At 35.7% G+C, this 46,870-nt stretch carries 44 protein-coding genes, 1 pseudogene and 3 riboswitches; of the genes and pseudogenes, 10 read left to right on the top strand and 35 right to left on the bottom strand.

Annotated features, from left to right (window positions below; translation table 11 throughout):
• The first annotated feature begins 168 nt into the window (after positions 1 to 168).
• The gene (locus ACEWK1_RS06720; RefSeq protein ID WP_212135616.1) at positions 169 to 930 is read left to right on the top strand and encodes a TrmB family transcriptional regulator; all 762 of its coding nucleotides are present in this window, start codon (positions 169 to 171) and stop codon (positions 928 to 930) included.
• A gap of 35 nt (positions 931 to 965) precedes the next feature.
• Here the strand turns inward: ACEWK1_RS06720 and ACEWK1_RS06725 are convergent, their stop codons facing one another.
• The 3 genes from ACEWK1_RS06725 to ACEWK1_RS06735 are packed head-to-tail and all read right to left on the bottom strand — an operon-like array spanning position 966 to position 4,402.
• The gene (locus ACEWK1_RS06725; RefSeq protein ID WP_212135614.1) at positions 966 to 2,249 is read right to left on the bottom strand and encodes an NCS2 family permease; all 1,284 of its coding nucleotides are present in this window, start codon (positions 2,247 to 2,249) and stop codon (positions 966 to 968) included.
• 15 nt (positions 2,250 to 2,264) lie between these two features.
• Positions 2,265 to 3,077 carry a purine-nucleoside phosphorylase gene (locus ACEWK1_RS06730; protein ID WP_212135613.1) on the bottom strand — a complete coding sequence of 271 codons (813 nt, stop codon included), beginning with the start codon at positions 3,075 to 3,077 and terminating at the stop codon, positions 2,265 to 2,267.
• Positions 3,078 to 3,094: 17 nt separating this feature from the next.
• Positions 3,095 to 4,402: an amidohydrolase family protein gene (locus ACEWK1_RS06735; protein ID WP_212135611.1), complete on the bottom strand. Its 1,308-nt coding sequence runs from the start codon at positions 4,400 to 4,402 to the stop codon at positions 3,095 to 3,097.
• A gap of 867 nt (positions 4,403 to 5,269) precedes the next feature.
• On the opposite strand from ACEWK1_RS06735, the gene ACEWK1_RS06740 reads away from it, so the two are divergent.
• The gene (locus tag ACEWK1_RS06740) at positions 5,270 to 7,225 is read left to right on the top strand and encodes a methyl-accepting chemotaxis protein (RefSeq protein WP_212135609.1); all 1,956 of its coding nucleotides are present in this window, start codon (positions 5,270 to 5,272) and stop codon (positions 7,223 to 7,225) included.
• A gap of 121 nt (positions 7,226 to 7,346) precedes the next feature.
• Here the strand turns inward: ACEWK1_RS06740 and ACEWK1_RS06745 are convergent, their stop codons facing one another.
• The gene (locus tag ACEWK1_RS06745) at positions 7,347 to 8,801 is read right to left on the bottom strand and encodes a phospholipase D family protein (RefSeq protein ID WP_212135607.1); all 1,455 of its coding nucleotides are present in this window, start codon (positions 8,799 to 8,801) and stop codon (positions 7,347 to 7,349) included.
• Between the two features lie 213 nt (positions 8,802 to 9,014).
• On the opposite strand from ACEWK1_RS06745, the gene ACEWK1_RS06750 reads away from it, so the two are divergent.
• On the top strand, positions 9,015 to 9,188 hold the full coding sequence (locus ACEWK1_RS06750) for a hypothetical protein (RefSeq protein ID WP_212135605.1): 174 nt from the start codon (positions 9,015 to 9,017) through the stop codon (positions 9,186 to 9,188).
• Between the two features lie 194 nt (positions 9,189 to 9,382).
• On the opposite strand, the gene ACEWK1_RS06755 is transcribed toward ACEWK1_RS06750, so the two are convergent.
• The 4 genes from ACEWK1_RS06755 to yicI form a co-directional block, all read right to left on the bottom strand.
• Positions 9,383 to 10,207, bottom strand: coding sequence for a carbohydrate ABC transporter permease (locus ACEWK1_RS06755; RefSeq protein WP_212135603.1), 825 nt, complete (start codon positions 10,205 to 10,207; stop codon positions 9,383 to 9,385).
• A complete protein-coding gene (locus ACEWK1_RS06760; protein WP_212135601.1) occupies positions 10,204 to 10,956 on the bottom strand; it encodes a carbohydrate ABC transporter permease in 753 nt (250 codons plus the stop codon). Before ACEWK1_RS06760 ends, ACEWK1_RS06755 begins: the two co-directional genes overlap by 4 nt.
• 74 nt (positions 10,957 to 11,030) lie before the next feature.
• Complete coding sequence (locus ACEWK1_RS06765) at positions 11,031 to 12,311, bottom strand: ABC transporter substrate-binding protein (RefSeq protein ID WP_212135599.1); 1,281 nt, start codon at positions 12,309 to 12,311, stop codon at positions 11,031 to 11,033.
• Positions 12,312 to 12,372: 61 nt separating this feature from the next.
• Positions 12,373 to 14,685 carry an alpha-xylosidase gene (gene yicI, locus ACEWK1_RS06770; protein WP_212135597.1) on the bottom strand — a complete coding sequence of 771 codons (2,313 nt, stop codon included), beginning with the start codon at positions 14,683 to 14,685 and terminating at the stop codon, positions 12,373 to 12,375.
• Between the two features lie 219 nt (positions 14,686 to 14,904).
• Between yicI and ACEWK1_RS06775 the strand changes: the two genes are divergently transcribed.
• Positions 14,905 to 15,729 carry an AraC family transcriptional regulator gene (locus ACEWK1_RS06775; protein WP_212135595.1) on the top strand — a complete coding sequence of 275 codons (825 nt, stop codon included), beginning with the start codon at positions 14,905 to 14,907 and terminating at the stop codon, positions 15,727 to 15,729.
• A 182-nt stretch (positions 15,730 to 15,911) separates the two neighbouring features.
• Here the strand turns inward: ACEWK1_RS06775 and ACEWK1_RS06780 are convergent, their stop codons facing one another.
• From ACEWK1_RS06780 to ACEWK1_RS06815, 8 genes and pseudogenes are all read right to left on the bottom strand, one after another.
• Entirely contained in the window at positions 15,912 to 17,660 is a 1,749-nt protein-coding gene (locus ACEWK1_RS06780; protein WP_416635792.1) for a methyl-accepting chemotaxis protein, read from the bottom strand.
• 340 nt (positions 17,661 to 18,000) lie between these two features.
• Entirely contained in the window at positions 18,001 to 18,615 is a 615-nt protein-coding gene (locus ACEWK1_RS06785; RefSeq protein ID WP_212135591.1) for a hypothetical protein, read from the bottom strand.
• 15 nt (positions 18,616 to 18,630) lie between these two features.
• Positions 18,631 to 19,335, bottom strand: coding sequence for a nuclease-related domain-containing protein (locus ACEWK1_RS06790; protein ID WP_212135588.1), 705 nt, complete (start codon positions 19,333 to 19,335; stop codon positions 18,631 to 18,633).
• 78 nt (positions 19,336 to 19,413) lie between these two features.
• Positions 19,414 to 19,506, bottom strand: a riboswitch (cyclic di-GMP riboswitch).
• 205 nt (positions 19,507 to 19,711) lie between these two features.
• Positions 19,712 to 19,936, bottom strand: coding sequence for a hypothetical protein (locus tag ACEWK1_RS06795; RefSeq protein ID WP_212135586.1), 225 nt, complete (start codon positions 19,934 to 19,936; stop codon positions 19,712 to 19,714).
• Positions 19,929 to 20,264: pseudogene (locus ACEWK1_RS06800) on the bottom strand (PIN domain-containing protein); the annotation flags it as partial. The pseudogene ACEWK1_RS06800 and the gene ACEWK1_RS06795, both read right to left, overlap by 8 nt.
• 15 nt (positions 20,265 to 20,279) lie before the next feature.
• Complete coding sequence (locus tag ACEWK1_RS06805) at positions 20,280 to 21,068, bottom strand: hypothetical protein (protein ID WP_212135584.1); 789 nt, start codon at positions 21,066 to 21,068, stop codon at positions 20,280 to 20,282.
• The gene (locus ACEWK1_RS06810; protein WP_121663738.1) at positions 21,053 to 21,415 is read right to left on the bottom strand and encodes a hypothetical protein; all 363 of its coding nucleotides are present in this window, start codon (positions 21,413 to 21,415) and stop codon (positions 21,053 to 21,055) included. Before ACEWK1_RS06810 ends, ACEWK1_RS06805 begins: the two co-directional genes overlap by 16 nt.
• A 116-nt stretch (positions 21,416 to 21,531) precedes the next feature.
• A riboswitch (cyclic di-GMP riboswitch) is annotated at positions 21,532 to 21,625 on the bottom strand.
• A 13-nt stretch (positions 21,626 to 21,638) separates the two neighbouring features.
• On the bottom strand, positions 21,639 to 22,025 hold the full coding sequence (locus ACEWK1_RS06815; RefSeq protein ID WP_212135583.1) for a hypothetical protein: 387 nt from the start codon (positions 22,023 to 22,025) through the stop codon (positions 21,639 to 21,641).
• A gap of 295 nt (positions 22,026 to 22,320) precedes the next feature.
• On the opposite strand from ACEWK1_RS06815, the gene ACEWK1_RS06820 reads away from it, so the two are divergent.
• Positions 22,321 to 23,010, top strand: a complete 690-nt coding sequence (locus tag ACEWK1_RS06820; protein WP_212135581.1) for a Crp/Fnr family transcriptional regulator — start codon at positions 22,321 to 22,323, stop codon at positions 23,008 to 23,010.
• Here the strand turns inward: ACEWK1_RS06820 and ACEWK1_RS06825 are convergent, their stop codons facing one another.
• Complete coding sequence (locus tag ACEWK1_RS06825; protein ID WP_212135579.1) at positions 23,011 to 23,343, bottom strand: DUF3307 domain-containing protein; 333 nt, start codon at positions 23,341 to 23,343, stop codon at positions 23,011 to 23,013. It abuts the gene before it with no gap.
• A gap of 111 nt (positions 23,344 to 23,454) precedes the next feature.
• Between ACEWK1_RS06825 and ACEWK1_RS06830 the strand changes: the two genes are divergently transcribed.
• A complete protein-coding gene (locus ACEWK1_RS06830) occupies positions 23,455 to 24,720 on the top strand; it encodes an adenylate/guanylate cyclase domain-containing protein (protein ID WP_212135577.1) in 1,266 nt (421 codons plus the stop codon).
• A 199-nt stretch (positions 24,721 to 24,919) separates the two neighbouring features.
• On the opposite strand, the gene ACEWK1_RS06835 is transcribed toward ACEWK1_RS06830, so the two are convergent.
• The 4 genes from ACEWK1_RS06835 to ACEWK1_RS06850 form a co-directional block, all read right to left on the bottom strand.
• On the bottom strand, positions 24,920 to 25,357 hold the full coding sequence (locus tag ACEWK1_RS06835; protein ID WP_232273770.1) for a DUF3862 domain-containing protein: 438 nt from the start codon (positions 25,355 to 25,357) through the stop codon (positions 24,920 to 24,922).
• A 274-nt stretch (positions 25,358 to 25,631) separates the two neighbouring features.
• Complete coding sequence (locus tag ACEWK1_RS06840; RefSeq protein WP_212135968.1) at positions 25,632 to 26,564, bottom strand: DUF3298 and DUF4163 domain-containing protein; 933 nt, start codon at positions 26,562 to 26,564, stop codon at positions 25,632 to 25,634.
• A 264-nt stretch (positions 26,565 to 26,828) separates the two neighbouring features.
• The gene (locus ACEWK1_RS06845) at positions 26,829 to 27,671 is read right to left on the bottom strand and encodes a transposase (protein ID WP_232273769.1); all 843 of its coding nucleotides are present in this window, start codon (positions 27,669 to 27,671) and stop codon (positions 26,829 to 26,831) included.
• Complete coding sequence (locus ACEWK1_RS06850) at positions 27,623 to 29,137, bottom strand: YifB family Mg chelatase-like AAA ATPase (protein ID WP_212135575.1); 1,515 nt, start codon at positions 29,135 to 29,137, stop codon at positions 27,623 to 27,625. Before ACEWK1_RS06850 ends, ACEWK1_RS06845 begins: the two co-directional genes overlap by 49 nt.
• Positions 29,138 to 29,376: 239 nt before the next feature.
• Positions 29,377 to 29,465, top strand: a riboswitch (cyclic di-GMP riboswitch).
• A 117-nt stretch (positions 29,466 to 29,582) separates the two neighbouring features.
• Between ACEWK1_RS06850 and ACEWK1_RS06855 the strand changes: the two genes are divergently transcribed.
• Positions 29,583 to 30,146, top strand: a complete 564-nt coding sequence (locus ACEWK1_RS06855; RefSeq protein WP_121663745.1) for a hypothetical protein — start codon at positions 29,583 to 29,585, stop codon at positions 30,144 to 30,146.
• A 200-nt stretch (positions 30,147 to 30,346) separates the two neighbouring features.
• On the opposite strand, the gene ACEWK1_RS06860 is transcribed toward ACEWK1_RS06855, so the two are convergent.
• The 8 genes from ACEWK1_RS06860 to ACEWK1_RS06895 form a co-directional block, all read right to left on the bottom strand.
• Complete coding sequence (locus tag ACEWK1_RS06860) at positions 30,347 to 30,508, bottom strand: hypothetical protein (protein ID WP_212135573.1); 162 nt, start codon at positions 30,506 to 30,508, stop codon at positions 30,347 to 30,349.
• An 86-nt stretch (positions 30,509 to 30,594) separates the two neighbouring features.
• Entirely contained in the window at positions 30,595 to 31,089 is a 495-nt protein-coding gene (locus ACEWK1_RS06865) for a hypothetical protein (protein WP_212135571.1), read from the bottom strand.
• A 110-nt stretch (positions 31,090 to 31,199) separates the two neighbouring features.
• A complete protein-coding gene (locus ACEWK1_RS06870; protein WP_212135569.1) occupies positions 31,200 to 31,844 on the bottom strand; it encodes a DUF4352 domain-containing protein in 645 nt (214 codons plus the stop codon).
• Positions 31,845 to 32,141: 297 nt separating this feature from the next.
• Positions 32,142 to 33,368: a hypothetical protein gene (locus ACEWK1_RS06875; RefSeq protein ID WP_212135567.1), complete on the bottom strand. Its 1,227-nt coding sequence runs from the start codon at positions 33,366 to 33,368 to the stop codon at positions 32,142 to 32,144.
• A gap of 409 nt (positions 33,369 to 33,777) precedes the next feature.
• The gene (locus ACEWK1_RS06880) at positions 33,778 to 34,449 is read right to left on the bottom strand and encodes a hypothetical protein (protein ID WP_212135565.1); all 672 of its coding nucleotides are present in this window, start codon (positions 34,447 to 34,449) and stop codon (positions 33,778 to 33,780) included.
• 55 nt (positions 34,450 to 34,504) lie between these two features.
• Entirely contained in the window at positions 34,505 to 35,512 is a 1,008-nt protein-coding gene (locus tag ACEWK1_RS06885; protein ID WP_212135563.1) for a PIN domain-containing protein, read from the bottom strand.
• Positions 35,513 to 35,685: 173 nt separating this feature from the next.
• A complete protein-coding gene (locus ACEWK1_RS06890; RefSeq protein WP_212135561.1) occupies positions 35,686 to 36,330 on the bottom strand; it encodes a DUF4352 domain-containing protein in 645 nt (214 codons plus the stop codon).
• 458 nt (positions 36,331 to 36,788) lie between these two features.
• On the bottom strand, positions 36,789 to 37,490 hold the full coding sequence (locus tag ACEWK1_RS06895) for a lecithin retinol acyltransferase family protein (protein ID WP_212135560.1): 702 nt from the start codon (positions 37,488 to 37,490) through the stop codon (positions 36,789 to 36,791).
• A 406-nt stretch (positions 37,491 to 37,896) separates the two neighbouring features.
• Here ACEWK1_RS06895 and ACEWK1_RS06900 point away from each other — a divergent pair, with 406 nt between their 5' ends.
• On the top strand, positions 37,897 to 38,358 hold the full coding sequence (locus ACEWK1_RS06900) for an SMI1/KNR4 family protein (RefSeq protein WP_212135559.1): 462 nt from the start codon (positions 37,897 to 37,899) through the stop codon (positions 38,356 to 38,358).
• Between the two features lie 174 nt (positions 38,359 to 38,532).
• On the opposite strand, the gene ACEWK1_RS06905 is transcribed toward ACEWK1_RS06900, so the two are convergent.
• From ACEWK1_RS06905 to ACEWK1_RS06920, 4 genes are all read right to left on the bottom strand, one after another.
• Positions 38,533 to 40,125 (bottom strand): hypothetical protein, encoded by a 1,593-nt coding sequence (locus tag ACEWK1_RS06905; RefSeq protein ID WP_212135558.1) that lies wholly within the window; start codon positions 40,123 to 40,125, stop codon positions 38,533 to 38,535.
• 134 nt (positions 40,126 to 40,259) lie between these two features.
• Positions 40,260 to 41,111, bottom strand: a complete 852-nt coding sequence (locus ACEWK1_RS06910) for a methyl-accepting chemotaxis protein (protein WP_212135557.1) — start codon at positions 41,109 to 41,111, stop codon at positions 40,260 to 40,262.
• A gap of 219 nt (positions 41,112 to 41,330) precedes the next feature.
• Positions 41,331 to 42,176 (bottom strand): GIY-YIG nuclease family protein, encoded by an 846-nt coding sequence (locus tag ACEWK1_RS06915; RefSeq protein ID WP_212135556.1) that lies wholly within the window; start codon positions 42,174 to 42,176, stop codon positions 41,331 to 41,333.
• Between the two features lie 95 nt (positions 42,177 to 42,271).
• Positions 42,272 to 42,502, bottom strand: coding sequence for a hypothetical protein (locus ACEWK1_RS06920; protein WP_212135555.1), 231 nt, complete (start codon positions 42,500 to 42,502; stop codon positions 42,272 to 42,274).
• 335 nt (positions 42,503 to 42,837) lie between these two features.
• Here ACEWK1_RS06920 and ACEWK1_RS06925 point away from each other — a divergent pair, with 335 nt between their 5' ends.
• On the top strand, positions 42,838 to 43,764 hold the full coding sequence (locus ACEWK1_RS06925) for a hypothetical protein (RefSeq protein ID WP_212135554.1): 927 nt from the start codon (positions 42,838 to 42,840) through the stop codon (positions 43,762 to 43,764).
• Between the two features lie 329 nt (positions 43,765 to 44,093).
• Here ACEWK1_RS06925 and ACEWK1_RS06930 read toward each other — a convergent pair whose 3' ends face one another.
• Positions 44,094 to 44,897, bottom strand: a complete 804-nt coding sequence (locus ACEWK1_RS06930) for a GIY-YIG nuclease family protein (protein WP_212135552.1) — start codon at positions 44,895 to 44,897, stop codon at positions 44,094 to 44,096.
• Between the two features lie 150 nt (positions 44,898 to 45,047).
• Between ACEWK1_RS06930 and ACEWK1_RS06935 the strand changes: the two genes are divergently transcribed.
• Entirely contained in the window at positions 45,048 to 45,686 is a 639-nt protein-coding gene (locus tag ACEWK1_RS06935) for a hypothetical protein (protein WP_212135550.1), read from the top strand.
• A gap of 199 nt (positions 45,687 to 45,885) precedes the next feature.
• Here the strand turns inward: ACEWK1_RS06935 and ACEWK1_RS06940 are convergent, their stop codons facing one another.
• Positions 45,886 to 46,689 (bottom strand): hypothetical protein, encoded by an 804-nt coding sequence (locus tag ACEWK1_RS06940; RefSeq protein ID WP_212135548.1) that lies wholly within the window; start codon positions 46,687 to 46,689, stop codon positions 45,886 to 45,888.
• Between the last annotated feature and the right edge of the window lie 181 nt (positions 46,690 to 46,870).

The following is a 46,870-nucleotide window of genomic DNA, read 5'->3' on the forward strand; positions in this document are numbered from 1 at the left end:
GGTGCCTGTCTAAATGGGTGCCTGTCACTTCCCGTAATTTGTCGATAAGTGACAGGCACCACCCGAAATATGTCGATCCTCAAACCCTCAGTAGCATAAAAGCTTCATTTAAATTATTATATTTAGTAGATAGTATGTACGAAAATGTGGTTTGTTATAGGAGGATGTATGTTACAGAAGTTTGGTTTTTCACAATATGAAAGTAGTGTTTATGAAGTTCTAGTATCTAGTGAGGAACCGATGGATGCTACTAGCATCGTTAAATATTCAGGTGTTCCAAAATCAAAGGTCTATGAAGTGATCTCACGCATGATCGAAAAAGGGATGATACTAGATTCTGTTTCAGAAAACAAAAAGTATTATACCGCGTTGCCATTATCACTTGCAATCGAAAAATTAAATACAGAATTTCAAAAAGATTTAAAACAGCTAGAAAACATCAATTTTCAAAAAAAGTCATATTATGATGAACATGTTTGGAGTTTGAAGGTTGATACCTCCATTCGTGCACAAAGCAAACAGCTTGTTCAAGACGCGAAGAGCTCTATTCGAATTTCAACATGGAATGAAGACCTTGAAGAGTATTTACCACTATTAATTGAAAAGGAAAAACAGGGACTAGATGTCGAGGTACTTGTAGTCGGCAGCATTGACACACCTCTATCAAATATTCATGCCCTTATTCCAGCAACCGAGCACCAGTCACTCGAACACTTTCGCTTAATTATTGTAGATGAAAAGGAAGTTATTTTCGCTGGTATGGAAGAGAATGCCTGGCAGGCCTTAAAAACCATGTCCAAACCATTTATTAAGATTTTTACAGAATTCTTCTACCATGATCTTGCACTAGCAAAAATTAATGAAAAGCATTATGATTTGCTAATGAGTGATCCTGATATAAAAAATACCCTAATGAAATTAAGGTATTAACAAGGAAAAAAACCACTGCAGAGTGGTTTTTTCTCCTAATGCAAAAGTAAAGCTGAAGCAACAACATTCAACAGAAACAGAGTTGAAATCACATAAATTAGAGGTGAAACCTGCCTCCATTTACCAATGGCGATTTTCACAATGGGATACACAATAAAGCCGAACGCCAATCCATCGGCAATACTCGATGTCATAGGTATACAAATAATAATTAAGAATGCCGGAAAACCCTCTGAAAGATCATGAAATGGAATGTCTTTCACTGACGACATCATAAGCGCCCCTATTAAAATCAACACAGGTGCCACGGCGTTTCCAGGGATTAGTTGAATCAAAGGCATAGCAAAGATTGATAACCCAAACAAAATAGCTGCCACAAAAGCAGGTATCCCCGTTCTTCCGCCTTCAGAAATTCCTGCCGCACTCTCAGCAGATGCGATTGTTGGACTTGTCCCAACTACACCTGAAGCAATTGTTGAAATCGCAACCGCTTTGTAAGCACGAGGAAATTTCTTCATATCAGGCAGCATTCCGCTAAGTAGCCCCATATTTTCAAATAAAACAATCATCGTCATTGAAAAAACAGCGATCCAGAATGGGATTTGTAGTAAATTCAATTCGCTTAATTGAAATAAATTGTTATTCGTTGTTTGGAAATCCACTATGCTACTATGATTTCCATCAGTAAGTGCAATTGTCATCACACTAGTCACAACAATTCCAATTAATAAACTACCTTTTACATTCCGAACAAATAGAATTAAAGTGATGATAATTCCTACGATTGTAGAGACTGTCACTGGACTATTCAATTGCCCAAGTGCCAACATGGTTGTTTCACTAGATTGGATGATTCCACCCTTTTGTAAGCCTATAAAAGTAAGAAATAGTCCTATTCCAACGGTAATTCCATGCTTTAAAGAAGTCGGAACCGATTCTAGTATTTTATGTCCATATGAAGACATGCTAACAATAAAGAAAAACAATCCTGACAAGACGATTACCAACATCCCTTGTTGAACGGAAAGCCCTAGTGATTGAACCATCGTATAGCTAAAAAAAGCATTAACTCCCATACCAGGAATCATAATAATTGGAGCATTCACCCATAAAGCCATTAGTAAACATCCTATAACGGAGGCTACAATGGTGGCAATGACCGATGCACCTAAAGGAATTCCGGCATCTTTTAAAATTAAAGGATTCGCCAATATGATATAAGCACATGTGAAAAATGACGTAAAACCTGCCATAACCTCCGTTTTAAAGGTGGTCTTATTTTCTGCAAGCTGAAAGTGTTGATTTATTCGTTGAAGCATCATTCATTCCCCCGTCTACAGCTCGCTGACAATTTCTTTTACTAGCAATAAAAATTGAGCTTTAATGTTCTCGGTTGTTTCCATGACCTCTTCATGTGTTAAAGAAACTTTGGAAATACCAGCTGCCATATTACTTATACATGAAATACCAAGCACCTCTAGCTCAGCGTGTCTAGCCACGATTACCTCTGGAACTGTTGACATTCCTACCGCATCTGCACCTAAAACACTTAAAAGTTTGATCTCAGCGGGCGTTTCATAGCTAGGTCCAAGCATACCAGCATAAACACCTTCTACCAGCTCTATATTTGTTTTTTCTGCAACAGTTTTTGCTAATTGTCTTAATCCTTTTGAATAGGCCTCAGACATATCCGGGAATCTTACGCCACCCTCGTTTGGACCGATTAAAGGATTTTGAGAGGTCATATTTATATGATCGTTAATGATCATTAAATCACCAGGTTTAAAATTAGGATTAATTCCTCCAGCAGCATTTGTCACAAGAAGCTGTGTAACCCCAAGTGCTTTCATGATCCGAATTGGATATGTAACAGAGTCAAGAGAATGACCTTCATAAAAATGAAAACGCCCTTGCATGGCGATGACTTTTTTCCCTTTTAACTCTCCGATCACTAAACGGCCTTGATGACCTAACACAGTTGACACAGGAAAATGTGGGATTTCATCATAGTTAATATAAGTTGCGTTATCAATTTCCTCTGCCAGTACTCCAAGTCCTGATCCTAAAACTAGTCCCACTGTTGGGGCAAACTTAATTTTTGATTCGATATATTCCTTTGTTTCTTGAATTCTTTCACTATTTTTCATTGCTTTCTCCCTCCAGATTAGCTAATAAGTTCTCTTTTCAAACGATTTGCTTCTGCCATTATTTTTTCTTCATCAATCGTTAAGCAGCTTCCCTCTTTCACGACTTGTTTGCCGTCAATATACACATCACAAACATCGCTTCCCTTAGCTGCGTATACTAAATGCGAATATGCCTCACTAACTGGTTGTAAATGGGCTTTGTCATAAGGATCAATCGTGATAAAGTCAGCTTTTTTTCCAACTTCTAAGGAACCTGTATGCTTCATTCCAATCGCTTCTGCTCCAATTCTTGTCGCTAAAGCTAATGTTTTCTCAGCAGGTAGCTTCGTTGCATCTTTATACATTCCTTTTTGCAGCAAAGCAGCAACTCTCATTTCCTCAAACATATCCAAGTTGTTGTTGGAAGCCGCACTATCAGTCGCAATTCCCACTTTGATATCTTTATCTAGCAGACTAACAATATCCGCAATCCCTGATCCTAGCTTCAAATTACTCATTGGATTATGAGCAACTCTTACATCATATTCTTTTAAAATGTCTCTTTCCTCATCATTAAGAACCACTCCATGTGCCATTACAGTAGGCTGATTAAATATCCCCAAGCCTCGAAGATATTCAACAGGACGGGCTCCGTATCGTTTTTCAATATCCAAAATTTCATAATCTGTTTCAGATACATGAATGTGGATCATTAACTCGTTTTCTGTGGCAATCCTAAGGCTTTCTGATAGAGCATCTGTTGTACACGAATAAGGACTGTGCGGTGAAACCATTGTCGTAAACCGTCCATCTGCGACAGTTTTATAAGCCTTTGCAAAACGCTCGGCTTCTACTAAATTGCTTTTTTGATCTTCGTGGGTGCCCATGCTAAAGATTGTATGAGAAAAAGCTCCTCGAATCCCTGTATTCACTATGGATTCCATTACCACATCAGAATCAATTCCATTCGGGTTAAACATATCCGAGAATGTTGTCGTTCCTGATTTTAGCATTTCTAGGATCCCAAGCTGAGCACTGACAGAAGCAATCTCAGTCGTATACCGCTGTTCAAGCGGCCATATTCTCGTCTCCAACCACGGCTTTAGCAGCATATCATCGCCACTACCGCGCAAAAGCGTCATTAAAATATGTGAATGAGCATTAACAAGGCCTGGCAGAACCCATTTTCCTTTTAGGTCAACGACTTGGTCAACATCAGCTAATTCCTGTTTACCTTTACCTATATAGGTAATTTGCTGATCTTCGGTAATCATCATGCCATTTTCATAGACTTGGTTATCATGATCTAAAGAAAAGAATGTGGCATTTTTATAAGCTGTTTTCATTCTATTGAAACCTCCTTTTGGTTTATTTCTTGTATCCGCTTCCTAAAACAATTAGGTTACCACTATAAAGGTAACCCGTTTACAATGTTAATAGATTACACGGCAAGTGCACTCGTTGTCAAGGGGACAGGTACCTTGTCCCGGTCCTTGAAATTGGGACGGAGGGACAGGTTTTCTGTCCCTCATCTCGGAACGGTGGTGATCAAAGAACCTATAAAAACAAGGAAGCCCACACGAGATTTCTCTCATATAAGCTTTTTCTTCATTTTTATAGATCTAAAGATGTGAGTGGGACGAGGAACCCTAGTCACACATCTCTTATGGTCCGAATTTATTCCTGCTGCAAAGCTAATTTAGAACTAAGAGCCTGAATTTGTGACTTTTAAAACGAAAAAGCAGCAAAATTAGCAAGAAAACAACGATCAAAAGGGTTCTCCGCATAAAGCAGACAGGTTTATCTTCGATTTTTGGCATTTTATCAACGATAAACAGACATTTATCTTCGATTATTTAGCTTTTATCTTCGATTCTGAGAATTTATCTTCGGTTATTTAGCTTTTATCTTCGATTAGACAATTTCCGACAAACCCCACACATCATTCAAGTTTTCTAGTATGCAAAAAAAAGCCCATGCAAGACTTCTCTCATATGACCCTTCTTCATCTTCCTATTATAGGATCTAAAAACGTGAGTGGGCCGTGGTGCCTGTCCCCTCGTCCCACCCACGGCCCCCGCTTTATAACTAGAAAAACTAGAATATTATGTCATAATCGACTTTTTTAAATTTAAAAAGTATTTTCCACCTTTATATATCCTGATTTTATCCGATATATAAACTAATATATTTCACAAAAAAAGGAGCAGCTTATGAAAATCAAACACAAATTGCTTATAGCTTTTGCCCTTATTCTTCTTATTCCTTCGCTTACTGTTGGTCTGTTATCATACAACAGTGCGAAAAAAGAGATTAGAGAGGAACTTTTAGCAACAGCAAAAGAAAATATTATTCTTTTAAATTCTAATATCAACAATACGATTGGACCGAAGATTCACGATGCTAGCTTTTTCTCTGAACAAATTAAATCAGAGATGTATGGAAATGGTAGTGAAAATTCAGTTGTTGCTCAGAAGCTTAATCAATATATTGGTCTTCATCCTGAGGTACAGGCTGTCTATATTGGAACAGTTGATGGAAAAATGATCACTTCTCCTAAACTAGAATTACCAAGTGATTATGATCCGCGAGACCGCCCTTGGTATCAAGACGCAGTGGAAAACAAGCAGGAAGTCGCAATTACTAGCCCTTATAAAGATGCAAGCTCTGGTGAAATGGTTGTGACCATTACAAAGTTCCTTAGTGACGGTTCAGGTGTAGTTGGAATTGATTTGAGTATCAGCAGGCTAGAAGAAACGGTTAAAGAATTAGTGATTGGTCAGAAAGGTTATGCGGTTTTACTGGATCCTAAGCAGAATTTCATTGTTCATCCTAATAACGAAACTGGAGAACCAGCGAAAGAAGAACATTATAGTGAGCTTTATAAAAAGGAATCTGGAAGTTTTAGTTATGTTTTAAATAACGATGACAAAGAATTGCATTTTGAGACGAACAAAGTAACAGGCTGGAAAGTAGCAGGTACATTCTTTACGAAGGAAATCAGTGATTCTGCACAGCCAATATTGGTTACCACAAGTATTGTCTTGGGCATTGCCGTCATTTTAGGTGGAATTGCAGTCGTCATTATTGTTTCCTCTATCACAAGAAGATTAAGTGATTTGCAGAAAAAGGCCAAGAAAATTGACGAAGGTGACCTTACGGAATCTATTGAAATAACCTCAAAAGATGAGATCGGTCAATTAGCGGCTTCCTTTAGTAATATGCAGACTAGTTTACGTAATCTTTTAATTAAATTAGGAGAAAATTCTACTCAGTTAGCTTCTTCTTCAGAACAATTAACCGCTAGCGCTGAACAAACTAGTCAAGGCGTAGACCAAGTTTCTTCTGCCATTATCGAGGTAGCAAGTAGTGCTGAAAGCCAAACAACAACTATTGATCGTAATGTTGAGGCTTTAAGTGAGATTTCAAAGGGCTCCTCATTGATCGCGTCAAATACGATCGCAGTAACAGAGTTAACAAAAGCCACTACTTCTAAAGCTGAGGAAGGTGAAGTGTCTGTTTCAAATACTGTTGGTCAGATGAAATCTATTTCAAAATCTGTAAACGAGTCAAATGAAATGATTCACTCTCTATCAAAACGCTCAAAAGAAATTGGTGTGATTCTTGAAGTAATCAAAGGTATTTCAGAGCAAACAAATCTATTAGCTTTAAATGCTTCAATTGAAGCAGCTAGAGCTGGAGATGCAGGAAAAGGCTTCGCCGTAGTTGCTGAAGAAGTTAAAAAGCTAGCCGCGCAATCTCAAGAATCTGCAAAACAAATTACTACCCTAATTAATGATATTCAGCACGATACGGATAACACCGTAAGTATTATGGTAAAAGTAACTGATGATGTAAAAGAAGGACTTTCTGTATCAGAAGAAGCTATTCAAAAATTCAAGGATATTCTATCAAGTATGAGAGATATCTCGCCACAGATAGAATCTATCTCTTCAACAGCACAGCAAATGTCCGCTAGTCTCCAAGAAGTTGAGGCATCAACAAACGTAATTGCTGACTCTGCAAAAAGCAATGCCGCAACAGCTGAAGAAGTTGCCGCAACAACAGAGGAACAACTTGCTTCAATGGAGGAAATATCAAGTTCTGCGCGATCACTTTCCGTTATGGCAGAGGATTTGCAGGGGCTTATTAAGAGTTATAAATACTAGGAATGGGTTCCTTATCACATATATAACTTAAACATACTTTAATCAGGGATCTTTCTTTAGGAAGATCCCTGTTCTTTCATATAAAAAAGACATGTAGTACACCCCACCAACCTTTCTTCCCCTAATAAGTAGTCATTTGAAAAACCTTTTGCACAATATACATCATGTATTTAAATACCGATAAACTGTTCTGATATTTTTCATACTCCACCGTGTAAGTGCCGTCTTCATTGGTCCAAATCCGATTAAAATAATCATCAACTTCCTTTATTAATTTGCTGTCTGTAGATGCTTTGATTTTTATACTTTCTTCTAAGTTATAGTCATCAAGATTGCGAGATGTATAATTGGTCGAGCCTCCTATCACAATTGATTCTTGTTGACTCTTTATGTAGATGAGCTTTGTGTGGTATTGCTCTTTATTCGTAGCGTACCAACGGATTTTAATATTTTCATAGTCAACATTCTGTAACTCTGCAGCAATAGGTAGATTCGGCAATCCAATTTTTTCTTGTCCAAAAGCATTTTGGTTAGGATCTAGGACGATGTTTATTTTTACTCTCCGTTTAGCTGCCTCCTCTATGCTAGTGATGATATCTCGGTCTGCCAAGTAAAACATGCCGATCCAAATTTCATCTTCTTTTTTGGCCTTTTTAATGCCTTGAACGACATGATCCTGTACCTTGCCTTCTGTAAGAATCTGAGCCTTTACTGTTAACCCTTCCTTTGAAGTTGTAGGCTGTATTCTCTCATCTAATTCTGCCTCTGTAGGAAATGCCTTTAAATTACCGCCCGAAAATTCAGCGATTGCTTTCTCCGCTTTTACCATATCCTTTAGGATTTCACCTTTTACTTTAAAGGCAATGTTGGAATGAAATCCGCTAGCATCATGAGGATTGGCAGATAGAATGAACCCAGCATCTTCTGAGATGACCACTTTTCTATGGTTTGCTTTGACGTTCAATAATTTTAAATAAGAACGAGCAGTTACATTTGGTGCGGAGCTTTCCATTGGATTTGGAAGCCAGCCAGATCCACCTTGTCCAAACCACTTAAATGCTGCTCTCCAAATACCAGAATAGATCAGATTAGGATCACGTAGTTTGTCTAAGTCTGTATAGATGACTTCAACTCCACTGTCCTTTAGTGGATCAATTTGCTGTGCTTTATGTGAGCCATATGTTGTATTAATTTCATCGGTAATAAAAATGACTTTTAGGTCAGGGTGCTTCTCTTTTTGTTTTTTGATAGATTCCATTAATTTTTCACTAAGCTTTGGGTATGGTCGTTTGTTGTCCGTATAGCCATTCACAAGGAAAAGATCAAGTATTAGAAAATGCTCGGCTTCTTCAATTGTTTTAAAAACTCTGTTGAAAATGGAGTGATCATGTACTTCTTCTCCTTCTTTTTGATAGGTGAGGTCATATAAAAACTCCACATCTTGTTGGGGAATTGTGTGTATTGTACCTTGATAGGAAATGCCGGGTGGAAGGGGTTTAATTCTGTGATAAATCATGATGGATGTTAGGATCATGACGATCATACCCGTTATGATCATCTTTTTCTTTTTGCTCATTGGGTTCCCTCGCATTGTTTTTTCTTTCTATACCCGTTTTGTTGAGTTGACAATCCCCGGAGCAGAAATACAATTGTAGTTCTTGCTTGTCTCGATAAAGCAGCTTTCACAAATTCCCCTTCTCCTCTCACCTTTTTTTAACTTCCTATTTTTAATTTCCATAACAAACCAACCACCTGTTGAATATAATGCTTAAAAAGGAGGAGGATCATCATGCTAATGGAGTTACTAATTTATATGATGATTGGGTTAGTCCTTTCGCTTTACAGATATAGAGGTATTACTCAATTTAAGGCGATTTTAACCATCTTTTTTTGGCCTCTTGTTTTATTACATTCTTACGTTGAGTTAGTTGAGAGAGTTAAATATAAAAATAGAAAACGTTAAGTAATTGGGACAAAGGACCTGTCCCTCTGTCCCACGGAGTGCGTAGGGACAGGTTCCCTGTCCCGTTTCAAAAGGGTTTTGTAGAAAGCAAAAAGCCCACGCAAGATTTCTCTCGCATGAGCTTTCTTCATCAACTTCTGGTTGGGACGAGGAACCTGTCCCCGCGGCCCCCCCACATGGAACCCCAAGTTCCTTTACTTAACCGCTCCATCCGAAATACCTTTAATAATATATTTCTGCAGAAACATATATACAATAATGATCGGGATAATGGCAATGACTAATGCGGCTAGGGCCAGATGCCATTGCTTTGAGTATTCACCAAAGAAGTAGAACATTTTTAGAGGAATGGTGTACATTCCGTCTTTGTTTATAACTAAAGAAGGTAATAGATAATCATTCCAAAACCAGATGGCATTTAACACAATAACAGTAACTGTTGTTGGTTTTAGCATTGGTAGAATGATATAACGATAAACTTGGAATCTATTGCAGCCATCAATTATTGCAGCCTCGTCTAGTGCCTGTGGTATTCCTCTTAGTGCACCAAAGTATAAAAAGACGGCGAGACTTGAGCCTAATCCTAAATACATAACCATTAACCCTGCTCGATTTAACATGTCTATTGCACCGAAAATAGATACGAGCGGAATCATGATTGATTGGAACGGAATCAGCATACAGATTGCAAAGATAAAGTAGATTGCTGAACTCATTTTTCCTTTTCTACGTGATAGAGCATACGCAGCCATTGACGTACAAATACAGATTAAAATGATACTTAACGTTGTAATTACAAGTGAGTTAAAGAAACTTTGAATAAATTCTAGAGCTACAAATGCCTCTGGGTAGTTTTCAAATGTTGCTTTAGTAGGGAATCCGAGAGTGTTGACGAAAATCTCGGATTTTGTTTTGAACGAGTTCACAATGACTAAGTAAAATGGATAAAACCAGAAGATCGACAGGACAAGCCCAAGCAAAATGAATCCATATGTTTTAGCTTTGTTTTGTGCAATCATAAATCAGTCTCGTAAATATTCATCGTTGCCATTTGTGTCGAGCTGAAGGGTCCTCCAGCTGTTAACGCCATGTTTTGGTCGTACACTTTAAATGCATTTGATAAGGATAAAAATAAACTAACCGTAAATGCTGGTGCCAGCAACGGAAATTTAATCTTCCAGAATCTTTGCCAAACATTCGCACCATCAATTGTTGAGGCCTCAATTAATTCATCTGGGATATTATTCAAAAACGAAATGTAAATAATCATGATATAACCGCTCATTTGCCAGACAAATAGAATGACTAATCCCCAGAAGCCTGTTTCTGTATCTGACAACCATCCTTTAAAAAATTCTAGGCCAGTTAAGTCAGCTATTCCTTCAAAAGCCTTTAGGAAGATAAACTGCCAAATGAAACCTAAAATAATACCACCAATTAAGTTCGGCATAAAAAAGATTGTTCGGAAAACCGTATTAAATTTCCCCATCTTTTGTGTAACAAATAAAGCTAAAAGTAATCCTATAATATTGATTCCAATAACAGAAGCAACGGAAAATCCACCAGTGAATAGGAGGCTATAAAGAAATTGGTCATCCTTGAATAAATTTATATAATTGTCCAAGCCAACAAATTCTGTTACTTCAAATCCGTTATATTCTGTAAAAGAATAATAAACACCTTGGAAAAAAGGAATGATTAAAACCATTGCTAATGCTAACAAACATGGTGCTAAAAAGATCCAATAGGTACTATTCCTCATTTTCATCTTGCTCACATCCCTTAAGAAAAAATAGTGAATGGAGGCAGATCAACATCTATACCTCCACTCAGTATTAGAAATTAGCGCATTTCTGTAAACTTAGAGCCTGTTGTCGCTGTGAAGTCATCCCAAGAAATATCGCCATTTAGGTATTTTTGATACTCTGGGAAAAAGGCTGTTGAACCGAAACCGTTTGGATATTGGTTGTGTGCCCAAACTCTTGCTTTCTCATCTAATAGCATTTGATAAACTTCTTTTGATACAGGATCTGAAATACTTGCGATATCATATCCATCATGTGCAGGGATGTATTTAAACTCCTCAACGATTTGTTGTTTTCCATAATCAGATGTATACATCCAGTCAATAAAATCCTTAGATGTTTCTACAACTTTTTCATCTTTTTCTTTATTAATCCCCCAGAACCAAGAAGGTCCAGCACTAATAAATCCTTCATCATCACCAGAAACATATAGTGGTAAAATGCCTAGCTTTTCTTGTGAAAACGTTGGGTCAATACTATCTAGTGAAGGAACAATCCAGTTTCCTTGGTGAATAATCGCCACTTTATCATTAATGAATAGCTCTTCCACACTCGTACTATAATCTAATGACAAAATAGGCTGAACATTATATTGATTCACTAAATCTGTATACTCTTTCATACGGTCACCGTATTTATAAGTAAGCTCAGTTGCTTCATATGCAACATTTAAATCATTTTCAAATTCAGGAGCTGAAAAATGATTTGAAAACTGACTTGTTACCCAATCTTCTTTTCCGCTAAAGCCAAATACAGCTTCTAAGCCAAGCTCTTCTTTTTTACTATCAATTGTTTCAACCGCTTTAACAAAATCATCATAACTAGCAATTGATGCAGGATCTACTCCAGCAGATTTAAATACTTCTTTATTAATCATCCAACCAAAGCCCTCAATATTTAACGGTATACCATATGGTGTCCCGTCAATCGTTGAGCCTTGTAACGTTCCATCAATTGCCGTTTTAGCTGATTCCATATCAGAGACATCTAAAAGATATTTTTGATATTTTTCTGCATCTGATAATCCACCTAATAAAAAGATCGCTGGTTCTTCATTTGAAGAGAATTTTGCTTGTAGAGCTGATGCCGCGTCCTGCCCACCACCTACTGTTGTTAGGCGAATATCTACGTTTTCATTTTCACTCTCGTATTTTTCAATCATCGATTCTAACTGATCTTTTGTTTCTACTTTTATGTTAAAAACATCAACGACTACATCACCGCCGCCTTCACCACCGCTGCTATTTGATGAACATCCAACTAATAATCCAGATAATAAAAGAGCTGTACCTAATCCTTTAATCACATTCTTTTTCATAGCCTACATTACCCCCAAATTTTTATTGGAGAGTGATCGTTATATCACTCTCCATGTATTACTACAGAATAATTTCTAGCTTTTGTGATCCTTGAAGATTGATTTTCACTCCATTGGAACTTGTTTCAATTTCTCCAACTGAAGCGGAAGAAACCGACTCACAGTTTGTAAGGACAATTGAATACGTAAGGTCTTCCATACTTGTTTCAATGAAGATTTTGTTATCCTGTTTTACAGCTTGTATCTCACCCTTTTTGTTGCCATTTAAGTCTGTAACAGAAGCAGAAGCACTCTGTCCATTTTGGAGTTGATAAACTTCGAACGTAACATTCTCCGCAAACTCATAGTCTGGACGATTGATTTCCTGTCCAATTGGCAAGATTGTATTTTCTCTTATATACAATGGTAGACTTAGATAATCATAGGTCTCTTTTATCCAAGAACCACCCTCCACTACTTCTTTTGTTAGGTAGTGCGTCCATTTACCTTGTGGTAAGTAACAAGTGCCCACACCCTGTTCATTCATAATCGGGGCTACCAGCAAGCTGCTTCCCAACATATACTGTCGATCAAGTACGTGAGCATTCTGATCCTCAGGAAACTCCAATACCATTGGTCGTAAAACAGGTACTCCTGACTTGCTATTCTCAACAGATGTACTATAAAGGTAAGGCATCAAACGATTTTTTAGTTTTGAAAAATGCTTTGTAACCTCAACTGCTTCTTCATCAAATAGCCACGGTACCCGGTACGATGAGCTGCCATGTAAACGGCTATGTGTTGATAATAAACCGAAAGCCGTCCAACGCTTAAATAAATCAGGTGTTGCAGTATTTTCAAAACCACCAATATCATGACTCCAATAGCCAAATCCTGAGAGTGCTAGTGATAATCCTCCACGTAAGCTTTCGGCCATTGATTCGTACGTTGCATTACAATCGCCACCCCAGTGTACCGGGAACTTTTGACCACCAACTGAAGCAGATCTTGCAAACACAACCGCCTCTTGCTTCCCTTTTTCTTGCTCTAGTAAATCAAAAACAACTTTATTGTAAAGATAAGCATAGTAATTATGCATACGATGTGGATCTGAGCCATCATGATACACAACATCCGTTGGAATTCTTTCACCAAAATCTGTTTTAAAGCTGTCAACACCCATATCAAGGAGTGCTTTTAATTTTGAGCAGTACCAGTCACTTGCAGCTGGATTTGTAAAATCAACCACACCCATGCCTGCCTGCCATAAATCCCACTGCCAAACATCTCCGTTTGGTTTTTTCAATAAATATCCTTTTTCAGCTGCTTCATCAAAAAGCTTCGATTTTTCAGCAATATAAGGATTAATCCAAACGCAAATTTGTAAGCCTTTATCTTTTAATCTTTGTAACATTGCTTCAGGCTCAGGAAATGCATCCCGATCCCATTCGAAATTACTCCACTCAAATTCTTTCATCCAAAAACAATCAAAATGGAAAACACTTAGTGGAATATCACGTTCAGCCATTCCATCGATAAAATGGTTCACCGTTTCTTCGTTATAATCGGTTGTGAAGGAGGTTGTTAACCATAATCCATAAGACCAAGCTGGTGGCAGGGCCGGCTTGCCAGTTAACACTGTATAGTTACTTAACACCTCTTTAGTAGAAGCTCCACCGATGATGTAATACTCAATACTTTCGCCTTCAACACTAAACTGTGTTTTCGACACCGCTTCTGATCCAATTTCGAAGCTTACATTTTCAGGATGATTCACTAGCACCCCATATCCTTGATTACTTAAGTAAAACGGGATATTTTTATATGCTTGTTCTGAGCTTGTTCCGCCATCTTCATTCCAAATGTCAACAGTTTGACCATTTTTCACAAACGGAGTAAAACGTTCACCAAGTCCATAAATATATTCACCAACCCCAAGGTTTAACTGACTACGCATATAGCTTTCTTTTTGAGGTCCGGTAATCCAAGCCACTCCTTTGGAATCAATTGAGGTTAATACTCGATCACCTTGAGAGAATGTGATTTTAAAAGGCTGATAGTTTATGTTTACGCTTACATTACCACTTGCAAAGCTGGCACCGTCTTCATCTTCACGAAGCTCTAGCGCTAATAATTCTTCTTTCACGTCAAAGTTTGGTGTTTTATTCTTAGTTCCTTTGTGATGCCAAGCTTTTACTTTTATCACATTTTCAAGTGGAGATGATAATTGAATCGTAAGTGACGGTAGATTTAACGTATCACCTCTGTGCTGAATATCTTTACACGGTCCATATAAAGTTACCATTTTCTCATCTATTGCAAGATCTCTTACATTCCGGGGATGTTGGATCTCAAACCCTTCCCTCGTTAGCCAAAAACCATCTGTAAATTTCATAGAAACACCCCTAACTGCAGCTTCTCTTCCTTATTTTGCTGTAGGTCATTCATCCTACTTACAGATATAATTATATTGATAAAAATCAGGTAATTCTTGTACAATTAAAACAAGAAGTAGCACAATTCTGATATTTTTTAGAAGGTGATAGCAATAAATAAACATAACTTACTTGAAGATCGAGTACATGGGGATTCATTATTTCCGCTCCGGGTATACATGGTTGACTACTTAGACGGTCAAGTCATTATTAATATGCATTGGCATCCTGAGTTGGAGTTTATTTATGTTGAGGAAGGTCAAATCAATTTACAAATTGGAACTAGAAAGCATCGCTTAAGTGCTGGTAGTGCTTGTTTAATTCCAAGCGAACAATTACACGGGGCGTATCCTTGTGATGATCAACCGTTCAAAATCCATGCAATTGTTTTTCATATTAACCTACTAAGAAGCTTTGGTTATGACTTGATTGAAAGTAACTACATCCAATTTATAAAAAACTTCTCATTGTTTCATTCACTGATCATCAAACCTAACACAACAGATGAAAAAAACATGCTAAAATCAATCGTCAACATCATCGAGGCATATTCAACAAAAGACGCAAGCTATGAACTAAAAATAAAAGGTTACTTGTTTTTATTATTTGCAGATATATTAAGAAAACAAGCCTGGATTCATAACGAAGAAGTAACCGAAAAAGACTTAACAAAAACAGAACTATTAAAAAAAGTTCTGCAATATATTGACCAAAACTACAAACAAAAGCTAACAGTCATGGACCTAGCCTCACAAGTTCAAATGAGCGAAGGCCACTTTAGCCGATTTTTCAAATCACTAGTCCGCATGACTCCAATGGAATACATTAACACAATTAGAATCAGCAAAGCCTGCACTTTATTACAAAAATCCGACCGAAAAATCCTAGACATCGCCATGGACGTAGGCTTCCAAAATCATAGTTACTTTATTCGGTTATTTAAGAAGCAAAAGGGGTGCACACCTGGGGAGTATAAGGGGACAGGTTCCTTGTCCCACTCTTAAGGGGTGGGGGGCCGGAGGGACAGGTCCCCTGTCCCGTTTAAAAGAGTTTTCTAGAAAGCAAAAAGCCCACGCAAGATTTCTCTCGCATGAGCTTTCTTCAACAACTTTTGGTTGGGACGTGGAACCTGTCCCCGTAGCCCCACCCTGCGAAACTTCTGGTTGGGACAAGGAACCTGTCCCCCCTACAACCTAAACTTCTGAATAACCCCCTGCAACTCCTGCGCCATCTTACTCAAGGATTCTGTTGAGCCAGCAATTTCATCCATTGAAGCACTTTGTTCTTCTGCAGCAGCTGCTACTTGTTGAGTGTTGGAGGATGACTGCTCTGATATGTGGGCTACTTCCTCCACGATTCCTACCACATTTTGCGACCTTGAATTTACTTCTTCTACAATCGTAGATACTTCCTGCGTTTGGGAGGTAACTTGTTCAATCAATTCTGCTATCCCATGGAAGGTCTCACCTGTTTGATGGACCATTTTGATTCCTTCTTCTACAACAGCCGTTCCTTCATTCATAGAATGTACAGCCTGGGTTGCCTCATTTTGAATAAGACTTATAGATTTTTGAATTTTCCCAGCAGCTTGACCTGACTGTTCAGCCAATTTGCGAACCTCATCAGCCACGATGGCAAATCCTTTCCCTTGTTCCCCAGCTCTAGCTGCCTCAATTGCTGCGTTAAGAGCTAATAAGTTTGTTTGACTAGCGAGCTCTGTTATGAAATAAACAATTTCATTAATTTCCTTTGTTTTTTCACCAAGACTATTCACTACATTAGAGGTTGTTTTCACCTTATCCTTCACCAGCGTCATTTGCTCAATCGTTTGACTAACAACTTTGCTTCCATTATTTGCAGATTCATTTGTTTGTACAGTAAGTTTAGCTACCTCTTGTATCGCACTTGCAACCTGATTCATACCTTTTGAAATTTCTGTTACTGTATGGTTAGCATGACTTGTACTCAACACCTGTTTCTCTGATCCGATTGCAACTTCTTGAATGGATGTTGAAATCTGCTCGGTTGCCTTTTTTGTCAGCTCCGAACCTGCTGTTAGCTCTTCAGAGGATGCCGCTACTTTTTCCGCAGAATCCCCAACTTGCTTAATTAACCCTTTTAAACTATCAACCATTCTATTAAAATTCTCTGCTAATTCACCAATTTCATCTTTTGATTTAAAAGGTAGTGGTTCTACTGTTAAATCACCGTTTGCCACACTTTTTGACCTTTCTGTGATGGCAATAACGGGCCTTGCCATAACTCCGGAAAACAAGGTAACAACAATAACTCCTATTATGATTGATGCCCCTAATGTGATTAATAGATTCATTAATACACTGTTTGCTCCTTGGTTAAAATCCATCGTATACGTACCAGCGGAAACAATCCAGCCCCAATGAGGATCTTGCTCTGCAAAGGTGATTTTTGGTTCAACTTTATCAGGATTATCAGGTAAAGGCCAATCATATGTTGAAAAACCATTGCCATTTAGCGCCTGTTCTACTATCTCTTTACCAACCTTTGTTCCATTCGGGTCCTCTGAATCCCAGATATTTTCCCCTTCTTTACTAGGGTGGGCAATTAATGACCCATCATCTGAAATCACAAAAACATAGCCGTGTTCGCCAACATCAATATCCTTATTGATAGGTCTAGTCCCATCAGCCCCTTTATCTCCAAGAATAACAGTCTTTACTTGATCCTGTGCTTCTTCAAGAGTCATGGTTCCTTGTTCAACTTCGCTATTTAATAGGTCAATCATTTCCAAGACTAGTTGAACGTTATTTTTTAGCTGGGCTTGACCTGCTGTATCTAGTTCACCGACTGTTTTGTTGTAACTAGTGAACCCAATAACCGCGCTAGGAATAATTAATAATAGCAAACTGAAAAGTAATAATTTTGTGCGGATTGAGTTAAGGAATTTAAGGTTCATTTTTGTTTCCTCCTCCTAGAAAATTAAGCGCTTTCATTTTTGCCTATATTTAGACTAAAACAGACAAATAGCTGGTACTTTTTACACATATCTCTTGAAAATTATATAAGATAATCATACTAGATTTAGGTTAATGATGTATAGCTATTTTTGAATATTCTCACAAATAATTGACATCCAATATTATTAATTCATTTTTTCTGCAGCTATTAGTAGATTTATATTAATGAAAAACCCCATACTCTCTCTTTTAAGTAGTATGGGGTTCTTTATTTTTTGAGATTATTAAGGTATCCCTCACAAACAAGTTAAACAGTAAGGTGGGACAAGGAACCTGTCCCTACTTCAGCGAAATGGTAAACTCTTCGTTGCTGCCTGGTTTTGGAAGCATGCCTCCTTGTTGGTCAACGACTAATACGTTACTTACTATTAGTTCCTGGGGTTCACCGCTTGCTTCTGTAAATTTGAAGGTGTAGCTTTTAGTAGTGCCTGCTTGGAGCTTTTCCATGTGTGGGAAGTTTTCTGTGTATTTTCCTTCTGTTGTGATAAGAGTTGCCGTTCCTGCAGTTCCCCAGCCAAAGGCAACATCAAATTCTTTGTTAGTGTTTTCTACATCCATCACTAATAGGTAACCATCACTTTGTTTTGTCATTGAATAATTAGAAAATGTTAAATGAGTTGTTGTATATGGTTCTAGATTTGATAAGTCAAAATTTGATGAAGATGCCTGCTTTTCCGTTGTGCTCTGAGTAGTAGAAGCAATCTCGGTTTCCGTTAATTCAGCCTTTATTTCTTCCTTCAATGTTTCTTTTAAGTCATCTTTCATTTCTTGCTCTAGCTCTGCTTTTACTTCCTCACGAATTTCTTCTTCTGTTTTTGCTGCTTCCTCATTTTGCGAGCATCCTGCCAATGCTCCTGCAATAAATAAGCTACCTAATACTAGTTTCATTTTCATATCAATTCCTCCATATTAGCTCACAAGTTTTTTCACTGTTTCTAATTCAGCTTCTTTTATGTTGTATCTTGGTTTGTAGTTCGTTAGGAATTCATGTAGGTCATATGATGAAGTAAAAACTGGTGTTTTCTTTGTTTCTACATATACCTCTACTTGAGGGTTTGAGAAGAATACACTTCCTTCTACCCAAACTTTAATACCATTTTTTGATAAATGCTTTGATAAGATATGAACCTGACGTCTTACCTGTTTTACTGGATTTCTCATTTCCTTTGAGTACTCTCCGCCTTTGCGCCCTACCTTATGTTGAGTCCATGATCTGTCTTCTTCATTACCTGCAATGGTTCCATTATGATTTTTCACTTCAACAACAAAAACTCCATTTTTCCCAATAATGACATGATCAAGCTCAGCCCTTCCTTCCTCAGTAGAAAGCTGAACAGAACTATAGACCTCATAGCCTTCCGGGAGATTGGCCAGGATTTCTGTTGTACGCTCTTCTCCACTTATTCCAGCACGCAATGTTGAATATTTCCTCCAAAAGTAGGCACCAATCCAACCCGGTACAATAGGTAATAGATGAAAAATACCATTAAAGTGAAAGCCTTGGAAAAATGCAATGAAGTAAGCTATTGGTGGAATCCAAAACAGGATACCTAGGGTTAAATATGTGTTTGCCTTCTTTGATAAAGCATTGCTGCCTTTATGTATCGTTGCCATCTCTTCACTTCTCCTTTTTAAAATAAAAAAGACTACTAGACATATTTCGGCCAGTAGTCGTAACAATACAGTTCGTGTATCGGTAGCCCGACGATCATCATTCTAATTTAATAGAATATTAGACTCGTGGCTTTGCGTCCTACCCTTTCGGAAAGTTTGCCAAAAATAAAGCTATTCAATTATCGTCATTGAACCATTACTATTTTCATAATGAAAGTTATTTTATAGTTATTTAGTCATGTTGATTATAAGGTCTTTTTTAGTGTTTTTCCAGATAAATATCATTTTTTCCAAAAAAAGTTTTTACTATTATTTGACTGATAGCTTCTGACGTAAGAGCTCCTTTTCACTTGAAAGACTACTTCTACACCTATTCCTATATTTTTTTCATCCCTTTTAAAAGCCTAAATGTTATTTCACTATAAAATAATAATGAGATGGCAATTGTTGCACCAACAAAACAAAAGTAAACATCCATATGAATTGCCACGTACCCTAGTTCCAGAAATGACGCCATGTTTATGACGCTTAATAGAAATAACATGAAAGAAAATACGTACATTCCCATCGCACTTACACGTTCCATTTTTCTACTATGCAATTAACTCACTCCAATTTGATGAATATTGTGGTATTTTTATTTCCATTACCTTTAGTCCTGCTAATCTTGATGACGTTACGAAGTTTGTATCATCTGAAGCTACAATGATAGAAGAATTGCCATGTTCCATTTCATACGCATAATGCTCGATAATGCGATCATCATTTTCTTTTTTTGTCAGCTTAATCGTGAGACCCTTTTTAAATTGAATGATCTGTTCCTCAGTCATCGTAATTTCTCTTGCATTCCCTATGCTAACCATATAATCGAACAAATCACTTGCTCTTGCAGCAGCTGCCCTAATATTTCGGTCTTCATTTTTCTTTAATCCGTTCCATTCATCTCAAACAATAGGGCTTATGACTACTTTGTATTTTTTGATGATGTCACATAAATCATTGTTTAATTTCATAAATACATTTGAATCGATCGCAATTTCATAGTCATTTTCTTTACATCTGTCTAACTCTTTCAAAATAATTGTGTTTAATATGAGAGAATTGGCCAGCCGTCTTTTAGGTTTTAATGTTTTTTCTAAGCCTTCTAATTCTTTATTGTGAATATACAAGTCCGTTGTGACTGCTTTTTTCTTCCATATGAATTCTTTCTTCATTTCTTGTAATTCCTTTTCTTTAACTTCATTTAATGCTATTAACTGATCTTTCTTCGTTACGACCTTTTCTACTTCTCTTCTGAAGTATTCTTCCTTACTTGCTAGTTTTGTTAGTGCTTGATTTCGAAGGTGAATGGATAAAAGTGCTGTAACAAGGAGACTGTAAAACACGAAATGAAATGATGGAATAATTTCTAATGTTTCAGGTTGAAGTGATAAAACTCCAGCAGCAAATAATATTGTATGAAACCCAGCATCTATTTTCACTCTATATTCAGCTTCATAATCATTGTAAATATATGAAGATATGAATGGGAAAAATAGAGTGATGATAAAGTTCATCATTTGATTTGATGATCCCCTTTTCTCTCTTATTAAATCAATGATCAAGAAACCCACGGCTAAATAAAAGAAGGAAAGAAAATAAAGGATAACACCTCTAACCAATACTTTAAGATATGCATACACATCACTACCTTTTAAATCTAAAATCATGTCTATATTTAAAAGCCATTCCATGATAATCCCTCCTCTAGTTTTGCTTTATATTCCATTCGGAGCTTTGATAGATCTTTGACTAACATTTCCTTCTCTACTTCTAATTTGATGATTTGTTCTTTTTTTATTTCAATTTGTTCTTCTTTTTCAAGTAACTCGTAGAACTCCTGATTTTGTATTTTCTCACGACGCTCTAGGTCTTCTCTAACTCTAGTAATCTGTTGAATTTCTTTTTCGAGAAGTGATAATTCCTCATGACACTCAACCTTATAAGTGTTTAACCACTTTCGAGTATTAGGTAATAACCCAAACAATAAATAAAAAGCTACTAAACTAGCTAAAATAACTAAGAGAAAAATTAATCCCATATTCCTACCTCCTAATTTTGGGACAAGGAACCTGTCCCCATAAAAAAAGACTACAAGTCAAGTATCCCCATAAAAAAAGACTACAAGTCAAGTAGTCGTCGCAATACAGTTCGTGTATAAGCAGCCCGACGATCATCATTCTAATTTTGTTAGAATCTTAGACTCGTAGCTTTGCGTCCTACCCTTTCGGAAAGTTTGCCAATATTAACATATATTCTATTTTTTAAAACTGATGGTGATTATGATCGTTAAATGAATGATCTATGCCATGATCGTGCCCATGGTAGTGCTCATCAATATTTACATCAATACCTGGATTTAAATACGGATCCATAGATTCATCCATCATTCTTTGCATTTCCATTTGATCTAAAAGCTCATTTTGCAGGGCAAATTCCTGCATTTGCTGTAAGTTCAGCTGCTCTAATTGATCAATCATATCTTGATCTAGTTGTTGGTCTTCCATTAGTTGATGTAAGAATGCTGCTGTTGCTGCACCTCCAACACCTGCAGCTACCCTTGATCTTGATAATCCTTTTGCTTTCTTTTTTGATTTTTTTACCAGGTTGTAAATAACGAAACCTGCAATAATATAAATAATAACTTCCATGAATAAGTCCCCCTTAACTTTATGATTAAGTAGAATTTTAACAGTAGATGAATAGTCAGTCTGTTACTCCCATTACAGAAGTTGTATGTTTAGAAAATTTAATTATAGGATTAGCTATCTCACCTATTAGGAATTTCCTCCTATCCTTTTTCCAAAAACTACTTAACAACGTTCATCTCTTTCATGTATGATTATCTCGTATCTACCCGAAATATTCTGTGTGATCCTTAACATAAAAAATGTTAAATTGATCACATTTTCTATCATACTTCCTAGTACTTTTGAGGTAAAAAACATGACAAACATTCCAAGACAACTTTTAGAAAGCATCGACTTATTTCATGATTTAAACGAAGAAGAATTGTCTGAAGTTCAAAGACTGTTCCGTGAGAAAACATTTAAAAAGGGGACAACTCTTTTTCACGAAGGAGATTATGGAGAAGAACTTTTTATTATCGAAAAAGGTAGTGTCAAAATCTTCAGAGAGGATTTTACGAGAGAAACCATTTTGACGATTTTAAAAGATGGAGATTATTTTGGAGAAATGGGGATTCTTCAATACAATGAACAGCGCTCGGCCAACGCTGAGGCCCTACAACCTTGTACTGTTTATACTATTCATCGATCAGACTTTACTAAGTTACTAGAAAAAAATCCTCACATTTCGATTAAGCTATTATATGTTTCAATGAAACGACTGCGTAAAGCCAATGAAATGATTAGAAGTCTAACAAGTTTAGACGCTAGAACTCGAATTCTTAAAACACTAATTGATTTGTCCGAGGATTATGGGGTAATAATTGAAGGAGAAATTTTAATTGACCTTAAGCTAACACATCAACAAATTGCTGATATGTCAGGCGTCGTTAGAGAAACTGTTTCAAAGGTGTTAGTAGAATTACAGCAGAGCAATACGATTAGTATAGAAAGTAAAAAGATTTCAATTAAAAAACTAACTCATTTAGAAGAGCAAGTTGGTGTATGACTAATAGTTTGATAAAGCAAAAATAAGTATTTGAACGCCATGAAGCAATTGATCTACAACTAAACCCAGTCCTTCAGGGCTAAGTTTACGAAAAAACCAAAGCTGATTTGCTTTTAAATAATCGATGATTCCATGGACAACAAATAGGAATATCACATCAACAAAAGTGACTTGAAAGCCAATGAGAAAACCCGCTATCGATACTGTACCTGTCCATATCACAGAGTGCGCAATCAGACTTATTATGTTTTTACCCTTTGTTTCAGCTAGGTATTTCCCTTGTAGCGGATAGTCTCCGAGAAAATGCGCATAAATCAGTAGAAGATAGCTCAATTGGTCACAGCCTTTCTTATTTTTACTACCTAACAAGATAACATGGTTAGTGGTTCTATTCTGTAACCTGTATTACATTTTAATTTATTTTTTTAGATGATTGGTGAAAAGATGAAAAGTCTCGAAGAATTACTCATAAACTCTAAAAAGCTTAAGTTTCCTCACGAAATGGAAAAGCAGTATATCACTGCCTATAACCAGCTCACTGCACAATATGCAGTTTGGTATATACCCGTTGGAATTGTGTTTGTTATCTCCTTAATGCTCTTTGATTTGGCAAGCTTTCCGGCTGTTGAACAAAGAAAGATGGTTGCCATCCGATTTATTTCACTAGTTATTCTTGTCTTTGTTTATATATTAAATTTTTCAGGAAAGTTTCAAGCTTTTTCACAGTTATATATATCTATTATTCTCCTTTCCATTGATATAGGGCTAAAATGGATTATGATGATTAGTGAACCTGATGATATATCATTTAACTATTACTTTATAGGTGTGTTTCTCCTCATTGCTGTTACCTACTGTATGGTACGAATTCGCTTTGTTGCTGCGAATATTTTAGCTTTGTTTTATATCCTTAGCTATGCCTTTGTTGCAGTATTCTACCAGTTCCCTGTTGCATCCGAGGAACAAATTCTCATCATAAAGTTAATTATTTTCATGCTAGGTGCTTTTTCTTTACTTTGCACAACAACATGCTATTTTTTAGAATATTTCAGCCGACGGGATTTTATTTTTCAAAAAATCATTGAAGAGGAGCGCAGAGCATCAGAAGAGTTATTATTAAATATATTGCCTGTTCATGTGGTTAATAGGCTTAAATCTGGTGATACCGTTATTGCTGATAGTCATGAGCATGTTACGATCCTTTTTGCTGACCTTGTAGGGTTCACTAAAATTTCTCGTGTTCTCCCCGCTTCCGAGCTGGTTATGATTTTAAATACAATATTCACCGCTTTTGATGAACTTTCCGAGAAATATGATGTGGAAAAAATTAAAACAATTGGAGACTCTTATATGGTGTCATCGAAGGTAGGATCTGATTCAAGGGAATCCGCTGAGAAGATCGTCCATTTAGCTGAAGATATGATAAAAGTTATTTCTTCACTTAAAGAGCAAGCAAAATTACCATTACATATTCGAATTGGCATCCACACTGGCCCAGTCGTTGCTGGAGTCATTGGTAAAAATAAATTCGCCTATGACATGTGGGGAGACACCGTTAATACCGCCTCTCGAATGGAATCAACAGGCATTAATGGCAAAGTCCAAGTATCCGAAGCTACCTTCACGATCCTCAAAGATAAATTCGACTTTATCGAACGCGGAAAAATTAACGTAAAAGGCCTCGGAATGGTTCGGGTTTATTTGTTATAGGGACAGGTTCCTTGTCCAATTTTGGCTTTCCTTTCCTACCATATTTAATCATAGGTCTGGTTTACCTTCTTAAACATTTTCCTATTTAAAACAAGGGTTGTCCTGTATGGACAACCCTTTAATAACTTAGTCTAGAAAACCCATATCTACTTTCAATTTCCTTTTAATAGATATACAGAGGGACAAGGAACCTGTCCCCCTATTCCAACCCAATCTGAGTCTTATCAATCAGTTGTCCACCTTGAAACGTAAAGTTTGCGGCTTTATTTTCATCGCCAGTTTCCCACTTATACATAACTGTGTGAACCTCGGATCCTTTTTCTCCTGCCTCGGACATGATTTCCCCATCGGAACCGATGATTTGTTTCACTTCATCATATGTCATGCCATTTTCAATTTGTTTATACTTTTCTACTGTTAGAAGTTCAGCCTCATTCTTCACCTCTGACTTTTCCTCTTCGTTTGAACTATCTGCTGAATCTTCTGTTTGTTCAGTTGTTTGACTCTCTTCTTGTTGAGACTCTTCCTTAGTAGCATCATTACCTTTATTTATGCCCCAAATGATAAGCCCAACTAAGATAATCACAACAACGATCGCTGCAACTAGAAAACCTACTTTTTTATTGTTTGATTTCAAGAATACATACCTCCACACTATTTTAAAAGTTTCCTATTATTAGGATAACATTTCTACAGGGACATGGGGACAGGCACTTTGTCCCATCCATTATAATGAGTGGTAAATCATACAAAAGATATGACGTTATCCATTACTGATTTACCACAAAAAAACTAGCGATCTTTCCATTGAAAGTCGCTAGTTTACTTTTACTTACTATTCAATTACACCTCAGGAACTTCGACGAATTCCATAAATCGCTGGGACAAGGAACCTGTCCCTCAATTATACCTCAATTATAAACAACAGAAGGTACAATCACTTCTGGGTTTCCTGATGCGTATGGGGCTACTTCGTATTCTTGGAAGAATAGTTTAACTCCTTTTGCATTGTAAACCCATGGTCGATCACTGTCGTTAATGACAATTTGGTTTACGGAATCTAATAATAACATTTCTTCGCCACGTTTTTCTTGGTTTCGTAAATCATTATATGCATAGTTTCTAACTGTTTTTGTTTTTCCCTTGATTGCTGATGATAAGTTAATTGTGTTTCCAGTTAAACAATCAAAATTCAATGTGTAAATACCGCTCATACCATGAGCACCACCTGTATAGGCATACTCTCTAAAAAGAACACTTAGACGATGTTCTTGGTTATAGTGAATTTCGAATGTAAAATCATATTCCCAATCCCAAAAATCTCCGTATCCATAGTCATCCCAATCTTCTCTTGCAGCAGCTTCTTCCTCTTCAAAGCTAAGGATTGTTTCGTTGATAGATTGAGCGATTGAATATAGCTCGTCATTGATTTTCTTTTCTGCCTTTTTGTCAAACATACCAGTTACTTGAGGATAGATAAAATTTGTACCTGGGTATGTTTTTTTCACAATTCTTACACCATTAGCAGCTTGTAATCTAGATTGAGATGGAGTCTCATACTTTACTGAACTATCATTTTTTACAAACTTTCCTCCACCGATTCCTAAATAGCCCTTACGATTTGTATAAACTCTGTTTAACTGATTCTTCTTAGCAGTGCCTGATTTAACATATTCATCGTCAGACTTAGTGTAGATATTAACATCTTTCAGCATTGTTACTCGACCAATTTGGCCTTTTTTAAGTTCCATATCCCCCCACATAACCTTAGCGGCTGCTGATTGTGGTTGTACGAAACTAAGAGATAATAGTAAAACAAGTAATAATGGCAAAACCTTTTTCATAAACAAATCCTCTCTCCTAGTATAAAAGTATTATTAACAAGGAAATATTACCATGATTATTCAATGAACGGAATGTATATTAATTGACAAAAAACGACAGAGGGACAGGTTCCTTGTCCCGTTGAAACTTCTGTTGTTTAGATAGTTACACACCTACTACATACGTTACATATTGTGATATCGTGTAAATGCTAGAAGTATATTATAAAAATCTGAATAAAGTAATTTACCTATATATTTATATTGAAAAAATTATGGGACAGTTCACCTGTCCCTCTGTCCCGATAGCACCTGACCCACCCGATCAATCACAGACCTCGACACGCCGGTCACTCTCGACAGCTGTCTTACTGAAACTCCATTCATCTCTTTCAACCTACTTAAGATCAAATCTCTCTTTTCTTTGTCCATCTGTTGCAAAAGACTCACATGGGTAACCCCCATTTCACATAAGTAATCTTTCACTTCACTATCAGTTACCCTTATTCTCACATGATCATCTAGACACTCATCATCATTTGGCTGTCCCATATATTCTTTATACAGTTTAATAGCATCACTTCTATCATTAGAAAACAAATCAAGTCCATAATTTATATCAATAATTTCCGGCCTTACAATATACTCGTTCACACTCGTCCATTTACTTTCGAAAACATTCCCGGTCAATCCCGCTTTTAAAGGATTTTGATGTATATATCTTAAAACCTTTAAAAAAGAAAATGTACTCTCAACCACTTCACTTTTAAAACGATCTTGAAACAAATGCCCATAGCGATCGTATTTCATGTTGTACCAGTAAACATAGCTTGAGCTAATACGCTTGATAGATTCCGAGATACTCTCCGTTTCCTCCTTCAATAAGAGATGAACATGATTATCCATTAAACAATAACTAAATAGCAGATATTTGCGTTGATCTTTATATTTTTTAACGGTTTCTAGAAATCTTATTCTATCGGCGTCATCTTCAAAAATCGTTTGTTTGTTTACTCCTCTTAGCATAACGTGGTAGATGCCGCTACTACTCTTTTTCCTTGGTATCCTTGGCATAACATTCACCTCAGTTCCCGGAAAACTGCTCGTCTTAATTGAATAGCCTTCCATACGGACTCATCCGTTATCTGTCGTTCTCCTGCTAAATCTGCGATCGTTCTGGCTAAGCGAAAAATTTTGATTTGAACGCGGTTACTCCAGAGATTTTTCGTTGCCTCCTGCATTATTATTTTTTGCTGTTTATCAGTCAAAGGGCTGGTTTTAATGAATAAATCATAAGGCACTTTTGCATTTGTAACCTGTTCTTGATACCGAGTAAATTGCTTCTTCCTCGCCTTTTCTACACGCCCCCGCATTTCCGAGGATTTTTCTTGCTTCCCTGTGGCCTGATTGAGATTAACAGAATTCAACGAAAGCAGGATATCCATTCGATCATAAACAGGTCCTGATACACGATTGCGATAAGCTTTTATTTGTTTTTGAGTACATGTGCAATAGTGAGAGGCAGAGCCGAGGTAACCACATGGACAAGGATTCATAGCCCCGATGAGGATAAAAGAAGTAGGATATATAACGGTTGAGTGAACCCTGCTAATAGTGCCCTTTCCTGTTTCTAGAGGTTGACGAAGCATATCTATGGTTTTCTTTGTAAATTCGGCCATTTCATCTAGGAAAAGAACACCATGGTGGGCAAGTGAGATTTCACCTGGCTTTGAATAAGAACCACCACCTATAATCGCGATGGAGGAGGCAGAATGATGCGGATTTCGAAATGGGGCCATTTGTGGATCATGCATTCTTTCGTTTGCAAGTTGATACAAGCTGATCACTTCTAGTTGTGCTGACTTTGACAGTGGTGGAAGAATGGACGGAAATGTTTCAGCAAGCACACTTTTTCCACAACCAGGTGGACCGCTCATGAGGACATTGTGACCTCCGGCAGCAGCTATTTCTAGTGCTTCTTTTGAAAATTGATGACCTATAATGTGAGAAAAATCCTTTTGGTGGTCGTTGAATGAGGGTTCCTGCTTAGGAAAGGATGTAACTGATGGTAACGGCGTAGGAGCCTCACCAGATAAGAGCTTAACTACATCATGAACATGTTGAACAACAACACACTCGATTCCGTTTAACATATCAATCGGGACACGTGGATCGTATGGAAGAAAAACTTTCTTATACCCCAATTTTTTAGCAGCAATTAACGCAGGCAGCATCCCCTCGACCCTTTCAACCATCCCATCTAGCGACAAAGCCCCAATGAACATGGTGTCGTGTGGAATCTGTTCCTTTATATAATTCTTTTCCTTAAGAAGTCCTAGAGCAATAGGCAAATCAAACAACGGACCATTTTTCCTCTGTTCTGATGGTGATAAATTGACTACTACCTTCTCTGCTGTACCTGAATTAACAATCGCTCGGATCGATGATAATACACGTTCCTTTGATTTCTTTACAGAAGCATCCGGCAGTCCGACAATGACCATTGACTCCACTCCGGGGCGAACTTGTACTTCTACTTGAACTCTATAACCTTCTAAACCTCTTAAACCAACGCTTGAGATTTTTACTGTCAAAGGCATGGCCTCCTTATATCAAATTATTATTTAATGGAAAAAAGTTGAGCTGACTCTGTAGGGGAAAAAAACCGGAGATATGAGTTAATTTCGACATTATCTAAGGAAATCCTGCAGTTTATTTACTTTTTTAAAATTTTAATACAGTAAAATACATCTAATCTATAGAGGCAAGTATATAAAGGGTAAGAGGTCTGTTCCTTTATTACTATAAATGATATAATGCTAAAGTATTAAAAAAATATTCACGGCAAACCAATTGAAAGATTGGGACGCAAAGCTACGAGTCTAAGGTGGTTTAACCCACTATGATCGTCGGGTTGCAAAACATCTATAAATCTAATTTCTAGAGATTATATGAATCATGCAACCTAACGAGGAAATCTGTTAGGTTTTTTTATTTAGTTTTTTTTAAGTATTACAATTGATTGGAGAGAAGATTTATATGGCATCAAAAGATGAACTATTATCAGAAATTCAACATTATAAGGAGGTAGTTACACAATATACTAAGCTCCACACAGAGTATCAAGATTACTACGTAAATCCTATGATTGGAATTAGTATCAAATCAAGAATCTTTATTATATTTATAAGTTACTTTATTCTTGCATTTACCTCATTAGATGATGGTTTGAAAGCAATTATTCTATTTGGTTTAATTTATTTGTTGTTTATTGCACCAAAATTAAGTGTAAAAAGAAGAGTGAAAAAGAATAAAACGAGGATTAACGAATTACAAAGGCTCATGAATGAAATTGAAGAGGATATTAACCCTATACATATCCCGAAAACATATATTAATTATTATGCGTTAACAAAGTTAGAATCCTACTTAATTAATAAAAGAGCAGATTCTTTAAAAGAGGCTTTAAATTTATTTGAACAAGAAAAACGCCATGATCAACAAATGAAAGAAATTAATATCGTTCAGCAAATGCAAGAGATAAATCTTAGAAAGTCTAACGAAGCTGCAACATTAGGTTGGATAAATTTATTAAGAAGATAAAGGAATAGAAATATATAGCTGTTTCGGACAGATTCTTTGTCCAGGCTTTATTCAATTTGCATATTCACATTTCCTTATTACATAAGTAGCCCTGTCTCAATAGAGTCAGAGCTATTTGTATTTATTTGATTTCTATAGGATTCTTATTAGATTCCACCATTTCCAAACCAAACAGTATGTTAGTAACCTATTCACTATGTTCATCTATCAAATTTAACATGAGCTGCTTGATCTACAAAATAACCTCCACCAACTTGATACATTCCATATTCCACAGAATATACCCTTGCTGTTTGTCTTGGATTAAACTTTTTATATAAAGACCCTGATGGAGAAAAATTTATATAGTATAGTTCTTTCATTCACTACACCAAAAGATCTCTCGCTATACAACGAAAGATCTTTTCAGAGTTTTTACAATTAGTAATATTTATTTAAGAGTAACAAATTAATAGTGATCATTAAAATCATTAGACATATCATGCAAATCATCCTGAAAACGACCTAATTGTTCATCTTCCATTTGGTCAGCTAAGCCATAACTGCTTCCTCCAGAGCTTGAACTAGAACTTGAACTACTGCTAGAATATCCAGAAGAATTACCTTCATCTCCTGTCACAAAAGCTTCAATTGGGGAAACAAGTGTCATGATAACGATAATATGATCCGCAAAACTTTCTCCAGCGATTAGCTTATAAAATGCACAACCCACGAATAATCCAGTTATGACGAGACCTCTTATCCATTTTCGCTTATAAAATTGCCCTGCTCCCACAAATAGCAATGAGGAATAAAAGGAAATCGAATCTTTTCTCCTTTTCCCTCCAAAACGAAATAAAAGAATGCATACAATCATTGTGGCAAACATCGTCATCATACCAGCTTCTGAAGAAGACATGCCTAATGTGTTTTTTATCCAATTTCCTGCAAACATAGAACCCATACGCTTCCTCCTTCTTATGCGCTAATTGTGATGCCTCATCAATAAAGCATAGTTTGATATTTAAAGTACACCTGACTCTGAGACAAGGGACCTGTCCCTCCGTCCCTTCTTTATTCTACTGGCAATGGTACTTCAACAACCATTGGGTCCCTGAGATTTTGACCAGCAACTTCTGTTATTCTTAAGGTTAAACTTACGTCTTCTTTCGGAGCAATCATCACCTGATTACCCTCTGCATATCCACCAGGTATGACATCAGATCCATCTTCTAATAGATTTTGTATATTTGTACCATGGATATTGCCGCTCTTTACTTCTCCATTAGGTGTAATGATGTCAAATGAAACCATAACCATGCTAGAAATTTCCTCATCAGAGTTGTTTGTTAATTTTGCATTAAGAATAGCATATCCATCTTCTGAATCAGTTGGAGTTGAAGCTTTAACAAAACCAGTTAAAAATTTTCGATAAATTCCATCCACTTTATAATAATGGTTTAACGTAACCTCGTAATCACCTACAGTGACTGTTTTATTAATTTCAATAGATTCCCCATCCTTTGGTCCATTGATCTTATCAATTTCTTCACTAGTTAAAGCATTTAATTCTTCTTGTTCCATTTTTGAGGGATCCAATTGTTTTGATACTACCTCACTATCGTTGGTGGACTCTGATGTTTGACTATTTTCTGATTGTGTACAACCTACTAAAACAAGTAGTAATAATACCGTCAGGATTGTTATTGCTTTTTTCATAGTTACCTCCACACTTTTAATCTATGTGCCTTGCAATTAAACTCTTTGAATGAAGGCCATATTTAATGAGAAAACAAAGAAGGATCGTTTGTCTATCACCCTTCCGATTTCTTAATAATTGAATGAGCTAACGTTTAGGGTGAATCATTTAAAACTCATATTACATATTTCATTAGTAGCTGAGCATTTTGATGAGATAGAGAAAAAGCCAACCAATAAAAGTTGGCTTTTCTGTCAATAAGCATTCTTCTTGTCAGCAATTTTAAACTGGGACAAGGAACCTGTCCCCTCGTCCCATTAACGATCAAGCTGAATATTGGTGTCAGGAATTACATAATATCCTCCACCAACTTGGTATTTACCGTCTTCCATGCCATACACTCTTACTGTTTGTCTGGCTTGGAACCTTTTGAAGAAATCACCCTCTGGTGTATAGACATACATGTAAAAGCTCTTTGCCCATACATGTCCATAGTAGTAGAGTGTATCCTTGCCACTTCCTTTGAGAACATAGTAACCTGCGCCTACTTGATAGCGATCATCTTCTATTTCGTAAACCTTTAAGCCCTCACCTTTTTTCAACTTACGATGAACTTTACCGTTAGGATTGTATAGAGCCATACCTTCTTTTTGAATTAAAACACGCCCAATCCAAGGGTATTCATTAGAAGCTTTTGTTTCTTTAACATTTATTTCTACTTCATAAGGGAAGCTTGGTAAAGCATGATTTATGTGTTCACTCACTTCTAAGAAATAAGTTCCCGCTTTAAGAGTTACCTCATTCACCAAATCTTTACCATCCACCGGTATCTCGGTTAAATAGTCAATAAAAACTTGTTTACCTGACGAGTCATAGACTCTGAGATTCCCATAACTGGTTGGGTATTTTCCATGATTGATAATGATTGTACTGTCTTTGGTAAGAGTGAATCTATATGTATCACCATCATCCGTTCTAGGATGTGATACAAAGAATCCCTTATAACGCTTATTGAATTCCATTTCTGTTGCTATATTCCAAGTGTCATTATCTTCTTTTTCGAAATAATCACCCTCTTCAAATGTTACACTAAAGTTAAAAGTTTCATTAGGATCAAATGTCCCACCTGATATTTCCAAATAATATGTACCGGCTGGCAAACCTACTTGCCCTGTCTCATCTTCCATAACACTAGGATTAGAAACGTAGTGTAAATACTCATTATTAACCTTACCGTTTGTTAACAGGACAGAAACTGTTCCTCCAACGAACTTACTGTCTACCTTTACTGTCACTAATCCGCTTGAAGGTATTTCAATTTTATAAATATCATTACCATCAGTAGCATATTTATCATCAGCAAATGTAGATTCATATTCTTTGTTAAGCTCAATTGGTGTAGCTGCAGAATATAAGTCGTTAGGCTCATCGCTAATCGGTGTTGCTGATTGTACTTCTGCCGCTTGAATCTCTAGTGTTTTTGGTGAAAATGTTATCAATAATACAGTCGTCATTATACCTATTAATAGAACTATTTTTCTCATTCTTTCTTCCCCCTGAACATTTATTTACAATTTTACATCTTACTATAATAGTAGTTATTGTGTGTGCTTTCGACAAAATTTGTCATTTTCCAATCTAGGAAACGCTCAAATATTACTATAGATATCAATCCCAGTTAAATGACTCAATAAACCTCACACTCTTCCAATCCTTCCTCCCACCAAACACAAACACTTTACTCTTCCTTTACAAGTATAATTATCTTGTAACTTACTAATTTATTCTGTGTCATATCTAACAATAAAATTGTTAATTTGATCACATTTTCCGGATAACAGTTCTTTTGGTTTCAAGAGAAAGGTATTTTTGTCAGGGACAAGGAACCTGTCCCTAAGTACATTTTGATTTTAACAAGAACTCCGGGACAAGGAACCTGTCCCTCCGTCCCGCTTATATCCCTCCGTCCCGCTTATATAGTTTGCGAGTTTTCACATAGTCTTGTTCGTAGGTGGTTTGTCCAATTTGTTTTGAGAATTCATCACAATAGTCTTCAATTTCGTCTCCGAAGAGTCTTCTTTCAAAGTTATATCTTATGTTATGTCCGATTTCATGTCCTAGGGAGAATAGTAACTCATCGCGTGCCTCTTCTTTGGTAATTAACCAATAGTAGTTCTTTTCTACATCAGTATAAAACCTGTACATATTCTCTTCAGGATCTCTTTCTAGTGGATAGACCCTTATGACTGCTCCGATACTTGAACGATCATCGTTATCTGGAGTATAAGAAGCAAAAATCTGATAAGGATATTCTTCGGGTCGATCTTCGAATGATATTTCTTCAATTCCGACTAAAGCTGTAGAATGTTTTTCTTCAGCCCTCCTTAGTAATTCATTTACCTCTTCACGAGAGATAGGAACATCGTAGTTTTCACTTCTAAAGGTTTCCCTATAAAATTTTATCTCCTTCAATCCCTTATTTTTGTAGATTTGATCAAAGTACTTTTTCGATTTCCTTAATGATGGGCCTTTACTAAGAGCACTCATTACTAAAATGAACGTAAAAGCAATTAGAAAAAGGGCAAAAACGACAATTAATGAGATGAACAGAATAGTAGATAACATGATTCCCTCCTGTAAAAACTCTTACTTTAACTAGATTAAGGTTCAATTAGTATCATTATGCTTCTCTTCCTAAATTTGTATCAAATAATGTCACAACATCCATTCCCCGTGAGGCAGCTTTATTTAGGGCAATTCGATCTTCATTAAAGAACATTATTTTTGGCTTTTTGAATATGGATAATTTCCTTTTTCTCAGAGTTTCTAATTGATAGAGATAATGACAAAGAATCACATCATCATTAACTCTCGGTTTCAAATTTTTAGAAAGAACGTACTTGTTGAAATCCTCTGTTGAGTCTTGTCCAACATACTGAATTTTCCCTTTTTCATTTAATCTGGTTAAATAAGCAGTTGCTTTTTGAACTTTGTAGTAGGTATCTCCTTGTTTCAGATCTTCTAATTCATCAAGAATTAAGGTAGACACCCAAATGCTTTTATTCTTCATTTTCAATAGTTTATCTAATAACTTCTCATCATTTCTTACAATCTCCATGAAGAAGTTAGTATCCATACAAATGGAATATCCATTTTTCATACAATAATCTAATGAATAATGAAACGCTTGAATTCCCTTTTCTCTTGTATAAGTATTTTTTTGCGTTCCTTTCAACCAAGATAAAACGGATTTTTTACGTCTTGCTTCCCTTAGCATTTGTGTATCTCGGTTAATGCTATCAATCGTATCTTGCTTATACTTCAAAAACTCCTTATGCTCTGCTCTCATTCTTAAATCTGCTAAATATAGGGCTGCTCCGACTGAATATAGGAGATTTATTGTGAAAATAAATGTAGCTGTATTCCTTTCGATCATTTCTCGAAAGAAACTGTCAGGCATTATTTCATAGAAAAAGTAGATAACAAAAGCAAAAGGAAACGTTCCTAAAATTGATAAAAACCCCGTTTTGTATCTTCTTATTAAAATGTCACCTAGTCCAATAAATGCCATATTCAAAAGCGTTGGAATTGTATTGAGTTTTCCAATCAATTTTCCTATTAAAAATGAAACAATTAAGGCAATAACAAGAATCATAACTAGATGTTGAAGTTGATAATATAGTAACATTGTAATCCTCCTTTTAATGACTATTGTACTAGAAAATTACTAACATTCATTAGCTTCATTATAAGTACCTATTGTATTTAACACGTTGTAGGGTGAATTCGTTGATTCCTTTAAATCCATCACGATTAAATATGATCTTGCCTCTATGACTTCATATCAAAGAGGCAACCTTATTATTCCACTGGCAACGGAATCTCAGCTACCGCATCCTCGCCATTATCGGTAAAGATTTGCTTAACTCTTAACGTTAAGTTCGGTTTGTCCTTAGGTGTAATAAATACGATATTTCCTTCTTTAAAACCACCATCAATAACACTTGAGCCATTATTAAACGGATTTTTAATATTTGTTCCAGAAATCCCTCCGCTTTTTACCTCACCATTAGGTGTAATCACATCAAATGATACTGTGCTAAGCTGTTCTTCTCCGGAATGGTTTGTTACCTTTACATTTAGAACCCCATAGCCCTCGTCATTGCTGCTTGGTTTCTGAGCAAATACATAACCAGTTAAAGATGATTTTGTATAAATACCATTTAACGTATAGTAATAATGGTTTAGCTGCACCTCATAGTCTCCGACCGTGACCGTTTTATTGATTTCAATCGGGTTTCCATTCTCCGGCCCATTCATCACATCAATTTCTTCCTCACTTAAAGTGTTTAGTTCCTCTTGCGTCATGTTCTTAGGATCTAACTCTTTATGTACTTCTTCAGTTTTCACTTGTGGAGATGAAATCTCTTCTTTAGCAGAACAACCAATTAGGCTTGATAAAATAATAGTGAATAGAAAGAATGTCTTTAAAAATCTAGGTTTCATGTTTTAGCCCTCCATTGTAGGTAATAAATAAAATTTTTATCAAAGCTTCTACTAGTTTAGAATTGAGAACACAAAAAAATCTCCTCCTTTAATGTTTGATAAAGAATGAAATATACAGAGACACAAACCACACAATTAAATAAGCCCTTGTTATAAGGTGCTAAAAAAGCTTATAAATTTGTGATTCGTAAAAAAAACTGTATATTTTCTCTTTATCTCTTCTTAAAGAAAGAGATTCGTATATAAAGATATAAAACTTCAAAATCTAGTATATAAAGCGTATATAAATCTAAAATGTATATTATGTTAGTATTTTACTATAAAGGATAAATTGTGTAAATACTTAATTCACATCCTAAGAATGCTAGAACGGAAATGATAATACAAAAAAGGAAACCTTAAAGCTATTATTAAATGAACTTTCCGTTGTAATATTTTCAAGCTGGAGGTCCTCGTCTTTAAATTGTTTTAATTGTTTTTGTATTCAGCTTTATAAACGATTCTACCTGGTGACTTTGATGAACACCTGTTTTACACCATATAGCAAAGTGTTCACAGTTATTTACAACGAGATTATATTCTTTTTGCCCTAAACATTTTCTTGCATTTTGTATGGTTTCTTCATTTGTATTTAAAGGTCTTTTTTTGATCAGCGTGTATAGCTCTAAAAATAAGTTTACATTTTTAATGAGATCATACATCGGGTCTGCTTGCCTTACCATTGTTTTAACTGATCCATTTTTGATATCTGAAACTGTAATAGGAGAATTTTTGATAGACGAATGTGCATACTCACAGTTCAAGATGAAAAAACGATCGGATTCCCTTAGAAAATGGTTCATATCAGTTTCCATGATTTCGTTATTTTTCATGTCGATATCCGAATCTTTAGAGGTAAAGTGAATCACTCTATCATTACCTATGTATACCCCATAATGTTCAAACGGAACTCCATGCTTCGTTTTCCGTTTAACCCCTATAACATCTCCAGCTTCTAGCATTCTATTTTTCTGTTTGTATTTTATGTAACTCTTAACACTTTCCTCAGCCGCTTTTGTCCCAATTATACTAATTCCTGTTTTAATTAAAACAGAAGAAATTGAAGGGCCTTTCTTAAGAACGGTATCAATAGCTATCTTAGTCAGAAATGAAGGCAACAAATCGAATTCTCCTTATCAGTTTAAAATAAAATATTTGTGTTATAAATTCTAAAAATAGTAAAATTTACTCATATACCTATATCCTATCATTTTTTCACTTTGCTAAGATATATTAATCTGTAAAAATGCCTTATCTATGTTGAACTTTCCTTATCATCTTCTGCTCAAAAGAAAAGCATATATAACCTGATGAAGCAAAAGAATGGGTTTCGTTCTATTATAAAAGATCTTATTAGGATGAACCTAAAGAGAAACAAGCAAAAAGTTTGGGAATGCTAGATTTATGTATAAGGAAGCCCATTGTTTCGTACACTAGAAATTGATTTTGGATATGCGGAAAAAAATATATAATTAGGGATATGATTATATAAATGGGACAAGGAACCTGTCCCTGTGAGGTGATCAAGTGAGAAACAGTATTTGGCAAGAAGATGATGAGTACTACAGGTTAGAGCCATTAACAGATGCGATGGTAAAAGAGGCAGAGGATAAGCTTAATATTAAGCTACCGCACTCATATATTAATATCTTAAAAGAGCAGAATGGAGGATATATTAAGTTTGATTCTTTTCCTTGTTCTACTCCAACATCCTGGGCTGATGATCATGTAAATGTGGATCATATTTTTGGGATTGGTAAAGAAAACAGTATATTAGACAGTGAGTATTTAATAAATGAATGGGATCTGCCGACCAATATTGTACTGATCTCTGGAAGTGGGCATTCATGGATTGCTCTTGATTACAGAGAAACGAGAGAAAATCCTCCTGTTATTTTCATTGATGTTGATGATGAAAAGATTATTGAATTAGCTGCTAGTTTTGATTTGTTTTTAGATGGGTTGATGATTTGGGAAGGTGAAGTCTGAAAGTTAATGAGTGTATTGTGTTGAGGAACAGGAAAAGCCAACTGCTAGAGTTGGCTTTTTTGTAGTAAGATTTTAAGTTAATTCATCTCAATCAAGAGTTTAGTTTTCCCAGATAAACATTCTCCTAGTGAGCAAATTTAGTCTGGGACAAGGAACCTGTCCCCTAGTTCTTCCCTAGTTTTTCATATACGAAACCTGATTTTTGTTGTCGATGATGTAGTAGCCGCCACCGACTTGGAATTTGTTGCCGTCGATGGAGTAGACTCTGTAGGATTCACCTTTTTTTAGGGTTTTGTGGATTTCGCCTGATGGTGCGTATAGTTTTGTGTCTTGTAGCATGGATACGAATCCTACGTAGAATGCTACGTTGCGGTCGTTTTTGATATAGTAACCGCCGCCGACGTCAAATTCATAATCATCATAGTTATATACCCTAATTAACTCATTTGTTTTTACTTTACGATATGGTTTACCATCCGGAGAATAGAGGGTTGTTTCATTGCGTATAACTAATCTACCAATCAGAAGGCCCATTTTGTTCTTTTCATGTCTAACATAATAGCCGCCGCCAAGATGATAGTAGTTTCCTAATATACCAAATGTACGGTAATATTCTCCCTTTTTTAGTTGTTTATAAACTGTGTAGGATCCATTAGGTGCTCTTTTTAATAGCGGTACTGGCTGTTTAATATAAAGTCTGGCTATTGGATGATTATGATTGATAGATGTAAAATAAGGCCCATCATAGCTAGTAGGATTTTTGAGTTCCACAAGAGTAGAATAATAATCAAGATAATATCCACTATCATCTCTATATATAGAGATAAAACCATCTTTATAATGCAATATTTTCGTTACATTACCTGTTTTGATAGAATAAAGTAAATCATTATTTTCATACGAATATACATCAATACCACCATTAACATCTGCAGCATACATATGATCATCACTTGTATTGAATGCATAATCATTGTATCTTTTTCCTAAATCATCCTGAAATACCATATCCCCCATTTTCACCGAAGATGACCAAAAGACAATTCCGCTATTATTAAACATTCTAAGGCCATCCGGAGTGATTCTCATCTGATCTGTTAAAGGATAATCACCATGATAAGGCGAGTCATATTTTAAAAAAATTGTTCCTTTATTTATTTCAAGTGCGTTTAAATCACTAGGACTTATATGAGGTGTTATCGTATAGATTTTATTATTAACAGCATTATAAGAGATTGTTGACCGGTCATAAATTCTAGCAGTATTTTCATTATTCGGAACTTCTTGTCCATCTTTTAGTGAGTATACTTTCATTGCATTCCATTGCCCTGAACCTGGTGACACATATATAAAGCCATCCTTATCCACTGCGATATCGTACGGATCTGCCACAATATCAAATGTACGATCAAGCGTAAAAGAATTTATATCTACTAATGCAATTGCTCCCTTATAAGAACCGAAGTTATAGCTATCATGAGCCATTTTGTGCTGAATTAGAACCAGTTTATTTTGATATATTTCTAATTTAGTAGTTGGATATGGCAAATTTAGCGTCTTCATTTCTCCAGTTTTGTAATTAATAGAATAGACAGTATTGGCACCTTTTCGTGTTAAATAAATAATGGGCTTATCAGGATCCAGTACTGAATCCGCTGGTTCAAACCCCAGATAAACAGGTCCACTATTACCCGCCGCTTTTGCCTCATTCATTTGTATAAAAGGAATAATTAATAAAAAAACAAAAACACCCAAAAATCTCCTCAAATTCCTACCCCCCAAGTATTCTTAGGCTAAGTATAGCACCATGATAGGGACATAGGGACAGGTACCTTGTCCCTTGTGCTCCTACAAATAAGCTACCTTGAATCAGTAAGGAATTTGGGACACGGAACCTGTCCCTAAAGTTTCGAAGCATAGATATTTAGTTCTTTACTCATTTTTTCGATATCATCGATATATTTTGAGATTTCTTCTGTTGAGATTTCCTGTTCTTTCCCGACCGCTACTACCTTTTCTATAGATGAGGCCATATCATGCATAGATTTCTGAATATCTTTTATCGTCTCTCGGATCTTCTCAGCAGATGAACTAGTTTCATTTGATAGCTTTCTAATTTCTTTAGCGACTACGTCAAATCCCTTTCCCATCTCTCCTGCACGAGCTGCTTCAATTGAGGCGTTTAAGCCTAATAAATTACATTGATCTGCTATTTTCTTAATAAACGTGATAACATCATCTGTTTTTTTCATTTCTTCAGATGCTAGTTTAGATTGGTTTAACAGATGATGGCTAATATTTGATAACCCCTCTGCTCCCTTTTCTACTGTTTCAATTCTCTCGTTAGTTGAAACAACGGATGATACGATTTGATCCGAAATCTTCCTTAATTCTCTTTCATTATGCTCTTGCAGTTGAATGGCAATAGCCCCTATGACTTTCCCTTGATGAACAATAGGGTGTGCTAGTCCTGTAAAAGAAAAACCAAAGAACTCCGCTGGTACCTCTTCTTTAATAGATTTATTATTTCTAATACATTCTGCGAGCGGTTCACGAGGATTAATTTTGGTTCCTTTCCTCGCTCCTAGATCAATTTTGGGACTTGGATAATAGGCAAGCCATTCTTCCGTATTGCTTATTCCCATTGCAATATTGGGTAGCATTTTGGAGATGATAGATATAATTTTTATATAAGAATCTAGTTCATTAGAATGCTCATTAGTGTTGGTTTTGTTCATGATTGATGTTGCCATATGATGACCCCTCTCTTTTCTTAGTTATTATTATAAACGTTCATTTCTGTTGATACATTTTTTAATGTGTTTTTCTAAAACACAATTAAAAAGGAGAAGTGCATAGTAACACTTCTCCTAGTAACATCTTCATCAAGAGTGGCAGTTGAATATCTATTTTCATGATTTCTAGTTATAAAATAGCATTCTTCTATTCAGTCTGGGACAAGGAACCTGTCCCTAATTTTTGTTGTAACCAAACGGAATTGTCTGTAATTTCCGCTTAAAGGAATTTTCAATTTCAACTGCTTCTAATGCTGTGATGTCTTTGGGTAGAACTTTTAAGATAATATATTGGAAATTTAGATGTGCTGTTGGGTTCAGTGCATGTAACTCTTTAAATTTTTCATTTCCCCCATGAATGGTTGAGGCATACTCCTTCCAACGTCCGAGTAAACCATTTTTATTATAGGAAGAGCCGATATATATTTTGCCGTTTGAACGGTCCGTTATTGCATAAATCGCATTTATTGAACTTAAAGCGATATGCCAATTCGCATATGTTTGCTGATTATCGATGATTTGTTTTAATTCCTGATACGTTACTATGACATTTTCGTATCCTGGAAACACAACTTCACTTGTATTCACTAGCTGCGTAATAGGCTTTTCATTTGTTCCTTTTTGGTACCATTTCACAGCTGCCTTACCCCATTCAATAAATAACTTATTTTCATATGTCATTAAAGGGTCATCTTCAATTTCAAATAGGGGATGCATAATTTCATCTTTATATGACTCTAGTAAAAATGGTGAACACTGTGGAGATATACTTGGAGCCTCTCCGTGTCGTACTTCATATGACTTTAAATACTTTGCAGTTGTCCCTTCATCCGCAGAGAAAACAATTACTCTATCATATCCATCAAAAAAACCAGGAGATTGCTTTTGTGTATATTCCCTCAAGGATCCATCACGATAAGCATTAATAAATCGTTCATGCTTCATTGAATGACGGATAAGTAATGTTCTTGTTAAGTTGTATTGACAGCGTAGTAATAAATCTGATAAATAGAAATGAATCATACGTTACTCCTTTAGGTACATAGGGGTCTGGTCCCTTGGCCTAAACATAGGGTCAGGTACCTTGTCCCACTTTTTTTGTCTAAGAAAAGTTAATTCTACAGCTTTTCATTTGTTTCTTTATATTCAATATAACGTTGTAAAGCAAGGAGGTAATGATTTTTAGATTTTGGAAATTCTTTCTCGATAGCTGCTTTTAATATTGGAGTTATTTCATTTTCTCCCCTATATAACCCTCTATTAACAATGCCATTAAAACGACCGACATAATCTTCAGCAGAGCCTTCACCGATATTATATTCTTGCATTAGGAATTCTTTGAATTTCATTGTTCATCCCTCCTAGTTTCGTAATTATTATCCAACTAAACTATATCTACAAAATTCTACATTCCTTTTTAAAGTCCTTTTCCGATGTTAAAATCTTCGCAGAAATAACATCTAAACCTCATTGTATTTCGTTAATGAATATTATTTACTAGACCCCCATGGTTAAGTGAATTTAATTTGCTATTAACAAGAACCAAAACATTCCGCGATATTAATAGTCAATAATAAAATTTATTACTTTATTTATCCTTTATAGGAATATATTGACTATTATTACAGTACTATAGTAAATTTATTACGTGACTTTTATACTATTTCTATATGGGGAGGACAACATGAAAAGAATCATCGTAGCACTTTTATTTACCATTTTAGTTGGATCACTGCTTCCAGCTATATCAGAGGCTTCAACTGATGTGAACTACAACAATGCAGTAAAACAAGGTAATAGCCTTAGATTATTAACGATTTCGTTTAATGCATCTATTGATGATGGTGATATCGCTGTGATTGATAGTATGTATGATGATTTAAGTTCAGAAATTAAGAAAACAGAAAAAATGATTGGTAAAGTTTCAGGATCAAAGAATAGAAAAACACTTAACGAAAAATATGTAACACCTGCAAAAGTTGCAAGAGAACGAGTGATTTATGAAGTATCTCAATTTAGATTACTATTTGTAATAGAAGATTGGTTCCAAAAAAATGATTTTGAATCAATGGAAAAAGATTATGCAAAGCTTGAGCGATTAAAGAAGCGCTCTGTTGAGATTAAAAAGGCTGGTGGGTATAAGGCTCTACCTACATCAGTTAATAGTGAGTTAGATTCTTATGAGCAATGGATAAAAGAAAGATTCACGTTTACACCAATTGAACAAATGCCAGTTTTTCAGACGCATCAGGATGCATATACATACAGACTTAGCGAAGATCTTCAATTTAATTCAAACACAAGATATCTATATGATAATGGGTTGGCATTAATATGGAGATATTCTGTAGAGCATAGGGAAGTATATTGGTTAAATGGAAACTATGATACAATAAGCGGAAAAATTGTAATAGGGAAACAAAATGAGGGTGTGGATTGGGCTGGATCATTAAAGATTAAAGTAGATGGCTCCGAGGTTTATTATACAGACGTTCCTGCAACAATCACAGAACCTTGGGAATTTGATGTTGATTTAAGGGGAGCAAACCTTGTGGAAGTAACCCTTAAAGGATCTTATATTGCATTGACTGACACTAATTTCAATAGATAGGGACGTGGGGACCATAAAGTTCCCCATATCAGCAAGAAACTGTGGGACATGGAACCTGTCCCTTTGTCTCTCCCTTTGTCTCGCTTTTAAACACTTTAGTGATATGTAATTCAAGGAAAAACCTTATTTTATAGGTATTTAAGAAATATAAATAGGTAATTAGAAACCCTACCTACGACACTTTTCGACATAAATCGACAATGATATTATAAGGTTGTGTGTTTTACCTTTCGAGATGCAATTTATGCATCTCTTTTTTATATCCTTTAAATATCTATATCCGCTCTCCATATCTTAACTGTAACTATAATATATCTATCAATTCTCCATCAATTCCTATTCAACTGAATACCGTTATATGGTCCTACATTGACTGTTCCAAGAATTTGCTTCCACATGCCCTCTCGTTTAATGATGTCAGCACCTTCATAAAATTCTATAACCGAAAAAATGACTTCGTTATATCCCTTTTCCAATACAAATAGGTTAAGGTGATGAGCATCACCTAGAGAATTTAAATGGTTCACCCACCTCTCCAGTATCCCACCAGATCCATATGCACTTCCTATGTATCTACTTGTGCCATCCTCAGATCGCTGGATGTAAATACCTTTTTGTGATAGAACTTTCTTTATATAATTATCTTCTGAATTATCTTCCCAAATTTTAATTATCTCTTTCCACTTAAATGTCATGCCCATTACATCAATAATCGATGTATCGACATTCGGAAGTTCTAACCCTTCGAATCTAGACATTCGAGCTACCGAACTGCTTTCTTTACATATTTTAATAATGTCTTTATTCAATAAGAGATTTTTAATTTGACATGTTAATGAGTGATAGTCTGCTGTTTTAAACACAGTAAGGTACTTTTTGGTTGATCCTTGGAAACCCTCAATACTCCCAAGACTTTCTCTTAGATCATCCACCATATCTGTAGCATGATATATTCTAAAGTAAAAGTCATTTTCGGTACCAACTACCTCAAAAGCACGTATTTTATAAATGTTTGGCTTAACCCTGTAAGAAACATAAGGAGTTGTGCGATCTCTTTTGTCGTCCTTTTCCCTAATATCAAACAAATCTGATAATCCACTGTTATTATATAAATTAGCTAAAATATCAAACACTATTTTCCATTTCCCTTCCACAAAAATAAGGTAACTTGAAACTGGCAAATTATCTATTTTTAGTAGTTTTCTAAACTAATTATACAATAACATTGTTTTCCAATTTCAAAAAACATATATGTTACCGATATAAAAAAGGTGCTTTTATAAATGGCTAATTATAGGGAGGAAAATATGAATTTAAAGAATGGAATGCTTATAGTAGTTGTCATTATGATTCTTTCAGCATGCAATCAGGAAGACGCAGCATCTAGCTATGACATAAGCGAACAAAGTTACGAAGAATCAAGCAATAGTTATGACAGTGTTAGTGAAATCGATGAATCTTTAAGTGAAGGTTATAACGAAAGTGGAGAAGATTACTCAGCCGATGAATCCTTCCCTAACCAAGAAGCTATTTCTGATGATATGAATGGAATCACGTTTGATGAACTAAGAGATGCTGTTGTCAATCAAAATTCAGTACACACTTCTGATCCCCAAGAATACATATCTAAGTTTAATGCTTGCTTAAATATTTATGAAGATGCATTCAAATCAGTTCCTGACGTTAATAATGAAGAGATTAATTTTGAACAGTTAAGTGAGAACTTTGACCATTTCCAACGAGCTGTAGAATGTTATCAAAATGATGTGCCTTATTATGATTCTGGTGATGAATTGTTAGACCTTATAGTTACTTATGTGGATATGCAAAATAAGGTTGTAAATTATATTAGCTGGGGTAGAAGAATACAAGATAAAATGGCAGCCGGAGAAGATTACAGATTGAACTGGAACATTTTATGACTACTGTAAGCCAAATGGTAGAGAATAGGAATATTTTTATTAACCATTACACTTCTTTTATGGAATAAAATAAAAGAGGGTGTCCTAAAAGTATAGCTTTTGGGACACTTCTCTTTTTTGATTATATTAATACTAAAACTAGAGATACCCTTGGAGAGCAGTATTATCTAACAAAGTAATAGGTAAATCAGCTCCAATATTAATATAATTTGGGATTCTCTATAAATTCAATTCCTGCTAATTGATAACGATAAAATGGATTATGACCATCCCATCCTTCTTGCATACTGGTTGAAGGTAACGAGTCGTCTTCTTCCTTAGTCACAGTACAAGTGTAATAATATTTCATCAACACTTTATAAATTTCTTCATAAGTTAAATTTTCTTGGTATGCTTTATCAACCAGCATTTTCAAATAAAGGTTTTTAGGTACTATGTGTTCAAAGATTAATTTTTTCTTTTCCTTTTGCTGCAATACAAGCAAGGCTTGCGGAGTTATAAAGTCGGTCATACTATATTTCCCTTTATATAAGTCATTCTGACGATGATAGCTTTCTGTTAAAAAGTACAAATCATCTCCCAAACCTTTGGGACTTAAATGGTATTGCTTTAATCGTGGATCACTTATTTGGAGCTTTAGTTGAATGATTTCTTCTAAATGTTGACTTAAAAACTCGATAAATTCTACTCTTGAAAACTTACTTGTTATAGAAGATGAATATTGATTCTCCTTTGATGATTCCCTTTTAGCCCTTCCTAGCTCATCTATATCAAAACTGTATACTGAACCATTTGTATGTGTATAAAATTCGTTATCTTGTATTCCTTTATTAATTATTGTCCAAGGAAAACGCTCTCGACCTAGTTCCGATTTCATAAAATGAGCTGCCTTTTGAATTGACGGAAACTCTGCAAGAGGTTCGTTGTTTTTATATATGGTAACTCTTTTCATCTCTTTCACCTTATTTCTAGTAAAAAATTCTTTGCCACTTATCCTTCCCAACTATTTATCCACCCTATCATAGAATTATGAGGTTACGTATAGCCTTGTCGTTTTACCCAACATGGCATTATGGAAGTTCATTAAAACAATTTCGGAAACTCTTTGTAGAGTAGAAAACTGATTTCAAAAGGGATAGCTTACGCTATCTCTTTCTACTTTCAGCTCCCCCTCATCAAACCGT

It is taken from the genome of Metabacillus sp. YM-086 (assembly GCF_048059995.1).
Taxonomy (GTDB): Bacteria; Bacillota; Bacilli; order Bacillales; family Bacillaceae; genus Metabacillus; species Metabacillus litoralis_B.

Coding starts and splice junctions, on each gene's coding strand:
- ACEWK1_RS06910 (WP_212135557.1), bottom strand. CDS start 41,111: ATGGCAACATCAATCATGAACAAAACCAACACTAATGAGCATTCTAAT.
- yicI (WP_212135597.1), bottom strand. CDS start 14,685: ATGAAATTTACAGATGGTTTTTGGCTAACGAGGGAAGGGTTTGAGATC.
- ACEWK1_RS06885 (WP_212135563.1), bottom strand. CDS start 35,512: ATGTTACTATATTATCAACTTCAACATCTAGTTATGATTCTTGTTATT.
- ACEWK1_RS06890 (WP_212135561.1), bottom strand. CDS start 36,330: ATGAAACCTAGATTTTTAAAGACATTCTTTCTATTCACTATTATTTTA.
- ACEWK1_RS06780 (WP_416635792.1), bottom strand. CDS start 17,660: ATGAACCTTAAATTCCTTAACTCAATCCGCACAAAATTATTACTTTTC.
- ACEWK1_RS06860 (WP_212135573.1), bottom strand. CDS start 30,508: ATGAAAGAACTATACTATATAAATTTTTCTCCATCAGGGTCTTTATAT.
- ACEWK1_RS06840 (WP_212135968.1), bottom strand. CDS start 26,564: ATGAAAAAGGTTTTGCCATTATTACTTGTTTTACTATTATCTCTTAGT.
- ACEWK1_RS06760 (WP_212135601.1), bottom strand. CDS start 10,956: ATGAAAATGAGGAATAGTACCTATTGGATCTTTTTAGCACCATGTTTG.
- ACEWK1_RS06915 (WP_212135556.1), bottom strand. CDS start 42,176: ATGATTCATTTCTATTTATCAGATTTATTACTACGCTGTCAATACAAC.
- ACEWK1_RS06870 (WP_212135569.1), bottom strand. CDS start 31,844: ATGAAAAAAGCAATAACAATCCTGACGGTATTATTACTACTTGTTTTA.
- ACEWK1_RS06845 (WP_232273769.1), bottom strand. CDS start 27,671: ATGGAAGGCTATTCAATTAAGACGAGCAGTTTTCCGGGAACTGAGGTG.
- ACEWK1_RS06785 (WP_212135591.1), bottom strand. CDS start 18,615: ATGAAAATGAAACTAGTATTAGGTAGCTTATTTATTGCAGGAGCATTG.
- ACEWK1_RS06745 (WP_212135607.1), bottom strand. CDS start 8,801: ATGAGCAAAAAGAAAAAGATGATCATAACGGGTATGATCGTCATGATC.
- ACEWK1_RS06830 (WP_212135577.1), top strand. CDS start 23,455: ATGAAAAGTCTCGAAGAATTACTCATAAACTCTAAAAAGCTTAAGTTT.
- ACEWK1_RS06920 (WP_212135555.1), bottom strand. CDS start 42,502: ATGAAATTCAAAGAATTCCTAATGCAAGAATATAATATCGGTGAAGGC.
- ACEWK1_RS06855 (WP_121663745.1), top strand. CDS start 29,583: ATGGCATCAAAAGATGAACTATTATCAGAAATTCAACATTATAAGGAG.
- ACEWK1_RS06925 (WP_212135554.1), top strand. CDS start 42,838: ATGAAAAGAATCATCGTAGCACTTTTATTTACCATTTTAGTTGGATCA.
- ACEWK1_RS06755 (WP_212135603.1), bottom strand. CDS start 10,207: ATGATTGCACAAAACAAAGCTAAAACATATGGATTCATTTTGCTTGGG.
- ACEWK1_RS06810 (WP_121663738.1), bottom strand. CDS start 21,415: ATGGGATTAATTTTTCTCTTAGTTATTTTAGCTAGTTTAGTAGCTTTT.
- ACEWK1_RS06805 (WP_212135584.1), bottom strand. CDS start 21,068: ATGGAATGGCTTTTAAATATAGACATGATTTTAGATTTAAAAGGTAGT.
- ACEWK1_RS06815 (WP_212135583.1), bottom strand. CDS start 22,025: ATGGAAGTTATTATTTATATTATTGCAGGTTTCGTTATTTACAACCTG.
- ACEWK1_RS06790 (WP_212135588.1), bottom strand. CDS start 19,335: ATGGCAACGATACATAAAGGCAGCAATGCTTTATCAAAGAAGGCAAAC.
- ACEWK1_RS06765 (WP_212135599.1), bottom strand. CDS start 12,311: ATGAAAAAGAATGTGATTAAAGGATTAGGTACAGCTCTTTTATTATCT.
- ACEWK1_RS06735 (WP_212135611.1), bottom strand. CDS start 4,402: ATGAAAACAGCTTATAAAAATGCCACATTCTTTTCTTTAGATCATGAT.
- ACEWK1_RS06875 (WP_212135567.1), bottom strand. CDS start 33,368: ATGAGAAAAATAGTTCTATTAATAGGTATAATGACGACTGTATTATTG.
- ACEWK1_RS06740 (WP_212135609.1), top strand. CDS start 5,270: ATGAAAATCAAACACAAATTGCTTATAGCTTTTGCCCTTATTCTTCTT.
- ACEWK1_RS06725 (WP_212135614.1), bottom strand. CDS start 2,249: ATGCTTCAACGAATAAATCAACACTTTCAGCTTGCAGAAAATAAGACC.
- ACEWK1_RS06820 (WP_212135581.1), top strand. CDS start 22,321: ATGACAAACATTCCAAGACAACTTTTAGAAAGCATCGACTTATTTCAT.
- ACEWK1_RS06775 (WP_212135595.1), top strand. CDS start 14,905: ATGGTTGACTACTTAGACGGTCAAGTCATTATTAATATGCATTGGCAT.
- ACEWK1_RS06935 (WP_212135550.1), top strand. CDS start 45,048: ATGGCTAATTATAGGGAGGAAAATATGAATTTAAAGAATGGAATGCTT.
- ACEWK1_RS06750 (WP_212135605.1), top strand. CDS start 9,015: ATGCTAATGGAGTTACTAATTTATATGATGATTGGGTTAGTCCTTTCG.
- ACEWK1_RS06720 (WP_212135616.1), top strand. CDS start 169: ATGTTACAGAAGTTTGGTTTTTCACAATATGAAAGTAGTGTTTATGAA.
- ACEWK1_RS06865 (WP_212135571.1), bottom strand. CDS start 31,089: ATGGGTTCTATGTTTGCAGGAAATTGGATAAAAAACACATTAGGCATG.
- ACEWK1_RS06880 (WP_212135565.1), bottom strand. CDS start 34,449: ATGTTATCTACTATTCTGTTCATCTCATTAATTGTCGTTTTTGCCCTT.
- ACEWK1_RS06730 (WP_212135613.1), bottom strand. CDS start 3,077: ATGAAAAATAGTGAAAGAATTCAAGAAACAAAGGAATATATCGAATCA.